This window comes from Rhodococcus sp. W8901 (assembly GCF_013348805.1).
Taxonomy (GTDB): domain Bacteria; phylum Actinomycetota; class Actinomycetes; order Mycobacteriales; family Mycobacteriaceae; genus Prescottella.
The window spans coordinates 859,870-916,319 of the sequence record NZ_CP054690.1; the positions used below are offsets into that span (position 1 = coordinate 859,870).

General features: G+C 66.8%; 52 protein-coding genes and 4 pseudogenes (2 of these 56 only partly in view). 23 read left to right on the forward strand and 33 right to left on the reverse strand.

Annotation, left to right across the window (positions count from 1 at the left end; genetic code table 11):
* From HUN07_RS03975 to kstD, 3 genes are all read right to left on the reverse strand, one after another.
* Nucleotides 1-962, reverse strand: partial view of a cholesterol oxidase substrate-binding domain-containing protein gene (locus HUN07_RS03975; RefSeq protein WP_174908048.1) — the 5' portion only. Its footprint begins 886 nt before the window's first position; 962 of the gene's 1,848 nt are visible here — the first part of the coding sequence; the start codon lies at nucleotides 960-962; its stop codon lies beyond the left edge, outside the window.
* 101 nt (nucleotides 963-1,063) lie between these two features.
* A complete protein-coding gene (locus HUN07_RS03980; protein ID WP_114723646.1) occupies nucleotides 1,064-1,924 on the reverse strand; it encodes a MaoC/PaaZ C-terminal domain-containing protein in 861 nt (286 codons plus the stop codon).
* Between the two features lie 12 nt (nucleotides 1,925-1,936).
* Nucleotides 1,937-3,640 carry a 3-oxosteroid 1-dehydrogenase gene (kstD, locus tag HUN07_RS03985; protein ID WP_174908050.1) on the reverse strand — a complete coding sequence of 568 codons (1,704 nt, stop codon included), beginning with the start codon at nucleotides 3,638-3,640 and terminating at the stop codon, nucleotides 1,937-1,939.
* 129 nt (nucleotides 3,641-3,769) lie between these two features.
* Between kstD and HUN07_RS03990 the strand changes: the two genes are divergently transcribed.
* On the forward strand, nucleotides 3,770-4,672 hold the full coding sequence (locus HUN07_RS03990; RefSeq protein WP_174908052.1) for an acetaldehyde dehydrogenase (acetylating): 903 nt from the start codon (nucleotides 3,770-3,772) through the stop codon (nucleotides 4,670-4,672).
* Between the two features lie 5 nt (nucleotides 4,673-4,677).
* A complete protein-coding gene (dmpG, locus tag HUN07_RS03995; RefSeq protein ID WP_174914423.1) occupies nucleotides 4,678-5,751 on the forward strand; it encodes a 4-hydroxy-2-oxovalerate aldolase in 1,074 nt (357 codons plus the stop codon).
* A gap of 153 nt (nucleotides 5,752-5,904) precedes the next feature.
* Here the strand turns inward: dmpG and HUN07_RS04000 are convergent, their stop codons facing one another.
* A complete protein-coding gene (locus HUN07_RS04000; RefSeq protein WP_114723643.1) occupies nucleotides 5,905-6,246 on the reverse strand; it encodes a hypothetical protein in 342 nt (113 codons plus the stop codon).
* Nucleotides 6,243-7,406 carry a Rieske 2Fe-2S domain-containing protein gene (locus HUN07_RS04005; RefSeq protein ID WP_174908054.1) on the reverse strand — a complete coding sequence of 388 codons (1,164 nt, stop codon included), beginning with the start codon at nucleotides 7,404-7,406 and terminating at the stop codon, nucleotides 6,243-6,245. The genes HUN07_RS04000 and HUN07_RS04005 overlap by 4 nt, the downstream gene beginning before the upstream one ends.
* A gap of 189 nt (nucleotides 7,407-7,595) precedes the next feature.
* On the opposite strand from HUN07_RS04005, the gene hsaA reads away from it, so the two are divergent.
* Genes hsaA through hsaB form a run of 4 tightly spaced genes read left to right on the forward strand, consistent with a single transcriptional unit; the run spans nucleotide 7,596 to nucleotide 11,149 of the window.
* Nucleotides 7,596-8,771, forward strand: a complete 1,176-nt coding sequence (gene hsaA / locus HUN07_RS04010) for a 3-hydroxy-9,10-secoandrosta-1,3,5(10)-triene-9,17-dione monooxygenase oxygenase subunit (RefSeq protein ID WP_114723641.1) — start codon at nucleotides 7,596-7,598, stop codon at nucleotides 8,769-8,771.
* 9 nt (nucleotides 8,772-8,780) lie between these two features.
* Nucleotides 8,781-9,662: a 4,5:9,10-diseco-3-hydroxy-5,9,17-trioxoandrosta-1(10),2-diene-4-oate hydrolase gene (gene hsaD, locus HUN07_RS04015; protein WP_114723640.1), complete on the forward strand. Its 882-nt coding sequence runs from the start codon at nucleotides 8,781-8,783 to the stop codon at nucleotides 9,660-9,662.
* Nucleotides 9,662-10,561 carry an iron-dependent extradiol dioxygenase HsaC gene (gene hsaC / locus HUN07_RS04020; RefSeq protein WP_174908056.1) on the forward strand — a complete coding sequence of 300 codons (900 nt, stop codon included), beginning with the start codon at nucleotides 9,662-9,664 and terminating at the stop codon, nucleotides 10,559-10,561. The genes hsaD and hsaC overlap by 1 nt, the downstream gene beginning before the upstream one ends.
* On the forward strand, nucleotides 10,562-11,149 hold the full coding sequence (gene hsaB, locus HUN07_RS04025) for a 3-hydroxy-9,10-secoandrosta-1,3,5(10)-triene-9,17-dione monooxygenase reductase subunit (protein WP_174908058.1): 588 nt from the start codon (nucleotides 10,562-10,564) through the stop codon (nucleotides 11,147-11,149).
* Nucleotides 11,150-11,262: 113 nt separating this feature from the next.
* Here the strand turns inward: hsaB and HUN07_RS04030 are convergent, their stop codons facing one another.
* The 9 genes from HUN07_RS04030 to HUN07_RS04070 all read right to left on the reverse strand — a co-directional run bounded on the left by HUN07_RS04030 (nucleotide 11,263) and on the right by HUN07_RS04070 (nucleotide 20,786).
* Nucleotides 11,263-12,261 carry a MaoC family dehydratase gene (locus HUN07_RS04030; protein ID WP_174908060.1) on the reverse strand — a complete coding sequence of 333 codons (999 nt, stop codon included), beginning with the start codon at nucleotides 12,259-12,261 and terminating at the stop codon, nucleotides 11,263-11,265.
* 4 nt (nucleotides 12,262-12,265) lie between these two features.
* Entirely contained in the window at nucleotides 12,266-13,120 is an 855-nt protein-coding gene (locus HUN07_RS04035; RefSeq protein ID WP_174908062.1) for an HpcH/HpaI aldolase/citrate lyase family protein, read from the reverse strand.
* Nucleotides 13,117-14,322, reverse strand: coding sequence for a CoA transferase (locus tag HUN07_RS04040; protein WP_174908064.1), 1,206 nt, complete (start codon nucleotides 14,320-14,322; stop codon nucleotides 13,117-13,119). Before HUN07_RS04040 ends, HUN07_RS04035 begins: the two co-directional genes overlap by 4 nt.
* Nucleotides 14,319-15,551: an acetyl-CoA C-acetyltransferase gene (locus HUN07_RS04045; RefSeq protein ID WP_441346798.1), complete on the reverse strand. Its 1,233-nt coding sequence runs from the start codon at nucleotides 15,549-15,551 to the stop codon at nucleotides 14,319-14,321. The genes HUN07_RS04040 and HUN07_RS04045 overlap by 4 nt, the downstream gene beginning before the upstream one ends.
* A complete protein-coding gene (locus HUN07_RS04050; RefSeq protein WP_174908066.1) occupies nucleotides 15,544-17,235 on the reverse strand; it encodes an AMP-binding protein in 1,692 nt (563 codons plus the stop codon). The genes HUN07_RS04045 and HUN07_RS04050 overlap by 8 nt, the downstream gene beginning before the upstream one ends.
* Nucleotides 17,232-18,092 (reverse strand): alpha/beta fold hydrolase, encoded by an 861-nt coding sequence (locus HUN07_RS04055; RefSeq protein ID WP_174908068.1) that lies wholly within the window; start codon nucleotides 18,090-18,092, stop codon nucleotides 17,232-17,234. Before HUN07_RS04055 ends, HUN07_RS04050 begins: the two co-directional genes overlap by 4 nt.
* On the reverse strand, nucleotides 18,089-18,856 hold the full coding sequence (locus tag HUN07_RS04060; RefSeq protein ID WP_174908070.1) for a hypothetical protein: 768 nt from the start codon (nucleotides 18,854-18,856) through the stop codon (nucleotides 18,089-18,091). Before HUN07_RS04060 ends, HUN07_RS04055 begins: the two co-directional genes overlap by 4 nt.
* Nucleotides 18,853-20,046 carry an acyl-CoA dehydrogenase family protein gene (locus HUN07_RS04065; protein ID WP_174908072.1) on the reverse strand — a complete coding sequence of 398 codons (1,194 nt, stop codon included), beginning with the start codon at nucleotides 20,044-20,046 and terminating at the stop codon, nucleotides 18,853-18,855. The genes HUN07_RS04060 and HUN07_RS04065 overlap by 4 nt, the downstream gene beginning before the upstream one ends.
* 110 nt (nucleotides 20,047-20,156) lie before the next feature.
* A complete protein-coding gene (locus tag HUN07_RS04070) occupies nucleotides 20,157-20,786 on the reverse strand; it encodes a TetR/AcrR family transcriptional regulator (protein ID WP_174908074.1) in 630 nt (209 codons plus the stop codon).
* Nucleotides 20,787-20,955: 169 nt separating this feature from the next.
* Here HUN07_RS04070 and HUN07_RS04075 point away from each other — a divergent pair, with 169 nt between their 5' ends.
* The 4 genes from HUN07_RS04075 (at nucleotide 20,956) to HUN07_RS04090 (ending at nucleotide 24,148) form a co-directional block, all read left to right on the forward strand.
* Entirely contained in the window at nucleotides 20,956-21,447 is a 492-nt protein-coding gene (locus tag HUN07_RS04075) for a nuclear transport factor 2 family protein (RefSeq protein WP_174908076.1), read from the forward strand.
* Nucleotides 21,444-21,806, forward strand: a complete 363-nt coding sequence (locus HUN07_RS04080; protein ID WP_254622792.1) for a DUF485 domain-containing protein — start codon at nucleotides 21,444-21,446, stop codon at nucleotides 21,804-21,806. The genes HUN07_RS04075 and HUN07_RS04080 overlap by 4 nt, the downstream gene beginning before the upstream one ends.
* A complete protein-coding gene (locus HUN07_RS04085; protein WP_174908077.1) occupies nucleotides 21,803-23,422 on the forward strand; it encodes a solute symporter family protein in 1,620 nt (539 codons plus the stop codon). The genes HUN07_RS04080 and HUN07_RS04085 overlap by 4 nt, the downstream gene beginning before the upstream one ends.
* A 288-nt stretch (nucleotides 23,423-23,710) precedes the next feature.
* Entirely contained in the window at nucleotides 23,711-24,148 is a 438-nt protein-coding gene (locus HUN07_RS04090) for an SRPBCC family protein (protein ID WP_254622793.1), read from the forward strand.
* Nucleotides 24,149-24,206: 58 nt separating this feature from the next.
* On the opposite strand, the gene HUN07_RS04095 is transcribed toward HUN07_RS04090, so the two are convergent.
* From HUN07_RS04095 to HUN07_RS04105, 3 genes are all read right to left on the reverse strand, one after another.
* Nucleotides 24,207-26,264: a neutral/alkaline ceramidase gene (locus tag HUN07_RS04095; protein ID WP_174908079.1), complete on the reverse strand. Its 2,058-nt coding sequence runs from the start codon at nucleotides 26,262-26,264 to the stop codon at nucleotides 24,207-24,209.
* Between the two features lie 115 nt (nucleotides 26,265-26,379).
* Entirely contained in the window at nucleotides 26,380-27,111 is a 732-nt protein-coding gene (locus tag HUN07_RS04100; RefSeq protein WP_174908081.1) for an acetoacetate decarboxylase family protein, read from the reverse strand.
* The gene (locus HUN07_RS04105) at nucleotides 27,108-27,968 is read right to left on the reverse strand and encodes an SDR family oxidoreductase (protein ID WP_174908083.1); all 861 of its coding nucleotides are present in this window, start codon (nucleotides 27,966-27,968) and stop codon (nucleotides 27,108-27,110) included. Before HUN07_RS04105 ends, HUN07_RS04100 begins: the two co-directional genes overlap by 4 nt.
* A gap of 119 nt (nucleotides 27,969-28,087) precedes the next feature.
* Between HUN07_RS04105 and HUN07_RS04110 the strand changes: the two genes are divergently transcribed.
* Complete coding sequence (locus HUN07_RS04110; RefSeq protein ID WP_174908085.1) at nucleotides 28,088-29,293, forward strand: cytochrome P450; 1,206 nt, start codon at nucleotides 28,088-28,090, stop codon at nucleotides 29,291-29,293.
* A gap of 12 nt (nucleotides 29,294-29,305) precedes the next feature.
* Here the strand turns inward: HUN07_RS04110 and HUN07_RS04115 are convergent, their stop codons facing one another.
* The 6 genes from HUN07_RS04115 to HUN07_RS04140 form a co-directional block, all read right to left on the reverse strand.
* Entirely contained in the window at nucleotides 29,306-29,869 is a 564-nt protein-coding gene (locus HUN07_RS04115; RefSeq protein ID WP_254622794.1) for a hypothetical protein, read from the reverse strand.
* A gap of 106 nt (nucleotides 29,870-29,975) precedes the next feature.
* Nucleotides 29,976-30,404 (reverse strand): cupin domain-containing protein, encoded by a 429-nt coding sequence (locus HUN07_RS04120; protein WP_114723632.1) that lies wholly within the window; start codon nucleotides 30,402-30,404, stop codon nucleotides 29,976-29,978.
* 75 nt (nucleotides 30,405-30,479) lie between these two features.
* The gene (locus tag HUN07_RS04125) at nucleotides 30,480-31,355 is read right to left on the reverse strand and encodes an aldo/keto reductase (RefSeq protein ID WP_174908089.1); all 876 of its coding nucleotides are present in this window, start codon (nucleotides 31,353-31,355) and stop codon (nucleotides 30,480-30,482) included.
* Between the two features lie 23 nt (nucleotides 31,356-31,378).
* Nucleotides 31,379-31,882, reverse strand: coding sequence for a nuclear transport factor 2 family protein (locus HUN07_RS04130; protein ID WP_254622795.1), 504 nt, complete (start codon nucleotides 31,880-31,882; stop codon nucleotides 31,379-31,381).
* A gap of 46 nt (nucleotides 31,883-31,928) precedes the next feature.
* A complete protein-coding gene (locus tag HUN07_RS04135; RefSeq protein ID WP_174908090.1) occupies nucleotides 31,929-32,621 on the reverse strand; it encodes a cation transporter in 693 nt (230 codons plus the stop codon).
* Nucleotides 32,585-32,914 (reverse strand): ArsR/SmtB family transcription factor, encoded by a 330-nt coding sequence (locus tag HUN07_RS04140; RefSeq protein ID WP_114723629.1) that lies wholly within the window; start codon nucleotides 32,912-32,914, stop codon nucleotides 32,585-32,587. The genes HUN07_RS04135 and HUN07_RS04140 overlap by 37 nt, the downstream gene beginning before the upstream one ends.
* 100 nt (nucleotides 32,915-33,014) lie before the next feature.
* Here HUN07_RS04140 and HUN07_RS04145 point away from each other — a divergent pair, with 100 nt between their 5' ends.
* Nucleotides 33,015-33,827: an HAD-IIB family hydrolase gene (locus HUN07_RS04145; RefSeq protein WP_114723628.1), complete on the forward strand. Its 813-nt coding sequence runs from the start codon at nucleotides 33,015-33,017 to the stop codon at nucleotides 33,825-33,827.
* A gap of 95 nt (nucleotides 33,828-33,922) precedes the next feature.
* On the forward strand, nucleotides 33,923-34,564 hold the full coding sequence (locus HUN07_RS04150) for a ScbR family autoregulator-binding transcription factor (protein WP_174908092.1): 642 nt from the start codon (nucleotides 33,923-33,925) through the stop codon (nucleotides 34,562-34,564).
* A 73-nt stretch (nucleotides 34,565-34,637) separates the two neighbouring features.
* On the opposite strand, the gene HUN07_RS04155 is transcribed toward HUN07_RS04150, so the two are convergent.
* Genes HUN07_RS04155 through HUN07_RS04175 form a run of 5 tightly spaced genes read right to left on the reverse strand, consistent with a single transcriptional unit; the run spans nucleotide 34,638 to nucleotide 40,339 of the window.
* Nucleotides 34,638-35,765 carry an acyl-CoA dehydrogenase family protein gene (locus tag HUN07_RS04155; RefSeq protein WP_254622796.1) on the reverse strand — a complete coding sequence of 376 codons (1,128 nt, stop codon included), beginning with the start codon at nucleotides 35,763-35,765 and terminating at the stop codon, nucleotides 34,638-34,640.
* Nucleotides 35,762-36,748, reverse strand: a complete 987-nt coding sequence (locus HUN07_RS04160; RefSeq protein WP_174908093.1) for an acyl-CoA dehydrogenase family protein — start codon at nucleotides 36,746-36,748, stop codon at nucleotides 35,762-35,764. Before HUN07_RS04160 ends, HUN07_RS04155 begins: the two co-directional genes overlap by 4 nt.
* Nucleotides 36,745-37,884 (reverse strand): acyl-CoA dehydrogenase family protein, encoded by a 1,140-nt coding sequence (locus HUN07_RS04165; RefSeq protein WP_174908095.1) that lies wholly within the window; start codon nucleotides 37,882-37,884, stop codon nucleotides 36,745-36,747. The genes HUN07_RS04160 and HUN07_RS04165 overlap by 4 nt, the downstream gene beginning before the upstream one ends.
* Nucleotides 37,884-38,765: an enoyl-CoA hydratase gene (locus HUN07_RS04170; protein ID WP_174908097.1), complete on the reverse strand. Its 882-nt coding sequence runs from the start codon at nucleotides 38,763-38,765 to the stop codon at nucleotides 37,884-37,886. The genes HUN07_RS04165 and HUN07_RS04170 overlap by 1 nt, the downstream gene beginning before the upstream one ends.
* Entirely contained in the window at nucleotides 38,762-40,339 is a 1,578-nt protein-coding gene (locus HUN07_RS04175) for a FadD3 family acyl-CoA ligase (protein WP_174914433.1), read from the reverse strand. Before HUN07_RS04175 ends, HUN07_RS04170 begins: the two co-directional genes overlap by 4 nt.
* Before the next feature lie 77 nt (nucleotides 40,340-40,416).
* Here HUN07_RS04175 and HUN07_RS04180 point away from each other — a divergent pair, with 77 nt between their 5' ends.
* From HUN07_RS04180 to HUN07_RS04210, 6 genes and pseudogenes are all read left to right on the forward strand, one after another.
* Nucleotides 40,417-41,628 (forward strand): acyl-CoA dehydrogenase family protein, encoded by a 1,212-nt coding sequence (locus HUN07_RS04180; protein WP_174908099.1) that lies wholly within the window; start codon nucleotides 40,417-40,419, stop codon nucleotides 41,626-41,628.
* Nucleotides 41,625-42,434, forward strand: a complete 810-nt coding sequence (locus HUN07_RS04185; RefSeq protein WP_174908101.1) for an SDR family oxidoreductase — start codon at nucleotides 41,625-41,627, stop codon at nucleotides 42,432-42,434. Before HUN07_RS04180 ends, HUN07_RS04185 begins: the two co-directional genes overlap by 4 nt.
* A 144-nt stretch (nucleotides 42,435-42,578) precedes the next feature.
* A complete protein-coding gene (locus tag HUN07_RS04190) occupies nucleotides 42,579-43,202 on the forward strand; it encodes a TetR/AcrR family transcriptional regulator (protein ID WP_174908103.1) in 624 nt (207 codons plus the stop codon).
* 19 nt (nucleotides 43,203-43,221) lie between these two features.
* Nucleotides 43,222-44,376 carry an acetyl-CoA C-acetyltransferase gene (locus tag HUN07_RS04195; RefSeq protein ID WP_174908105.1) on the forward strand — a complete coding sequence of 385 codons (1,155 nt, stop codon included), beginning with the start codon at nucleotides 43,222-43,224 and terminating at the stop codon, nucleotides 44,374-44,376.
* Between the two features lie 426 nt (nucleotides 44,377-44,802).
* Nucleotides 44,803-45,628 (forward strand): annotated as a pseudogene (locus tag HUN07_RS26805) (IS3 family transposase); the annotation flags it as partial.
* A gap of 193 nt (nucleotides 45,629-45,821) precedes the next feature.
* Nucleotides 45,822-46,670 (forward strand): annotated as a pseudogene (locus HUN07_RS04210) (AMP-binding protein); the annotation flags it as partial.
* A gap of 526 nt (nucleotides 46,671-47,196) precedes the next feature.
* On the opposite strand, the gene HUN07_RS04215 reads toward HUN07_RS04210, so the two are convergent.
* A complete protein-coding gene (locus tag HUN07_RS04215; RefSeq protein WP_174908113.1) occupies nucleotides 47,197-47,577 on the reverse strand; it encodes a helix-turn-helix domain-containing protein in 381 nt (126 codons plus the stop codon).
* Nucleotides 47,578-47,843: 266 nt separating this feature from the next.
* Here HUN07_RS04215 and HUN07_RS04220 point away from each other — a divergent pair, with 266 nt between their 5' ends.
* Entirely contained in the window at nucleotides 47,844-48,113 is a 270-nt protein-coding gene (locus tag HUN07_RS04220; RefSeq protein ID WP_174908115.1) for a hypothetical protein, read from the forward strand.
* Between the two features lie 14 nt (nucleotides 48,114-48,127).
* Nucleotides 48,128-48,871 carry a hypothetical protein gene (locus tag HUN07_RS04225; RefSeq protein WP_174908117.1) on the forward strand — a complete coding sequence of 248 codons (744 nt, stop codon included), beginning with the start codon at nucleotides 48,128-48,130 and terminating at the stop codon, nucleotides 48,869-48,871.
* A gap of 36 nt (nucleotides 48,872-48,907) precedes the next feature.
* On the opposite strand, the gene HUN07_RS04230 is transcribed toward HUN07_RS04225, so the two are convergent.
* The 3 genes and pseudogenes from HUN07_RS04230 to HUN07_RS04240 form a co-directional block, all read right to left on the reverse strand.
* A complete protein-coding gene (locus tag HUN07_RS04230; RefSeq protein ID WP_174908119.1) occupies nucleotides 48,908-49,468 on the reverse strand; it encodes an ImmA/IrrE family metallo-endopeptidase in 561 nt (186 codons plus the stop codon).
* A gap of 80 nt (nucleotides 49,469-49,548) precedes the next feature.
* Entirely contained in the window at nucleotides 49,549-49,743 is a 195-nt protein-coding gene (locus HUN07_RS04235; protein WP_174908121.1) for a hypothetical protein, read from the reverse strand.
* Nucleotides 49,744-49,887: 144 nt separating this feature from the next.
* Nucleotides 49,888-51,257: pseudogene (locus HUN07_RS04240) on the reverse strand (IS3 family transposase).
* Between the two features lie 383 nt (nucleotides 51,258-51,640).
* Here HUN07_RS04240 and HUN07_RS04245 point away from each other — a divergent pair.
* Complete coding sequence (locus tag HUN07_RS04245; protein ID WP_174908122.1) at nucleotides 51,641-52,420, forward strand: peptidoglycan recognition protein family protein; 780 nt, start codon at nucleotides 51,641-51,643, stop codon at nucleotides 52,418-52,420.
* 393 nt (nucleotides 52,421-52,813) lie between these two features.
* Here HUN07_RS04245 and HUN07_RS04250 read toward each other — a convergent pair.
* Nucleotides 52,814-53,945: pseudogene (locus HUN07_RS04250) on the reverse strand (IS3 family transposase); the annotation flags it as partial.
* 517 nt (nucleotides 53,946-54,462) lie between these two features.
* Here HUN07_RS04250 and HUN07_RS04255 point away from each other — a divergent pair.
* Nucleotides 54,463-56,450 carry the 5' portion of a hypothetical protein gene (locus tag HUN07_RS04255; protein WP_174908124.1) on the forward strand. Its footprint extends 1,051 nt past the window's final position, so only the first 1,988 of its 3,039 coding nucleotides appear in the window; its start codon is at nucleotides 54,463-54,465; its stop codon lies beyond the right edge, outside the window.

Consider the following 56,450-nt stretch of genomic DNA (forward strand, 5'->3'; position numbering starts at 1 on the left):
TTCTCGGTGAAGGGATACCAGATCGCCTCCGCGCGACCGGATTCGGCAACGAAACTCTCGAACGTCCGGCCCGAGGTGCCCTTCGGTGCGAACAGCTCCTGCCAGGTGATGTCGGTGAAGCTCTGGCACCGCTGCCGCACGTTCGGGCCGGCCTGCATCGTGACCGAGGTGAGGAAACAACGCCCGAGGTTGGTGAGCATCGGAGTGATCTTGGGGTCGTTGCGCCGGTACGTCTTCAGCGCGTACTTGCTGCCGTCCCACACGACCGCGGTGAGTTCGGTGACGAGGTTGCTCAGCGAACCGAACGTGTGGCCGGGCAGCGTCTCTTCGCCTTCAGCAGGGAGGGCCGCGCCGTGGGCGTTCACCGCGAGGGCGCCGCCGATGGACAGCACGCCGGGAGCCGGCAGGTTGGCCCAACCGAGGCCGTGCTCCTGCAGCTCGGTCACGATCGCCTCGATGCTGGCGCCGGCACCAGCGGTGACGGTCGCAGGAGACCCGTCCGGATGCACCGTGACGTCGTTCAGGTGCGTCATCGTGTCGGCGAGGATCACCTTCTCGACGTTGGAGCCCTTCACCACGGTCAGCGGGGTCCAGCCGTGCATCGCGCCGCGGGGACGGACCTTGTAGCCGTTCTCGTGCGCCCAATTGACGAGGGTGACCACGTCGTCCGCCGACTTCGGCGAGCAGACCCAGGTGGCGTCCAGCATGATCTCCTTGGACCAGTTCTGGTACGCCTGCTGGAACAGTGCGATGCCCTGCGGGAAGTTCGGCGGCGTCGGGAGCGGTGCGACGGGGCCGGAGGATCCCAGGGACCCGAGGGATCCCAGGGACCCGGAGGATCCGGCGGGAACCGCGAAGGCGGGCGTCCAGCCGCCGACCACGGCACCGGCGGCAAGGGCACCGGCGCCCGCCGCGAGGAATCCTCGCCGCGACAGCCGGGGCTGCTCGTCGTTGAGCGTCATTCGTGTACTCCAAGGTGTGTGAGGGGGAATGAAGTCCGGGTGCAGATATGCCCGGCCGGGTCGACGAGCACATCGACCCGACCGGTACAGCTTCGTGTTCGCTACGCGACGGTGAGCACGACGTCCGCCAGCGCCGGCGAGTCGTCCCGCTCGGGAACAGTTGCAGAGATGAGTAGCCTGTCGGCCTCTCGCCAGATTCGTGTCCGAAGCGTTTCGCCGGGAAAGACTACCCCCGCGAAACGGGCCCGGAATCCCTTGACACGATCGGCATTTCCGTCAAGGACGGTGTCGGTCGCAGCCTTGCAAATAATCCCGTATGTGCACAGTCCATGCAGGATAGGCGCAGGAAAGCCCGCAGCGGAGGCAAATTCGGGATCCGAATGGAGCGGATTGCGATCCCCGCACATCCGATACAGCAGGGCCTGCTGCGGTAGGACCTGCGAGACAACCTCGGCGTCGGGAGCCCGATCGGGTAGCGCGACCGACTCCGACGGGCCACGTTCACCCCCGAAATCACCCTCACCACGCGCGAAGATCGACGATCGGGCCGTCCACAGCGGAGAGCCGTCGAGTGCGACGGTCGACGACTCCTGGACGATCACCGCAGCCTTGCCCTTGTCCCACACCTCGGTGATCCGAGTGGTGGTCCGAGCCGAGCCGCTCGCCGGAATCGGCTGGTGGACGGTCACTTCCTGGCTGCCGTGCACGACCTTGGCCAGGTCGATCTCGACGCCCGGGAACGACACGCGCGGCGCCTCGGTCGCATGGATGTTCGCGACCACCGTCGCGAACGTCGGCAGGACCTGAGGCTTGGCGTCGTCGAGGTACCTCAGTTCGCGGGGATCGAGCGGACGCGCGCCCGCGCCGATACCCAGGTGGTACAGCTGGACATCCGACGGGGTCCAGGAGAACTCCTGTGCGGGGAGCTCGGCTCCGATCGCGATCGACGGATCGATGGGCACTGGCTTCTCCTGTCAGTTCGTCACGGACTGCGCTGCGGCACGGGCGCGGTCGGCGATATCGAGCACGGCCAGGTACGCGAACGTCATCGCGGGGCCGATGGTCGCGCCGGGGCCGGCGTAGGTGTGGCCCATGACGGGGGAGCTGCAGTTGCCCGCGGCGTACAGGCCCTCGATCACCGAGCCGTCCTCACGGACGGCGCGTCCGTTTACGTCGGTGACGATGCCGCCCTTGGTGCCCAGGTCGCCCGGGACCATCTTGATGGCGTAGAACGGCGCCTTGTCGATCTCGGCGAGGCTCGGGTTCTTCAGACGCGGATCACCGTAGTAGTGGTCGTAACCGCTGTCGCCGCGACCGAAGTCCTCGTCCTTGCCGTTGCGCGCGAACCCGTTGAAGCGTTCCACCGTCTCGGTGAGGGCCTCGACCGGCAGGCCGGTCTTCTCCGCGAGTTCGGCAATCGTGTTCGCCTTGACGACGACTCCGGCCTTGAGCCAGCGGCCCGGGAACGGCGAGCGCGGCGTGATGCCGGCGAACGTGTACCGGTTGCGGTAGCGCTGGTCGAGGATCATCCAGGTGGGGATGTTCTCGCCCGGGCCCTCGCCCTGACCGTATTCGCCGCCGTACATCATGTGGGTGGCCTCGACGTACGGCGCGGCCTCGTTGCCGAACCGCTTGCCGCGGGTGTTGACCATCATCGAACCGGGCAGCGTCCGCTCGGACAGCGCGAACCACGGTCCACCGGTGAGCGGGATCGACGGACCCCACCACGCGTCGTCCATGAAGTCGACTGCCGCGCCCAGCTTCTGGCCGGCGACGATGCCGTCGCCGGTGTTGGCCTTGGCGCCGACGGTCCACTCGGTGCCGATCGGGCCGCGCTGGTACTTCTTGCGCATCTCGTCGTTGTGCTCGAAACCGCCCGAGCCCAGGACGACACCGTGGCGGGCGTGGATGATCTGCTCGGTGGCTCCGTCGGGGCCGTCGACGAGAACCTTCACGCCGCGCACGACGCCGTCCTCGGTGTAGAGATCGGTGAGCGGGGTGTTCAGCAGGATCGGGACCCCGGCGTCACGCAGGCCCAGACGCAGTCCGGCCATGAGGGCCTGTCCGCGCACCAGCAGGTCCTTGCCCCGCAACTTGGCGGCGAGGAACCGGGTGCCGACCTTCATCGCCCGCAGCGGTCCGCGGCGGTTGCGCATCAGCAGATTGAGCCAGCGGTAGTCGGCCTGTGTGATGACGAAGTTCTTGGGGGCCTTGACGTAATCGGGCTCGAGGTTGTCGCGGTCGTCGCCGAGGCGGTTGCCGTCGAACGGCACGGGCTCGACCGAACGCCCACCGAGGCGTCCACCCGGCGCCTCCGGGTAGTAGTCCGAGTACTCCGGAACCCACTGCAGTTCCAGCGCACTGTTCTTCAAGACGAACGACAGCATCTCGGGGCCGCGGTCGATGTAGGTGTCGATCTTCTCCGGGGCGACGACGTCGCCGATGATGCTGTGCAGATAGGTGCGTGCCGCGTCCGTGGTGTCGGTGACTCCGTCGCGCTGCAGCACCTCGTTGTTCGGGATCCAGACACCTCCGCCCGATCGCGCGGACGAGCCGCCGTAGTGGGCTGCCTTCTCGACGACGACCACGCTCAGGCCCTGGTGTGCGGCGGTAAGGGCGGCGGTCATGCCGGCAGCACCACTGCCGACGACGACGATGTCGTATTCCTGCTTGCTCATGTAGAACACGTTATAGAATGAGGTGGCTGACAGTCCATGCTTTCTGCCAGGAAGTATTGCTGGCAGCTCGCGATGGTGATGTTGACAAACGAACACACGTTGCAGTCGACGCCGAAGAGGTGAGTTCACATGACCAAGGCAAGTGTCGCAATTGTGGGTTCAGGCAACATCAGCACCGATCTCCTCTACAAACTGCAGCGATCCCCGTGGCTCGAGCCGCGCTGGATGATCGGCATCGACCCCGCCAGCGAGGGTCTCGCGCGCGCCCGCGCGATGGGCCTGGAGACCTCCGCGGAGGGGGTCGACTGGCTGTTGCAGCAGGCGGAGAAGCCGGACATGGTGTTCGAGGCGACGTCGGCATACGTGCACCGCGAGGCCGCGCCCAAGTACGCCGAACACGGCATCCGCGCAGTGGACCTCACCCCGGCCGCGATCGGACCGGCCGTGGTGCCGCCCGTCAACCTGCGCGAGCACCTCGACGCGCCCAACGTCAACATGATCACGTGCGGTGGGCAGGCGACCATCCCGATCGTGTACGCGGTCTCGCGCGTCGTCGACGTCCCCTACGCCGAGATCGTCGCCTCGGTCGCGTCGGTCTCCGCCGGACCCGGTACCCGCGCCAACATCGATGAGTTCACCAAGACCACCAGCCGTGGTGTCGAGGTGATCGGTGGCGCCCGCAAGGGCAAGGCGATCATCATCCTCAACCCGGCCGATCCGCCGATGATCATGCGCGACACCATCTTCTGCGCCATCCCGGAGGATGCTGACCGGAACGCGATCATCGAATCGATCCACCGGGTGGTCGCCGACATACAGCAGTACGTGCCGGGGTACCGGCTGCTCAACGAGCCGCAATTCGGCGAGCCGAGCGTCGTCTCCGGCGGGCACGCGACGGTGACCACGTTCGTCGAGGTCGAGGGTGCGGGCGACTTCCTGCCCCCGTACGCGGGGAACCTCGACATCATGACCGCGGCGGCAACCAAGGTGGGCGAGGAGATCGCCCAGCAGTTTCTCAGCGTGAGGGCGTGAGCGACATGGGCGACAGGACCGACAGCAGGGCCGACTGGACCGACGATCTCCACTTCGACGGCTCGTGGGACATCCGGATCACCGACACGTCGCTCCGTGACGGCTCGCACCACAAGCGCCACCAGTTCACCGGCGACGAGGTGCGCTCGATCGTCGCCGCGCTCGACGGCGCCGGCGTCCCGGTCATCGAGGTCACCCACGGTGACGGTCTCGGTGGTTCCTCGTTCAACTACGGGTTCTCGAAAACGCCCGAGCAGGAACTGATCACGATTGCGGTGGACACCGCGAAGCGGGCGAAGATCGCGTTCCTCATGCTGCCGGGTGTCGGCGTCAAGGAAGACATCATCGAGGCGCAGGACAACGGCGCGTCGATCTGCCGCATCGCGACGCACTGCACCGAGGCGGACGTCTCGATCCAGCACTTCGGCCTGGCCCGTGACCGGGGCCTCGAGACCGTCGGCTTCCTGATGATGGCGCACACCATCGCACCCGAGCAGTTGGCCCAGCAGGCCCGCATCATGGCCGATGCCGGTTGCCAGTGCGTGTACGTCGTCGACTCGGCCGGTGCGCTCGTGCTCGAACAGGTCTCCGAGCGTGTCGAGGCTCTGGTGCAGGAACTGGGCAAGGACGCCCAGGTCGGCTTCCACGGCCACGAGAACATGGGGCTCGGCGTCGCCAACTCGATCGCCGCGGTCCGTGCCGGTGCCAGGCAGATCGACGGCAGCACCCGGCGTTTCGGCGCGGGTGCGGGTAATACGCCGGTCGAGGCGTTCGTCGGGGTGTGCGACAAGATCGGCGTCAAGACCGGAATCGACTTCTTTGCGATCGCCGACGCCGCCGAGGACATCGTGCGGCCGGCGATGCCGGCCGAGTGCCTGCTCGACCGGCAGGCGCTGATGATGGGCTATGCCGGGGTGTACTCGAGCTTTCTCAAGCATGCCGAGCGCCAGGCCGAGCGTTACGGCGTCTCCGCCGCGGAGTTGCTGGTCCGGGCCGGCAGGCGCAAGCTCGTCGGCGGCCAGGAGGACCAGTTGATCGACATCGCACTCGAATTGCAGCGCGAGTCCGCGGCCCGTTAGGTCGGACGCCCGTTCGGCCCGATGTCACACGCGTTCGGTTGGACTGACCCGATGTGACATCGGGCCGTCGTCGTCACCGGCGGCGCGGGAGGACGGGACGAGACGAGGGGCGCACATCCTGGTCGATGCGCGCCCCTCGTCTCGTGTGATCGCCTACTGCGACAGTGTGTCGCGCACCTCGAGGATGCCCTCCAGCACCGCGTGATCGATGCTGCTGAGCAGGCGCGGGCACGTCTGCCGGGACCCGGTCTGCCCACCGGCGCCGGTGAACTCCGGGCACACCTCGGCAGGATCGGCCTGCCACTGGATGCTGGTGTGCTTGTAGCTGTTCTTGCGAACCAGCACGCACGTCCCGCACGCGCGGCATTCCACCTCCTGCAGACCGTCCTCGAGGTAGGTCTGCAGGTCGACGGCGGTCTGCGTGCGGACAGCCTCGACCCGGGCCGGACTGTCGGCGAAGTTCGGGGACTTGGCCCAGGTCGAGGTCATCGTCACACTCCCGTCTTGTGCTCGTTCTCCGCGGCCTCGGCGGCGGCCTTCTCCTCCGCCTGCCGCGCCAGGTTCGCGTCGACCTCACGCTGCCAGGCCTCGACGGCCTTGGTGGTGTCGATCTCGAACTCGAAGCGCTGCGTCGCCTTCTCGTCGATGTCGGCGACGTCGACGTAGAACTGGTCGTACCAGCGGCGCAGCTGGTACACCGGGCCGTCCTCCTCGCACAGGAGCGGGTTCTCGATCTTGGTCTTGTTCTTCCAGATCGCGACGTCCTGCTCGAAGCCCATTGCCACGCCCTCGGTGAACTTACGGGCGAGCTTGTTGCTGGTGGCGTCGTCGAGGCCCTTCGGCTTCTCCACGCTCACGCCGTACATGAGCATGAACGAGTCCTGCGTGACCGGGTAGTGGCAGTTGATCAGGACGCTCTCGACCTTGTACCCGCTGTAGTTGTTGTGCAGCCAGTTGACCATGTACGACGGGCCGAAGTAGGACGCCTCGGAGTCGAGCACCGAATCGCCGTACTGCGTGCCCATGCTCCCGACGTCCGGCCGGCCGTGGTTCTGCAGGTACTGGGTCGCGACGTGGCCCTCGAAGACGTTCTTGAAGTACTTCGGGAAACCGAAGTGGACGTAGAAGAAGTGCGCCATGTCCACGACGTTGTCGACGATCTCGCGGCAGTTGGAGCCCTCGACGAGGATCCGGTTCCACTGCCAGTCGGTCCACTCGTCGGTCATGACCTGCGGCAGCTCCGGGATCGTGACGTCGTCCGGCGGGGGGTTGCCCTCGGGGTCGTTCCAGATGAACAGCTGCTTGTTGCGCTGCAACGTGGTCCACGAACGGGTCCGCGCGATCGGCGGCACGCGACGGGCGTACGGGATGTCCGTGCACTTGCCGTTGCCGCCCCAGCGCCAGTCGTGGAACGGGCACGCGACGGAGTCACCCTTGATCTCGCCCTGACTCAGGTCGCCACCCATGTGCCGGCAGTATGCGTCGAGCACGTGCAGCTTGTTCTGGCTGTCGGCGAAGACCACCAGCTTGGTGCCGAACGCCTCGACCGCGTGCGGCTTGCCGTCGAGAAATTCGCTCTCCAGGCCGATGCAGTGCCAACCGCGTGCGAAACGCGTCTGCGGAGCTCCCACATCGATCTCACGAATCTGCGCCATCAGTACCTCACATCCCTTCTAGCTGTTGCTAGAACACGTTATAGAACTTCGTCGGATTCCGCTAGATTTCGCGTGCTTGGTATCCCCATCGACATCCTGTTACCAGTGGAATTCCGGTTTTCTCGACACGGAAGAGAACGTGTTCTAGTCTCAGGTCAAGTGAACATCTCTTACAGACGGGAGCGTCCAGTGGGTGACCATGACAGCCGCGAGGTGATGCGGCGGATCGACGCGCTACTGCCGGTGCTGCGTGAACGCGCACAGGAGACCGAGGATCTGCGTCGCATTCCCGACGAGTCCATCAAGGCGCTGCAGGAGACCGGGTTCTTCCGCCTGCTCCAGCCGAAGCAGTGGGGCGGCTACGAGGCCGATCCGGTCACCTTCTACACCGCGGTCCGCACTTTGGCGAGCGCCTGCGGATCCACCGGTTGGGTCGCCGGCATCATCGGTGTCCACAACTGGCACCTCGCACTGTTCGACCAGCAGGCGCAGGAAGACGTGTGGGGCCAGGACACCGACGTCCGGATCTCCTCGTCGTACGCGCCGATGGGCGCCGGCGTCGTCGTCGACGGCGGCTACAAGGTCAACGGCAAGTGGTCGTGGTCGTCCGGTTGCGACCATGCCGACTGGGCGATGCTCGGCGGACCGGTCATCAAGGACGGCCGTCCGGTCGACTTCGTCACCTTCCTGATCCCGCGCAGCGACTACACGATCAACGACGTGTGGAACGTCGTCGGCCTGCGCGGCACCGGTAGCAACGACATCGTGGTCGAGGACGTCTTCGTCCCCACGCACCGCGTGCTGAGCTTCAAGGCGATGAACGACCACACCGCCGCCGGCCTCGCGGTCAACACCGCGCCGGTGTACAAGATGCCGTGGGGCACCATCCACCCCACCACGATCTCGAGCCCCATCGTCGGAATGGCCTACGGCGCCTACGAGGCTCACGTCGAGCACCAGGGCAAGCGCGTGCGCGCGGCCTACGCCGGCGAGAAGGCCAAGGACGACCCGTTCGCCAAGATCCGGATCGCCGAGGCGTCCAGCGACATCGACGCCGCGTGGCGTCAGCTGTCGGGCAACGTCGCCGACGAGTACGCCCACCTGCTCGCGGGTGAGGAGGTACCGATCGAGCTGCGCCTGCGGGCCCGTCGCGACCAGGTGCGCGCCACCGGTCGTGCGATCGCCTCGGTGGACCGACTGTTCGAGAACTCGGGTGCGACCGCTCTCACGAACGGCACTCCGATCCAGCGCTTCTGGCGTGACGCGCATGCCGGACGCGTGCATGCTGCGAACGACCCCGAGCGTGCGTACGTGATGTTCGGTGGCGCCGAGTTCGGCCTGCCGCTCACCGACACGATGGTCTAGGGGGCACCGATGACAGCCACCGAAGCCATCGAGCTCTCCTACGAGTCGACCTCGCGGTTCGCGCAGGTCCGCCCGGACCTGAAGCTGCACTACCACGAGGCGGGGGTCGGCAACGGCCCCACGATCGTGCTGCTGCACGGCGGCGGCCCGGGTGCGTCGTCCTGGTCCAACTTCGCCAGGAACATTCCCGTTCTGGCGCAGCAGTTCCACGTGATCGCCGTCGACCAGCCGGGCTACGGCCAGTCCGACAAGCCCACCGAGCACCCGCAGTACTTCCGGCACAGTGCGTCGGCGTTGAAGGACCTGCTCGACACGCTCGGCATCACCGATCGTGTTCACCTGCTGGGCAATTCGCTCGGCGGTGGCGCTGCGGTCCGATTCGCCCTGGACTACCCGGAGCGGGCCGGACGGCTCGTGCTCATGGGACCGGGCGGCCTCAGCGTCAACCTGTTCGCGCCGGACCCCACCGAGGGAGTCAAGAACCTCGGCAAGTTCAGCTACCAGCCGACGCGGGACAACCTCGAGGCGTTCCTGCGGATCATGGTGTTCGACCAGAAGCTGATCACCGACGAGTTGATCGACGAGCGGTTCGCCGCGGCGAGCGCTCCGGAATCGCTGGCGGCCGCGAAGGCGATGGGGAAGTCGTTCTCCAGTTCCGAGTTCGAACTCGGCATGCTGTGGCGTGACGCCTACAAGCTGCGCCAGCGGGTGCTGCTGATCTGGGGTCGCGAGGACCGGGTCAATCCGATCGACGGCGCCCTGGTGGCGCTCAAGATGATCCCGCGCGTGCAGCTGCACGTGTTCGGTGGGTGCGGCCACTGGGCTCAGCTCGAGAAGTTCGACGAGTTCAACCGTCTCGCAGCGGACTTCCTTCTCGACGGAGGTAAGTGATGGGTATTCGTTCACTGGCGTACATGCGCATCGAGGCCACCGACATGGCCGCGTGGCGCGAGTACGGTCTCAAGGTTCTCGGGATGATCGAGGGCAAGGGCACCAACTCCGACGCCCTCTACCTGCGCATGGACGACTACCCGGCTCGCCTCGTCATCGTTCCCGGTGAGCGCGACGGGCTCTACTCCGTCGGCTGGGAATGTGCGAATGCCGAAGGTCTGCAGGAGATTCGTGAGCGCCTGGCCAAGGCCGACTGGGAGTTCGAGGAGGGCACCAAGGAGGAGGCGGCCGAACGCAACGTCGTCGAGTTCATCAAGTGCCGTGACGCCTCCGGTTCCCGCCTGGAGATCTTCCACACCGTCGCTCTGCAGCACCGCCGCATCGTGAGCCCGTACGGACACAAGTTCGTCACCGGCGAGCAGGGTCTCGGGCACGTCGTGCTCGCGACCAAGGACGACGAGGCGGACCTCGAGTTCTACCGCGACGTCCTCGGGTTCAAGCTGCGCGACTCGATGCGACTGCCTCCGCAGGTCGTCGGGCGTCCGGCAGACGGGGAGCCGGCCTGGCTGCGCTTCCTCGGTTGCAACCCGCGTCACCACAGCCTCGCGTTCGCGCCGCTGCCGAACCCCACCGGGATCGTGCACCTGATGGTCGAGGTCGAGAACTCCGACGACGTCGGACTGTGCCTCGATCGCGCGCTCCGCAAGAACGTGAAGATGTCGGCGACGCTCGGCCGTCACGTCAACGATCTGATGCTCTCGTTCTACATGAAGACCCCGGGCGGATTCGATGTCGAATTCGGTTGTGAGGGGCTCGAGGTGGAGGACGAGAAGTGGATCGCGAAGGAGAGCACCGCTGTGAGTCTGTGGGGGCACGACTTCACGGTGGGGTTCAAGTAAATGTCCGGCCATGAGACGTCCAGAGTGGGAACGGGAACGGAGATCGATCCGCGACAGTTCCGGACCGTCCTCGGTCAGTTCTGCACCGGCGTCACGATCATCACGACCATGGACGACGGTGCGCCCGTCGGGTTCGCGTGCCAGTCGTTCGCGGCATTGTCGCTCGAACCGCCTCTGGTGCTGTTCTGCCCCACCAAGGGGTCGCGGTCGTGGGCGGCGATCGAGCGGACCGAGCGATTCTGCGTCAACGTGCTCGCGGAGGAACAGCAGTCCACCTGCGCCCGGTTCGGGTCGCGGGAACCGGATAAGTTCGCCGGAATCGACTGGACTCCATCGCCGTTGGGGTCGCCGATCCTCGACGGCTCGCTCGCGCACATCGACTGCACGGTCGAGACGGTGCACGACGGCGGCGACCACTACGTGGTCTTCGGACGGGTCCACTCGATGAGTGAGATCAAGACCGAGAGGCCGCTGCTGTTCTACCGCGGCCAGTACACCGGGATCGAGCCGGACAAGACGGTGCCGGCGAAGTGGCGGGACGACCTCGAGGCGTTCCTCACGACCGCCAGCGAGGACACCTGGTTGTAGGCTCCGCCCATCGGGGGATAGCTCCATCAGATGATGGATTGGGGAAAGAGTTGAAGGGTCCCTTCACACGCTCACCGCGTGTGAAGGGACCCTTCAGCCGTTGGGGCAGGGGTTCAGATCATCAGGGCGGTGAAGCGCCAGTCGAGCGCCGGGCGGTCCGCGCCGCCGCCGCTGCGGGCGTGGACGATCGAGCGAAGGTGCACGGCCCACGCGTCACCGATCGGGTCGGCCGCCACCACCTCGAGGGTGCTGGTGAGTGTGTCGCTCTCCCGGACCGGGCCGGTGTGGTCACAGGATTCCCAACCCAGCACGGTCACCAGGTTCGGTAGCGCCCGCACCGCCTGTGCAAGCGCGATACCGATCGTGTGCCCGCCGTAGACCAATCGGGATCCGCCGACGCGCTCGTCGTGATGGACGGCGGCGATGTTCAGGCTGAGCCGAGCCAGTTCGGGTGCACTGGTGACGACGTCGCCACTGTTGGCGAACTCCGTACCCACAAGGTCGGGGGAGAAGCGCTCGCCGGGAACTCGGTCTCGATAAGTGTTCAGGTTCCAGTTGTCGGGGACCGACCACGCGGGGGCGTCCGACGGTCCGATCGAGGACAGGTCGTCCGCGTGAACGACGCGTGTCGGGTCGGGGGCGTCGCTCAGCGGGAGCATCGCGCACCGGTAGAAGTCGAGGACAGTCCGCCCGTCCTGGTCGGTGGTGGTCATCCGGAGCGCGGCCAGCCCGGTGGGTGGGCGACCCGGACGAGCTGAGTTCTCGCGTAGGCCGATGACCTCCGTCCTCGTGTACAGGGTGTCGGCGAGGTGAGGGAACCGGTGGAAGCGGAGTCCTCGATAGAAGAGGTTGGCCTTCACGTGGTGCGTGGCCAACGTCGACTGCCCGATCGCGATGTCGCACACCAGACCCGGGTTGACGACCGCAGTGGGTGCCCCCGTGACCGCCCGCGACAGGTGGGTGTCGAGCGCGAGCCGGATCCGGTCGCCGAGGATCACCTGATGCGCTGCGGAGAGGCCGTCTGTGAGGGTGACGCCGGGGGCTGTGTCGAACACCGTCCCGACGGACAGGTCGTCGAAGTAGGGCCCCCCGACGATGTGTGCTCCGGGCATGTCGTCAGACTCCGATCTGCGCAAGTGTGCGCCTGGCAGCGACCGCGACCGCCTCGTCGAGCATCTGCCCGTCCAGCTGTGCCGCCCCGGCCCCGGCGGTTGCGGCCTCGGCCATCGCGTCGAGGATTCGACGGGCCCGGTCGACAGCTTCGGTTGTGGGCGTGAAGATTTCCATGGTTGCCTCGACCTGTTCGGGGTGGATGACCCATTTTCCGTCGAAACCGAGGTCTCGGGTCCACTGCGCCGCCGCGCGGAAGGCGGCGTGGTCGGCGATGGACAGGTGTGGGCCGTCGATCGCTTGGATATCTGCGGTTCGGGCGGCGATCAGGATGCGGTCCTGGACGTGCACCCAGAGTTCGGGCGCGAACCCGCCGCCTCGGCCGAGCGCGGCGCCCAGGTCGGCGTATCCGATCACGACACTGTCGAGTCGCGCGGTTGCGGCGCAGATCTCGTCGATCGACGAGACACCTTGAGGAGTCTCCACGAGGGCCTGCAGCCGGGCGGGCGAGCCCAGTTCGGTGAGCACCCGGTCGGCTGCGACCAGGTCGGTCGCGGTGTCGACCTTCGGCAGCACGATTCCGACGTTGTCGAGCGCACCGATCGCCCCCAGGTCGTCGGCGCCCCACGGGGTGCCCAGTCCGTTGACACGGACGGTGACCATTCGGTCGGGTCGGTGTTCCCCGAGGAGTCGGCACACCGAGGTGCGTGCCTCGTCCTTGCGCGCAGCCGTGACGGCGTCCTCGAGATCGAGCACCACCTCGTCGGCGGTCGATGCGAGGGCCTTGAGGATCTTGCGTTCGTCCGATCCAGGGGCGATCAGCGCACAGCGTCGGCGGTTCGGTGTTGTGGTGCTGCTCATTTCGCCTCGGCTTCCCCGAGAACGCCTGATTCGACGAGGTCGTCGATGGTTCTTGAATCCAGACCGGCTGCCGTCGCAACGTCGCGGGTGTGTGCTCCGGACACCGGCGCCGCGGCGGCATCGGTGTACACGCCGGACCAGCGGAGCGGGGAACGCGAGGTGAGCATGGTGCCGATTCCCGGCTGAACAACTTCCTGCACGACACCGTCGCCGTCGAGGCAGCGGATATCGGCGGCGACCTCGGCGAGCGTGCGGTAGGCGCTCCACAGCACGCGGGTCCCATCGAATTCGGCCTCCAGCTGTGCGAGGGAGCGGGCCGCGAACCACGGTTGCAGCACAGCCGTGATGGCATCCCGGGCCGCGTACCGGTCGGCCTCCACACTCAGGTCCAGTCCGCGGTGTCGTTCGAGTGCGGAGAAGATGTCGGCGGTGCCGGTGACATCGACGAGTGCCCGCCACTGACCGGTCGTCAGCCCGACAATCATGACGGCCCGACCGTCGGCGGTGGGGAAGTCTGCGCCGTAGCTACCGAACAGCGCATTGCCCTGACGTCCCCGCGCTGCACCGCTGCGGTCGGCTTCCGCGACCCACCCCATGCTCGCGACCGCGGACAGTGCGACATCACCCAGTGCCAGTTGTAGATACGAGCCCTGACCGGTCTGGTCGCGACGACGCAGCGCCGTCACCAGTCCGAGTGCGGCGTACAGCCCGGTGAGAAGATCCCACGCCGGCAGAACATGATTGACCGGGGTGTCTGAACTCGGGGCTCCCGTCATGAGCGGCAACCCGACTTCCGCGTTGACGGTGTAGTCGACGGCGGGAGTTCCGTCGGCGTGGCCCTCGACGTGCAGATGGATCAGGTCGGGGCGGCGCCGGGTGAGGACGGTGTTGTCCAGCCACGGTGCGTGTGCGGCGTTCTCGAGCAGAATCCCGGAGTCGGCAACCAGATCGGTGACGAAGCCCCGACCGGCTTCGCTGCGTAGGTCCACGGTCACCGACTTCTTCGCCTGGTTGAGGCCGGCCCAGTAGAGGCTGGCACCGTCATCGGTGACGGGCCAGCGGTTGCCGTCGACGGCACCGGAGATCGGATCGACGCGGATCACCTCGGCGCCGAGTTCGGCGAGGACGCGTCCGGCAGTCGGCCCGGCGACGAACGACGACATGTCGACGACGCGGATGCCGTTCAGCGGTCGTGCGGTCATGACACCCTCTCGAAGATCGCCGTCAGTCCCTGCCCGCCGCCGATGCACATCGTCTCCAGCCCGTAGCGCACGTCGCGGCGCTGCATCTCTCGCAGCAGTGTCGTGAGGATACGCACGCCGGTGGCACCTACGGGGTGCCCCAGCGAGATTCCCGATCCATTGACGTTGGTTCGCTCACGGTCGGCGGCACCGAAGTTCCACTCCCGCATGCAGGCCAGTGCCTGCGCGGCGAAGGCCTCGTTGAGTTCGATCAGATCGATCCGGGACAGGTCCAGTCCGGCGCGCTCGAGAGCCCGTGCCGTCGAAGGAACCGGACCGATGCCCATGATCGACGGGTCCACACCTGCGACTGCCCACGTGACGACACGGGCGAGCGGGTTCAGCCCCAGCCGGTCCGCATTCTCCCGTGTGGTTACGAGACAGGCTGCAGCGCCGTCATTCTGGCCGCTCGCATTGCCGGCGGTGACGGTTGCGTCCGGGTCGGTCCGCGCCATCATCGGCCGCAGTCGGCCGAGGGATTCGACGGTGGTGTCGGCTCGGGGATGCTCGTCCCGCTTGATCGTCTCGGTGCCACCACCTTTGACCGGGACCTCGACCGGCACGATCTCCTCCGCGAACTTGCCTGTCCGGATCGCCGTCACCGCGCGCCGGTGCGAGGCGACGGCGAGTTCGTCCTGCTCCTGGCGGCTGATGCCGAACGTACGTCGCAGATTCTCGGCGGTCTCGAGCATACCGCCGGGAACCGGGTAGTTCCGTCCCCCCGCGGTGACGCGTCCGCGGGCCAGGCGGTCGTGCAGGGCCGCTGGTGCCCCCTTGGCGCCAAAGCGCATGGACTCGGTGTAGTACTCGGCGCGGCTCATGGATTCGACGCCACCCGCGATGATGAGATCGGCGACGCCGGTCTGGACTCGCATGGCAGCGTCGAGTACCGCCTGCAGACCGGAGCCGCAGCGCCGGTCCAACTGCTGGCCCGGCACGGTGACCGGCAGTCCGGCATCGAGTGCGGCTACCCGGCCGATTGCGGGGGCCTCGCCGTTGGGATAGCACTGTCCGAAGATGACGTCGTCGATCGCCTCGGGTGCGACGCCCGTGCGCCGAATCAGCTCGGCGATCACCCGGGCGCCCAGATCGGCGGCGGGAACGTCGCGGAACACCCCGCCGTACCGCCCGACAGGCGTGCGCAGCGGCTCGCAGACTACGACATCGGTTGCTGACGGTGAGTTACACACTGCGGAAATCCCTTTCACGATCCGTCCATTGCTGCGCCCAGTCGCGCAGTTCCACGGCCCGGATCTTGGTGCCGTTGCCGCCCACCGTGGTGGGCATCTTCTCGATCACGTGGATGGCCGACGGCACCTTGAACGCCGCCAGCGAATCCGCACACCACTGCCGTAGGGCGGCGGATGCGACCGTGGCATTCTCGACGGGAACGATGAACCCGACGGCCTGGGTGTAACCACCGGGCCCGGTGATGCCGACGACCTTCGCGGTTTGCACATCCGAGTGCGTCGCGAGGCGCGTCTCGATCTCGGCGGGGTCGACGAGGAACCCGCGCAGCCGCAACGCATCCCCGGCACGACACACGTAGGTGAACCCACCATCGCCGGTCGCGACCGCCAGATCACCGCTGTGGAACCACCCGTCGGCGGTGAATGCCTGTGCTGCGGCGTCCGGATTACCCAGGTATGCGTCCGTGACGTTCGGTCCGCGAACCTGGAGTTCACCCTGTTCGCCGTCGGGCACCACGGAGTCGTCGTATGGGTCCGCGATTCGGATCGAGATCTCAGGGCCTACGGGTCGTCCGCCACCGTTCCACCGCACCGCCTCGGGATCGTCGGCGTTCCAGAAGAGCATGAGCGAGAACACCTCCGACGATCCGAACACTCCGGTGGTGAACGCGTCGAACTCGTCTCGCGCCCAGCGCGCAATCTCGTGCGAGCGACCGAGGAAGTCCGCGATGCCGAGCCACTTCAAGGACGAGAGGTCCCCGCGGACGTCCTGCCAGGTGTCGTGGATCCTGCCGTAGAGATCGTCGCCGCCGACGATGTGCGACACCCGCTCGGATTCCATCGCGCGCAGCGTGGTGACGGGATCGAACACCGGAACCATGAGCACGGTTCCACCGCCCGCCAAGGTCGCCATTGCGGTGTTGAAGCCGAACACACCGGACAGTGGGAGCACGCACAACGTCACGTCACCGGGCACGATGGCCATTCCGGCCGCATCCGCCCGGGCATGCTGTACGACGGCCGATTCCCGGTGCGCGGCCAGCTTGGGGGTACCCGTCGATCCGGATGTCGTGAAGGCAACGGCGAGCGGGTCATCGGGATCGCCGAGATCCCCTGCCACAGTCTGGGTTGCGGTCACCGGCGTGCGCGGTGCCGACGCCCCGCCCGTATCGCCGCTGCCGGCTTGCCATGATCCGGAGCCGAGATCGAATGCCGCGGCGTCGAAATCGGCCGCGGGGCCGAGACCAGGAGTCCGCACCACCGCCAGTGTCGGGGCATCGGCATTGCCGTCGGTGGCCGAGACGGCCTGGCGGAGCATGCCGAACAGATCGAGTCCGTGGAAGCTGTCGGCGACGGCCACTACGGCAGGCCGTGCCGAGCGGAGCACGTGCTCGATCTCGCCGACGTTGTAGCGGGTGTTGATGCCGATGACGTGGGCGCCGAGTGCCGATGCCGCGAACTGCCAGACGACCGCGTCCGACCAGTTCGGAAGGAACACCGCGACACACTGCCCGCGTCGGAGGCCGACCTCGGCCAGTTCGGTCGCCAGCAACCGCACTCGGTCGCGAAGCCGGGTTCTTGTGGTGGTGACGATGCCCGGACCGACCAGGTCGATGGCTGCGGTCGCCTCGGGGGCTGCGGCGACGAACTTGTCGAGGAACGATGCGAGAGTCTCGCGAGTCATGATGCTGCCTCCGCTCGTGTCGAGCGGGGGACGTCCGCCAGTTCGCCCAGCCACGTGGCCGCGACGTCGGCGAAGTCCTCGACTTCCTCCATCGGATAGTGGCCGATCCCCGCCAACATCGTGAACCGGGCACCGCGGATGCGGGACGCGTCGGCCCTGACCGTGTCAGGAGTGATCCATGGATCCTGTTCTCCCGCAATCATGTGCACGGGACATGTCGTCAGGCACAGTCGCTCACGCACGTCGTGCCCGCCCCAGCCGATGAGGTCGGACGACGAGATCACCGGATCCTCACGACGGTGCATGGTGGCAATCAGATCCGCCCGGTCGGCGGGAACGGTATCGCCCACCGAGGCCAGGGTGCCGAGGTATGTCCGTTCACCGCGTGACGGTCCGGCAACATCCTCGAGTTCGCGGCGCAGGCCTGCCACGTTCACGCGGCCGGGCCCCGCCTCGGCGGCCATCGCGATCGCGCCCGCCAGGGGGCGCTCCGGGCGCGTGGCGAGGTCGAGCGTCAGCTTCCCCCCGATCGAGCAGCCGATCACGTACGGGCGTCCGATGCCGAGAGCGTCGAGCAGCTTCCACAGCCAGTCGCCGTACGCCGTGAGATCGGTGACCGGACCGTTGGCGGCGGGCTCGGACCGGCCATGCCCGGGTAGGTCCGGCACGACCACTCGATACCCCTTGTCCGCGAGAGCGGACGCGACATGACGCCACTGCACACCGTTCTGGCCAGCGGTGTGGATGCACAGCACCGTAGGAGTGGCGTCGTCGGTCGCGGTGGATCCGTTGGCCGGGTGGACGATCTCGACGAAGCCCAGAGCCGAGTCGATGAGCAGATAGCGGGCCTCGATCACAGCTGTGCCTCCCGAGCGATCGTTCGCGCGTGCGCGATGAGGATGTTGAGGGGCTTGGTCAGTCGCAGGTACTCGTAACCGCTTCCCGTGGAGGAGAACTCACCGGTGATGGCGCGGCGCATGAAGTCGTCGCGGTCGCCCAGAACCACGTCCACCCAGGTGTGCCCGGGCGCGACGAAGGTGAAGGTCGCACCTCCAGGCGTGCGGGGGCTGACGTCGATGATCCGGCCCCTGTACACGCGCAGGTGGACCTCGCGGTCGTCGCAGCGTAGTCCGATCGTCCCGTCCCACGTCGCGAGCGAGGACGCGAAGCCTGGGTCCGCACCGAGCGAGTCGCGCACGAGCGCACCCCATCGGGTGGTGCAGAAGTCGGTGGCGGGCACGCCTGGAGTGGACCCTCCGTCGCGAAGCCGCCACGTCTCCACGGACTCCTCGCGTACCGCGCTCACGTTGTCGCACAGGACAACCCGTCGGACGAGAACCGTGGTGTCCCCTTCCGTTACCACCCGGGTGATCACGGATTCGCTGCGGACACTGTCGTCGAGCCGGACAGGATCGCGCGTGCTCCAGGACAAGCGCTCACGCACCGCAGGCGCGATGGTCGGTGACGGTGCCAGCAGTTCGGCGACGGTCGGTCCCAGGAGGGATGTGCCCGCGGGCAGTGCGATGCCGGACTCGGTGAGCAGCGAGGCGACCCGGGCGTACCGGCTCTGTTCGCGGTCGCCTACCCGGAGCGTCGAACGTGAGGGTGCGCCGACGCTCATGACGTGGCCCGGCCGAGGAGTTCGTCGGAGATGATCCGCATCTGGATCTCGCTGGTGCCCTCGAAGATCTTCGTCAGGCGGGCGTCACGCCAGTGCCGCTCGACCTGGAAGTCGGTGGTGTAGCCGGCGCCTCCGTGGATCTGCACCGCCTCGCTGGTTACTCGTTCGGCCATCTCGGTGGCGACGAGCTTCGCCATCGACGCCTCGAGCGAGCAGCGCCGGCCCGTGTCGATGTCGGTGGCCACGGAGTACATCAGCTGGCGGGCTGCCTCGATGTCGGCGGCCATCTTGGCGATCTTGAAACGCAGGTGCTGGAAGTCGCCGATCGGCTTGCCGAACTGGTGCCGGGTGCGTACGTACTCGATCGAGTCCTCGAGCGCGGCGCGGGCCAGGCCGATCGCGCGGGCTGCCGTGTGTGCGCGACCGACCTCGAGGCCGCTCACGGCGAGGTAGAACCCCTTGCCTTCCTCGCCGAGCATCTTGTCGGCCGGAACGCGGAAGTTGTCGAATGCCAACTCCCATGTGCTCCAACCGAAGTAGCCGATCTTGCGGACCTTGTTCCCGGAGACACCTCGGGGAAACGATCCGCGTTCCTTCTCGATGAGGAAGGCACTGATGCCGGTGTGCGGCTTGGCGACATCCTTGTTCGGATCCGTGCGGACGAACAGCACGAGGTAGTCGGCATCGTCGGCGTACGTGCACCACATCTTGGTGCCGTTGACGACCCACTCGTTGCCGTCGCGTACCGCGCGGCACGAGATGTTCGCGACATCCGAACCGGCCTCGGCCTCTGACAGCGCGTACGCGCCGAGGTACTCGCCACGGGCGACCCGGGGCAGTAGCGCCGCCTCCTGTTCCGGGGTGAACCCGCCGCCCATGCCGTTGCCGCGGGCCAGCAGACCCGACACACTCATCCAGGCGCGGGAGAGTTCCTCGGCGACCAGGCAGTACTCGAATACGCCGAGGCCCAGTCCACCATGCTCCTCGGGGATCATGATCCCGAAGAAACCGATCTCGGCCATCGCTTGCTTCAGCGAGTCAGGGATCGTGCCCTGAACCGGGTCGAGTTCGTTCGCGATCGGAAGCACCTGCTTCATGGCGAACTCGCGCGCCAGGTCCCTGATCGCCAGGCGTTCTTCGGTGAGGTACCGCGGGGAATCGACACGCGGTTGTGAAGGTCGGTGAGTCATGCGCTCTCCTAGTCAAGATTAACGCTTGTTAACCAAGTAGAGCATGTGGCTGCATGAGGCGTCAACGGACCCGAACTCAGGCGAACTCGGCGGGAGGATCGGGCGGTCCGTCAGCTGGTTCGGTATCCGACCAGGTTGAGGGCGTAAACGCCGTGCGTGTCGGCGACTTCCTGTGCCGAGAGTGCTCCATCGATCCGGAACCACAGCGCGATTCCCGCGCACATGGTCAGGACCGCGGTGACTGCTTGGTGAACGTGGGGAACTTCGAATACGCCCTGGGCAACGCCCGCTTCGGCGATCGACACGAACAAGTGCTCCTGTGCGTCGCGAGAGCCGACGACGCGTTTGCGATCGACCTCTTCGAGATAGCGCAGTTCGGTGTTCGCAACGACGCAGGCTCGCTGGTTGCGGGCGGTGTAGAGGGCGTGGGCGGTGACAGCCGCGCGCCACTGGTCGGCCGGCTCGGGGCCGGCTTTTCGCAGTGCGTTACGGGTGGCGGTGAACTGTTCGTCGCTGGCGGCCCTCAGGATCTCGACCAGCAGTTCGGCTTTGTTCTCGAAGTGGTTGTAGACGTTGGCGGCGCTGCAGCCGGCGTGCGTTGCGATGTTTCGCATGGTCGCGCCGTGGAAGCCTGCCGCATAGAACTCGTCGAGCGCGGTCTCCAGGATGCGCTCACGGACGCCCTCGTGTGCCGCGGTGCGTGTCCTGGTCAGGGCGTTCGCGCCCGATCGAGTGTTCATGTCTCGGAGGGTAGAGCGGTGCGCCCGCGCTGATCAAGGGCAGTCGTGTGGGTCTTGACCAACTCGGGCCACGGGTCTTATGGTCTGCCTCACATGAACGCACGTTAACCAACGGGCGTCGGTATCTGCCCCATCCCATGCTCATACCCCTCACGAGGAGGCTTACCCCATGAGCACTTCCGAAGACCGACTCGAAGACCGGATCCGCAGACTGGAGGACATCGAGGCTATTCGGCAGCTCGATGCTCGGTACTGCCGGCACCTGGACGACGGCAATTGGGACGAGTTGATGGACCTGTTCACCGAGGATGGCGAGTTCGACGGACTGTCGCACCCCAAGGGTCGCTCCGAGATGCGCGAGTTCTTCGCCGGTCTGGCCGCGGGCGGTCTCACGTCGTTCTGGCACTTCATCACCAACATGGAAGTCGAGTTGGACGGAGACCGCGCAACTGTGCGATCTTTCCTCTGGCAGCCGTGCGTCACTGACGGCGCTCCGTCGATCGCGGCCGGCCGCTACGAGGACCAGGTGGTTCGTATCGACGGCCGCTGGGTTTACCGCGTCAAGCAGGTGCGCTTCCACTTCTTCGGCCCGCTCGTCGAAGGTTGGGACGAGAACCTCTTCGCGCTCGACACCGCCCGGCGCGCGGCGGTCAACCCGTGAGCGCGCCTGTCCACGGCGACCGTCCGGGGGCGCCCGCGTCCGTGCGGTGGTCGGACATACTCAGCGTCGCCGAGTTCGTCGAACTGCGCCGTCGCCGGAGTGTGGTGACGAACAGTCTCGGTGCTGCGGCGATCGTGATGCTCGCAGTCTTCTTGCTGGGGTTCGCATTCCTCCCCGACCTGCTCGGGAGTAGTACGATCGCGGGCGTTCCGCTGTCGCTGTGGCTCATGTTCTCCCAGTTCGCCGGCACCTGGGTGCTGGTCTACCTGTACTTCCGCCTCACCCGGACCTACATCCAGCCTGCGGCTGACGCTGCACTCGCGGCCATCGACCCGTACCGACAGGAGCGTTCGGCATGACTGGCGAACCCGACTTCCTCGCCATCGCCATCTGCGCGGCGGTGATCTCGCTGACCCTGTGGGTCACCTTCGCGGCCTCACGTCGCAGTCGTAGCGCAGACGGCTTCTTCGCCGCCGGCCGCTCGATCACCGGGTGGCAGAACGGATTTGCCATCGCCGGCGAATTCATCTCGGCGGGGAGCTTCCTCGGAACCACCGGCCTGATCTTCTACAAGGGTGTCGACGGCACGGTGATCCTGTGTGCATCGGTGGTGTCGTTCCTTCCGGTGCTGTTTCTGCTCGCCGAGAAGATGCGCAACGTCGGCAAGTACACGCTCGCGGACGTGCTGGTGTTCCGCACACAGGCACGGCGGGTCCGCGTGGTCGTCGCGTTCAGCACCATCGCGACCGGCATGTTCGTGTTGCTCGCGCAGCTCGTGGCAGCCGGAGTGCTGCTCGAGTCCGTGTCGGGGATCCCGTTCTGGCTGTCGGTGATCGTCGCTGGAAGCCTCATGGGCATATACGTTTTCGTTGGAGGTATGCTCGCCACCACATGGGTGCAGGTGATCAAGTCCTCGATCCTCTCGGTGCTGGCGCTGATCGTCGGCCTGGGCATCCTGTCGAAGTTCGGCTTCAGCTTCCCGAAGGTGCTGTCGAATGCCACCGAGCACGCTGTTGCCGGTGACGCGGTCCTGTCACCCGGGCTGATCTTCGCGTCGGGTGGCGCCGTCAACCTCATCTCGTACGGCCTCACCTTCGCGCTCGGCACAGCCGGTATGGCGCACATCCTCATTCGATTCTTCACCGTGCCCGAGGCGGCGACGGCTCGGCGCTCGCTGGGCTGGACCGTCGCACTGTGCAGTGGCTTCTACCTCGTCGTGGTGCTGATGGGGTTCGGTGCCGCCGCCGTGCTCGGTGACGGTGGTGCCGAACGTGTCGGCGCAGGAGGCAATCTCGCCGCACCGGTCCTGGTGACCGAGCTCGGAGGAGGCGTCGGAACGGTCGGCGGCTCCATTGCATTGGCCTTGGTCTCCGCCGTGGCATTCGCCAGCATCGTGGCTGTCGTCGCAGGCGTGGTCATCTCGGCTGCCGGTACCTTCGCGCGCGACGTGTGGCCGACGCTGACCCGCCGCGATCGCGGGAACACTACGGATGTCGTCGCCGATACTGCTGCCGGCGACGCACGGGATGCGAAGGTCGCCAGATTCGGCGCGGTCGGCTTCAGTGTCATCGCGATCCTGCTGACTATGGCGATCGGCGACACCACCAACATCACGTACTTCATGGGCATGGCGTTCATGGTCGCGGGGAGTGCGCACCTGCCGAGCCTGCTGCTGAGCTTGAACTGGCGCAGGTTCAACAGCACCGGCGCGGTGTGGGGCATTGTCGTCGGACTGGTGTCGACGATCGTGAGCCTCATGTTCACCGAGGCCCTGTGGATGGGCAGTGGTCCGGCGCCGCTGCACATCCAGCTTCCGGTGATCATCACACTGCCGCTCGGCCTGGTGGCCTGTGTCGTCGGCTCGTTTCTGGGGGAGCGGCGGGTCGAGTCGCGCGAAGATGCCGACGAGAAGTTTGCGGAGATGTTGGTCCGCGCGGAAACCGGAATCGGCGCCGAGGTGGCGGCGTCGCACTGAGTTGAGTTGGAGGGTCCCTTCATGCGCGCGCAGCGCGTGAAGGGACCCTCCAACTCGTTGGGGGCCTTCATCGGGGCGGTGTGCGGGTCTAGGATTGGGATTGGTACACGTGAGGTAGCCTCCCTGGGCGCCGCGTGATCCGGCGGTCACCGCATTCCTGAAACAGTATGCGTACCGCGAAATCCATTACCCGAGTGCCTGATCGGCGCGGGTGTGTTCACGACTTGCGTGACGCGTCGACGGTCGCCTCCAGTTGAGGATGTGAGATCCATGGCCAAGACGCTCAGTATGAGCGATTCCGTTGTCATCGACCGACCGATCGCGGATGTGTTCAGCTACCTCTCCGATCCGGACAAGGCCACCGAATGGTCGAGCGACGTCGTCGATTACCGGATGGTCTCCGGTGCTCCCGACGAGGTGGGTTCGGTCGCGTCGACCACTCTCAAGGTTGCCGGCGTGAAGGTCGAGGCGACGGAGGAGATCACCGCGTACGAGGAGAACAAGCGGATCGGGTTCGAGTCGCGCGACTCGCGCGTCGAGTACACCCGCGAGCTCGACTTCGACGGGGACGGTGACGGGGCGACGCGGGTGACGTTCAAGGTGGACGCCAAGCCCAGTCCGGGACTGTTCAAGTTCGCCGACTCGGTCGCGATGAAGCTGTACGCCCGCGACGTGCACGGCAATCTGGAGAACGCCAAGACGATTCTCGAGACCCCGAACGGCTGAAGGGTCCCTTCACGCGCCGACAGCGCACGAAGGGACCCTTCAGCTTTCGACAGCAGGCTCAGCGGACGGTGAACTCCGCGGATGTGCCGGTGAAGGGGGATACCGCGCCGTCCGGGGCCTTGCGGTCGCCGAAGTGCTGGATCCGGTACGTGCCCGACGGAGTTCCGGTCGGGACGTCCCAGGTGATGCGCGCGATCGATGCGCCCAGTCCTTCGCGGCGCCACCGGTACTTGGTGGCCCAGTCGCCGTCGTCGGCGTGCCGCACCCAGCGGCCGCCGTCGCGGCGCTGCACCTCGAAATACGTTCCGCGGCGGTGCAGGTCGTTCTTGGGATGTCCGGTGACGAACTCGACGGCCACCTGATCGCCCACCCCGGCGCCTCCGGCGGGCTGGACGACCACGTCGCCGAACGCGCGTCCGGGCAGTGGCTCGTCGACCGGGAAGTCCTGCCCGAAGCCGGGCTGGAAACCGGACAGGTCGCGCGGTGCCGGGCCGCGGGGGACCTGGGCACCGGTCTTCATCGCCGCGGCCAACTTCGCGAACCCCTGCTGGTAGGCGGGCAGGGTGTTGCGGCCGAACAGCGTCGAACCACCCTCGTACTGCTGGGCGTCGTACTCCTCGGGCGTCGTGCAGTAGCTCGAGTACGCGTTGGCGTAGCCCTGGAAGATGACGTTCTCCAAAGGGACTCCGAGTTCCTCGGCGACGGTGCGGCGAATCCGCAGGCCCGAGACGATGGTGAACTCGGCCGGTCCGCCGACCACGTAGATGTCGCCGATCCGGATGATCTGGATCTTGAGCACGTGCGGCACCCAGCCGTCCGGAGGCAGCAGGCCGACGGGCACCAGCACCAGCTTGGGGGCCTGCGCGTCGGCGAGCCACTGCGGGGTGGGGGTGTCGATGCCGCCGAGGGCGTCGATCAGCGGGTTGCGGGTGCCCTCGGTGAAGATCTCGATCGCGGGGCCGTCCTCGGTGCTACCCGCGGCCATCGCGGCGCCCACGCACGCGGGTGCGGTGCGGCGCGGCTGCCCGTCGGACGTGTACTTGCCGTCCACCAGCTGGTCGGCCATGTCCAGGTAGATGATTCGGCTGTCGACGGTGGTCGACGCCAGCGGTGACGCCGCCTTGAACGCCGTCCGGGCCGCGGTCACCTGACGTTCGCCGATGAGCCGCGCGTTCTCGAACTCGTCGGCGGTGGGGCCGTGTCCGGGCTCGAGGTCGAGATTGGGGGACATGTCGCCGGTGTTGGTCTGCGGGAAGCAGGCGACGAACCCGGGCGCACCGTCGAGGTAGCGCACGCCGGCGACGTCGTGCTCCCAGAAGTACGCGGCCGCACCCTTGTTGTCGCCCGAGATCAGGTGGTTCTTGTTGGTGAGCGATGCGCCATGCGTGGGGAACCAGCCGATGCCGCCGACGTTGTCGCCGCCCTGGCTGATCTTGAGCACCCGCATCGAGGTGTCGATTCCGAGCGGGTAGTAGTCCTTGTCGCGCTGCGGGTTCCGATCGAATGCTGCACGCGAACGATTCACGCTCGCGTCCTTCAGCTCGCTGCGTCCGTAGGAGACGACACCCGCGGCGAGGTTGTCGTGCGCGGCGACGATCGCCTCGACCATGCCGTCGACCTCGGCGCCGAACACCTGCGGCTGGAAGCCGAGAGTCGCGAGGCTGTACGCGTAGTCCTGCGACGCACCGCCACATGCCGCGTGCGAGTGCACGGCCGTGAGCATCACGTTCTTTTCGGTGTAGAGGCCACCGAACTTCGCGGCCAGCCGGGCCAGGACCGCGTCGTGCACGGCCTGGAACACCATGCAGGTATCGGCGCATGCGTAGACGACGCGGTTGTCGTCGGCATCGGCGAAGATGTACGCGCGGACCCGGGTCCGCTGATGCAGACCCTCCGCGCGCTGCTCGAAGCTCGAGTAGCCCATCATGCCGTTCTCGGCGACAGGGCCCGTCATGTCGGACAGGCCGACGCCCACCCGGAATCCCTGGCTGTCGGCGGCGCGACGCGCGGGTGCGGCGGTGGTTCTGGGCAGAGCGTGTGCGGTGGCACCGGCAACTGCTGCGAGCGCCGGTGCGGCGGCGGCTCCGGCCAGCACGGTGCGTCGACTGATCGTCACGACGAAGTCCTTTGCGCGAGGTCGAGAATCATTACTTGATCAAACGTCCAAGTCTTCAAGCACACACCAGTAGGTCTCGTTTCGCAAGGGTTCTTCCGTCGAGTGTCGTCCCGGTTCAGACCTTCGCCGCGTCCCCGAAGGTCATCTGCAGGTCGGGGATCGTGGTGGTCATCAAGGCTCGCCGCGGCAGGCCGAGGGACCGGAGTTCGGTGGCGATCGGGTGGTTACCCAGACGCAGTTCGGCGCCACCGAGCCGCGACCGGACGCCGCTTGGATTCATGTCCCAGGCCGTGTGCCGGGTGACGCCGTCGATGTGCGAGTACGCCTCGAGTGAGGTGTTGGCGCCGCCGCCGGGTGTCGGGATGCCCTGCTTGACGGTGAGTTCGGCGATGAGCCGGCCGTCCTGGCTGACCTTGCCACGGCGGACGTCACTGGTGTGGTCGGCCTCGAAGTCGGCCAGGATCTTGGGGAATCCCCAGATCCCACGGCCCGCGGCCAGGGTGAACTCGCCGTCGACGGGCAGTTGGTGAATGAGGGCGCCGGCCTGCCCCGTGGCCAGTGCCCGCAGGTCGCCGGGCACCGACGACCGTCCTCGGCCGCGGTGGTTGCGGACCATGAACGTGACGCCGAATTCGTTGTACGGGCCGAGGTCTCCGTCCACGTAGTCGACGAACACCAGGCCACACAGGCCGCGCCCGGGGCGGAACTGCAGGATCTCGAGCCCGGTGTAGTCGATGAGCGCCTGGGCGGCCGCGGTCGGGACCGAGTACATCGCCATGAACGCGGTGGCGGCGCGGATCTCGACGGGCATGTCGACCTGTCGGCCGAGCACCTCATGCGCACTCACTCCGACACCACCCCGCGCAGTCCGTCGGCGCCGTAGACCTGTTCGAGCATCGACGTGAAGTCGGGTCCGCGGCGCAGCATCTGGCCGCCGTCGACGTTGATCACCTGCCCGGTGATCCACGTGGACTCCGGACCGAGCAGGAACTTGGCGAGCCCGGCGATGTCGTCCACTTCGCCGACTCGCGCGAGGGGAGTGCACGCCATGTAGTCGTCGAGGATCGGTCCGCCGTCGGTGATCATCGCGACCAGATCGGTCCGGGTCAGTCCCGGACGGATGCCGTTGACGCGAACCCCGCTGGCGCCCAGTTCGTCCGCGGCGAGCTGGACGAGATGATCGACGCCGGACTTGGAGACGCCGTAGGCGCCGAACCAGCGGTGCGTGTTGCTGGCGGCGATCGACGAGATCGCGACGATCGCGCCGCCGCCGGCCGCGACGAGCGCGCGGGCCCCGTGCTTGATGGTGAGCATCGTGCCGGTGACGTTGAGGTCGACGGTGCGGCGCCACGCGTCGGCGTCGAGCTGCGTGATGGGTGCGATGGTCTCGTTGCCGCCGGCGCACGCGACGACGCCGTCCAGTCGCCCGGTGGTCTCCATCGCGCGGGCCACGGCACGGGCGACGTCGGCCTCGTCGGTGACGTCCGCCGCGACGGTGGAGATCGACCCGCCCGACGCGAACACACCGGTCGCGGCGATCTTCTCGGCCGCGGTCGACAGCTTGTCCGCGCTGCGGCCGCAGATCGTGACGTGGGCACCCTCGGCGACGAGAGCCTGCGCGATGCCCAGGCCGATGCCGCTGCCACCTCCTGTGACCAGGATCGATCGTCCGGTGAAGGTCCCGGATACGCCGTCCGAACTCATCACGTCTCCCCTCGTGTGTCCGATACCCCGCCGATAGTAGGAACAAGTTCTACTATCGGGGCAGGTTTGGGTGATTGTCGAGGCCTTCCAGTTTGTCCGTACGGACCGAGGAGCACCGGATGACGATCGTGAACAACGTGAAGGACACGGATCTGCTCGACGGGCGTTTCTACGCCGGCGAACTGGGTGACCCCCGCGCGGCGTACGCGTGGATGCGGGCGCATCAACCGGTGTTCCGGGACCGGAACGGGATGGCGGCCGCGACGACGTATGCGGCGCTGATCGCCGCCGAGCGCGATCCGGGCCTGTTCTCCAACGCGGGCGGGATCCGCCCCGAGACCGGCCCGTTGCCGCAGATGATCGACATGGACGACCCCGCACACCTGCAGCGTCGGCGGCTCGTGAACACCGGCTTCACCCGCAAGAAGGTGGAGGCGAAGATCGGGCGGATCCGTGAGATCTGCGATCAGTTGATCGACGCGGTGTGCGAGAAGGGGGAGTGCGACTTCGTCGCCGACCTCGCGGCGCCGCTGCCGATGGCGGTCATCGGCGACATGCTCGGGGTTCGGCCCGAGGAGCGCGAGACGTTCCTGCACTGGTCCGACGATCTGGTGAAGGCATTGGGCAGCAACGCGACCGAGGAGCAGCTGAAGGCGATGATGGACGCGTACGTCGCGTTCAACGAGTTCACGTTCCGCACCATCGCGGAGCGGCGGGAGAACCCCGCCGACGACCTGATCAGCATCCTCGTGCACGCCGAGATCGACGGCCGGCGACTCGACGACCAGGAGATCGTGAACGAGTCGCTGCTGATCCTCATCGGCGGTGACGAGACCACCCGGCATGTCCTCAGCGGCGGTATGGAACAGCTGATGCGGCACGAGGATCAGCGCGACCGACTGGTGGCCGATCCGTCGGGCATTCCGCTGGCGATCGAGGAGATGCTGCGCTGGGTGTCGCCGATCAAGAACATGGCCCGAACGCTCACCCGCGACACCACGTTCCTCGGAACCGACCTGAAGAAGGGTGAGAAGATGCTGCTGCTCTTCGAGTCCGCCAACTTCGACGGGGCCGTGTTCGACGACCCGGACCGCTTCGACATCGGACGCTCCCCGAACCCGCACGTGGCCTTCGGCTTCGGTACCCACTTCTGCCTCGGCAACCAGTTGGCCCGGCTCGAGGGGAACATGATGTTCGAGCGACTCCTGGCCCGGCTGCCCGACATGGCCCTGGCGACGAGCGAGCCACTGTCGCGGCGGCCGGCGAACTTCGTGTCAGGGCTCGAGGCGATTCCGGTGAAATTTACTGCAGCGCAGCATAGTTGAGGTCGTTGCGGGTCATCCCGGTTCGCCGTTGAAACGGGCCTCCATCGTCGGGGACAGCGGGATCCGGTGCACGATCCGCTCGGTGAGCGGCAGCGCACGGATCGCGGTGATCGCGTCCCACTTGAACGCGCCGCACTCGCCGGTCGGCAGACCCGGTGCCCGCAGGCCGAGTCCGTTCTCGTTGACGAGCCAGACGATCGGTGGCGTCGGCTGATCGATACGGCAGGGTTGTTCGTCGGGCGGTTCGGAGGGGAGCCGGTAGCCGGCGATTATCGCCGTCATGTCGCCCCCGCGACGCTCCTCGACCCACGAGACGGTGTGGTCGTCGGCGACGGTGGCATCCCCGTCGTCTCCGCACGTGACGACGCGGACCGGGGCGAAGTCGTCCGGGATCGGCATCGGGTCGGGCACGGGCGGCGCGGTCTGGGGCAGACCCGAGAATCCGAGGAGATTGCCGGCCAGACAGGTCGGTTCCACCAGGTCGGGCACGGTCGTCGGCGTGGTCGGTTGCGGCGCCGCGGTGGTGGCGTTGTCGCCCGACGATCCACAACCGGCCAGTAGTACGACCGCAGTCATCCCCACGAAAATCCTTGAAGCCCCCATATCGGGCAGCCTACGTTCACGATTTCCCTCCCGATCGAAACCGACTGTTTGTCCGCCAGTCGGTGAGCAGTCGGAAAGACTAAGCGCAGCTCGGGGCGGGTGCGTCCTCGGACAGCGGACTGCCGACCGGGTTCACGTACAGCACGTGCAGGACCATCGGCGTCGGGCCGAGATTGCGGCCCATGTGGACGTATCCGTGCCCGCTCGGCTCGACGATGGTTCCGCCGGCGTTGTAGATGCCGTCGGTGGTGCAGTCCGACTTGTAGTGCGTGAGCGTGCCCTCCGTGACGAGGCCGTACAGCATGCCGTCGTGGAAGTGCCAGCCCGTGGTGCCGCCGGGTGCGATCGTGATCCGGCGCAGGATGTAGTCCTGCCCGCCGACCGTGGCCTGGGCCAGGATCTCGCCGGTGACGCCCTCGCTGGGGGTCGCGGCGGCGGTTGCCGGTGCCAGGCCGAGTACGAGGGCGGCGGAGGTGGCGGCCAGTGCAATTCGGTACCGACGGCGCATCGCTGTTCCTTCCCGAACCTGCGGAGGTGCGAGAACATCGTGCGCGCCGGTCGGCCTCGACCGTGGGGTTTTCGCCTACGCGGGTGCCCCGAGATTCATCTCGTCCGGATGGAAGCCGACGCGCACGCCGTCGTCGAGGGTGGCGATGTCGGCGAGGTCCCGGTCGGTGAGCTCGAAGTCGAGGACGTCGAAGTTCTGGGCGATCCGGTTGTCGTGCACGGACTTCGGAATGACGATCAGTCCGTTCTGCAGGTGCCAGCGGATGAGGACCTGCGCGGCCGATTTGCCGTGGCGTTCGCCGATACGGGTGATGACCGGGTCGTCGAGCAGGGTGTTGGGCTTGGACGCGTTGCCCCAGCCGGAGTTGCTGGTGCCGCCGAGCGGGCTCCACGACTCCACCGCGATGCCGTGCAGGGCCGAGAAGTCCCGGATCGCGTGCTGCGGCAGATGCGGGTGCAACTCCACCTGGTCGACGGCCGGCAGCAGGCCGCCGCGGTCGACGAGTTCCTGCAGGTGGTGCGGTTCGAAGTTGCACACGCCGACGGCCCTCGCGCGGCCCGATTCGGCGATCTTCTCCATCGCGTCCCACGTGCGCAGGCGGGTGTTCCGGTCGCGCAGCGGCCAGTGGACGAGGTACAGGTCGACGTAGTCGACGCCCAGGCGCGCGAGGCTCGCGTCGAATGCGTCGAGGGCCGGTTGGTACCCCTGGTCGGAGTTCCACAGCTTGGTGGTGACGAAGATGTCCTCGCGGGGGACCGACGCGTTCGCGATGGCGCGTCCGACGCCCTCCTCGTTGCCGTACGCGGCGGCGGTGTCGATGTGGCGGTATCCGGCGTCGTCCAAGGCGAAGCGGACGGCGTGCTCGGTCTCGTCGTTGGTCGCTTGCCACACACCGAGGCCGAGCTGGGGGATGACTGTTCCGGAATTCAGGGTGATCTCTGGAGTGGTCATGGATCCAGGCTAGGAGTTCCGGCTCAGCCCTGCTGGGAACCGGCCTCCCACATGTGGGAGAGCAGCTTGAAGCTCGGGGTGTCGTCGAGCGAGGTGATCGACTCGTAGATGCGGTCGTACGACGTCTCGACGATCCGCCAGCGGCCGTCGTCGTCGCGCCGGTACCGGTCGGTGTAGTAGCCGGCGCCGCGGATGACGCTCTTGGCGTCCGGGACGATGACGGTGTCCTCGAACGCCCACGAGCCGGACGCCCGCGACCCGTCGACGGTGAGCTCGGGGTGGTTCGCGACGTGGACGGTGGTGACCGCCGGACCGAGCGAGTCCCGCATGAAGCCGGCGAGCGTGTCGCGGCCCTCGAACACCAGCGGATCGCGCAGCGCATGCGTCCCGTACCGGGCGACGACGTCGTCCGCCAGGGTGTCCGCGAACTCGTCCCACCGCTTCAGATCCAACGTCCGGAAGTAGCGGTACTTGAGCTGCCGGAGGTCTTCGAGGGCGGCGAGTTCTTCGAGGGAACGGATGCTCACGCGCGGAGCATGGCACGTCGCATCGGCCGGCCGCAGGCGATTCGCGTCAGGATTCGCAGCAATCCGGGCGCGAGGCAGCCGGTGTGGGACAACATGTGTCGCCCCGCCACGCCTCGACGCCCTCACGCACCGCGACGACGGCGATGACGAGCGCTGCGACGGGGTCCGCCCAGGTCCAACCGACGAGGCTGTTGAGCAGCAGCCCCACCAGCAGGACTGCGGACAGGTAGGTGCACAGCAGCGTCTGCTTGGAATCCGCCACCGCGGACAGCGACCCCAGCTCCCGGCCGGCCCGGCGCTGGGCCCACGACAGCACCGGCATGATCGCCAGGCTCGCCGCGGCCAGCGCGATGCCTACCGTCGAATGCTGTGGCTCGCCCACACCGAGCAGCGAGCGGACGGCGTCGACGGTGACGTACGCGGCGAGACCGAAGAACGAGAACGCGATGATCCGCAACGCCACCTTCTCCCGTGCCTCCGGGAAGCGTCCCGAGAACTGCCAGGCCACCGCGGCGGCCGACGACACCTCGATCACCGAGTCCAGTCCGAAGCCGAACAGCGCCACCGACGACACCCGGGCGCCCTCGGTGAGCGCGACGGCCGCCTCGATCACGTTGTAGGTGATGGTGGCCGCGACGAGGAACCGGATGCGGCGCGCGAGGACCGCCCGTCGATCGGACGAGACCGCGACGCCGGGCGCCATCAGCAGCAACCCTCGCTCGCGGCGGCCGGGCAGCATGCCGGGTCGACGGCGAGTACGAGGCCGATGAGGTCGCCGAGCGCGTGCCCGATCCGCGGGTCCGCGAGCTCGTACCGGCTGCGCCGGCCCTCGGGTACCGCGACGACCAGTCCGCAACCGCGTAGGCAGGCAAGGTGATTCGACACCAGCTGGCGGGAGACCCCGATGGTGTCGGCGAGATCGGACGGGTAGCCGGGGCTCGACCGCAGGCTCAGCAGGATCTGTGCGCGCGTGGGGTCGGACAACGCGTAGCCGAACCGGGCCAGCGCGTCACGGTGGACGAGGGTCTCCATGGCCCAACAGTACATCCGATTCTGTATTCAGAAAAGGGTGTACAGAGGCGCGGTCGGACGTGGGCGGCCACCACCGTGGGGATGCTGGGATCATTCACAGGTGACGCGAATCAGACTGGTGGCATCCGACCTCGACGGGACCCTCCTGCGGTCCGACCGGACGGTCTCGCCGCGCACGGCGCGCGCGATGACCGCTGCACGCGACGCCGGTATCGAGGTGGTGTGGGCGACGGCCCGCGCCCGCCACTCGGTGGACACACTGGCCCGCTCGTGCGGGTTCCGCGGCGAGGCGATCTGCGCCAACGGGGCGGTCACCCTCGACCTGGCGGACGGCACCCCCGAGATCACCGGCACCGTCTCGATCGAGGTCACCGAGGCACTCGCCGCGATGGACCGCGTCCGCACCCTCGTACCGGGCGTGGTGTTCGCGAACGTCGGGCCGACGACGTTCGTCGCCGAACCCGAGTACGCCGCGCTCTGCGACTACGCCGACCACCACCGCACGCTGGACGAGATGATCCTCGAGGAGCAGTTGCCGCGGATGGGGGAGCCGATGGTCAAGATCGTCGCCCGGCATCCGGAGGTCCCCAGCCACGAGCTGTACCGGCTCGCCGTCGCGGCCGGCGTCGACGGCGTGGAGCTGACGCATTCGGGGGCGCCGTACGTGGAGATGGCCGCGTCCGGGGTGTCCAAGGCCAGCGCCCTCGCCCGGCTCTGCGCGGCGAGAGGCATTGCGGCCGATGAGGTTGCGGTGATCGGCGACGCGGTCAACGATGTGCCGATGCTGCTGTGGGCCGGCACCGCGCTGTGCCCGGAGAATGCGTTGCCGGAGGTGCGTGCGCTGGCCGACCGGGTGCTGCCGAGCAACGACGACGACGGCGTCGCGCAGTATCTCGAGGAGATCGGGGGCTGAACCGGCTTCGCCCGGCCAGGGGTGCCTCTGGCCCGAATCGTTGTCGTCGGCAATGATGCAATCCGTCGGAGAAGCGAGACGAAGGGTGCGGCTGAATGCTCAAACAGGAGCGCGCGGTGATCACGCGGAAGCAGATCATCCAGGGTGCCGCCGAGATGTTCGACCGCGTGGGATACGAACGAGCCAGTCTCGCCGAGATCGTCGCCCTGTCCGGAATCACCAAAGGGGCGCTGTATTTCCATTTCAGGTCGAAGGACGACCTCGCCGGTGTCGTCATCGAGGAACAGCACGCCATCTCGATGAACGCGGTCGTGGCCATCGGTGGTACCGGTGCTCCCGCGCTCGAGCAACTGGTCATGCTCTGCTACGAGATGGGCCGGTCGATCGTCGAGGATCCCGTGGTGCGAGCGGGGATCCGCCTCACGTTGGAGATGAGCGCCGTCGGTGGGCCCCAGCGGCCCTACCTCGACTGGATCGACAGCTGTGAGCGGCTCGCGCGGGACGCCGTCGCGCAGGGCGACGTGGTCGACACGGTCGTTCCCGCCCAACTCGGACGCTTCATCGTCTCGGCTTTCACCGGCGTGCAGATCGTTTCGAATGTGCTGACTGCCCGGACGGATCTCTACGACTGCATCGACCAGATGCTCACGCTGCTGCTTCCCGGGATCGTTCCGCCGGATCGACGGAGCGGGATCGACCGCACCCTGGCGGCCCGCTGGACACCGGCTGCGGACTGAGACGAGCGGTCCGAATGACGCCGAGGGCCGGCCCGGAAATTCCGGGCCGGCCCTCGGCTGATGGGGGACGGAATCAGGCCGGCAGGCCCGCCAGCGACTCCATGCCCTTGATGTATTCCTCCGGCTGGCCGAACAGCTGCGAGCTGCCGTGGGCGCGCTTGAAGAACAGGTGCGCGTCGTGCTCCCACGTGATCGCGATGCCGCCGTGCAGCTGGATCGAATCGCCGGTGACGATGTTGAACGCCTCCGAGCAGTACGCCTTCGCGACCGCGGCGTCGGCGGCGGCCGAGGGCAGGCCCTCGCTCAGCGAGTACACCGCCGCGTACGACGCGGACCGGGCCGTCTCGACCTGGAAGTACAGCTCGGCCATGCGGTGCTTGAGGGCCTGGAAGCTGCCGATCGCGCGACCGAACTGCACGCGGTCCTTGCTGTAGTCCACCGTCATCTGCAGGCAGCGCGCGGCGGCGCCGACCTGCTCGGCGGACAGCGCGACGATCGCGATGGTGCGGACGCGCTCGAGCGCGTCCGTCGCATCGTCGGCGGTGAGCCGGACCGCCGCGGCGGAGGTGAACTCCACCAACGACATCGGCCGGGTCAGGTCCATCGTCGGCAGCTCGCGGCGGGCGACGCCCTCGGCGGACGGGTCCACCTCGAACAGCGCGATCGCGCCGTCGACCGCAGCGGCGACGATGAGCACGTCGGCGTGCGCGCCGTCGAGCACGTAGTGCGCGGTGCCCGAGACGGTGTAGCCGTCGGCGTCGCTGCCGGATGCGGTGCACGCGACCTCGTCGCTGCGCCAGTGGCCCTCGGGGCCCACCCAGCACAGTGCCGCGATCGACGAGCCCTCGGCGATGCCGGGCAGCAGGCGCTCGCACGCTTCCGTGTTGCCGGTCGCCAGGATCGCCTGCGCGGCCAGGACTGCGGAACCGAACATCGGTGACGGCGTCAGCGCGGCGCCGAGCTCCTCGAGCACCAGGTGCTGCTCGACGAGCGTGGCACCGAAGCCGCCGAACTCCTCCGGGATCGCCAGCGCCGCGACACCGACCTGCTGGCACAGCACGTCCCACAGGCCACGGTCGTAGCTCTCGCCCGACTCGAGCGTCTTGCGCAGCGCGGCCGCGTCGGCGCGCTTGGCCAGCAGTTGGGCAACCGTCTTGCGGAGTTCGATCTGCTCCTCCGTGAACACTCCGACCCCACTCACAGCGCGCTCGCAATCCGTGCGCGGTGTGCCGAGGCGGTGCCCCACGCGGACTGCAGAGCCCGCACCTTGGTCAACCAGAGCGACAGGTCGCACTCGAGGGTGTAACCGATCGCGCCGTGGACCTGCAGCGCCTTGCGCGACGCCACGTACGCGGCGTTCGCGGCGGCGACCTTGGCGGCCGACACGTCGCGGGCGATGGTGTCGGAACCTTCGGCGATGGAGATCGCCGCGCCGTACACGAGCGGGGTGGCCATCTCGACGGCCACGAGGGCGTCGGACATGTGGTGCTTGACGGCCTGGAAGCTGCCGATGACGCGCCCGAACTGCGAACGGTTCTTGGCGTACTCGGTGGCCGTCTCGATCATCGCGTGGCCGGCACCGATCAGCTGCGCCGACGCCGCCAGCACCGCGAGGTCGTAGGCCTTCTCCGCGGCGGCGGCGACGTCCGCGCCCTGCGCGACCGTCTCGACCGACTCGACCTCGAACAGGCGGCGGGCCGGGTCGACCGACTCGAGCTGCGTGGTCGGGCGGACCAGCTCGAGGGTGTCGCCCGAGACCCGCAGCACCGGCTCGGCGACATCGGCGTCGAGGGCACGCGGGGTGGACGGCTCGAGCACCAGCGACGCGAGGGTGCCCTCGGCGATGCCGGGCAGGAAGCGCTTGGCCAGCTGCTGGTCGTTCAGCGCCGACAGCAGCGCGGGGACGGCGGCGGCGGTCTCGAGGATCGGGCCGGGAACCGCGGCGCGACCGAGCTCGATGAACGCGACGGCCAGGTCGGCCGGGTGCGCGCCGATGCCGTCGAACTCCTCGGGCACGGCGAGCGCGGTCACGCCGGTCTCGGCGAGCTGCTGCAGCAGCGCGAGGCCCGAGGCGGTGTCGTTCTCACCCCACGACCGGACGACGGCCGGGGTGTTGGCGTTGGCGAGCAGGCCGCGGAGGCTTTCCGCGAAATCGCGCTGCTCGGTGGACAGAGAGAATTTCATCGATCCGCCTTCGGGAGTCCGAGCATCCGCTCGGCAACGATGTTGCGCTGAATTTCGTTGGTGCCGGCGTAGATCGGGCCGGACAGCGAGAACAGGTAGCCGTCCTGCCACGTGCCGGCGAGCTCGCCGTCGGCGCCCAGCAGGTCGAGGGCCGTCTCGTGGATGCGGACGTCGAGCTCGGACCAGAAGATCTTGTTGATCGAGCCCTCGACGCCGAGGGGGACGCCCTCCAGCATGCGGGTGACGGTGCCCCACGTGTGCAGGCGGTACGCCTCGGCACCGATCCACGCGTCGACGACGCGGTCACGGGCAGCGGTGTCGGTCTCGTCCGCGTTCGACTTCCACACCTCGATCAGGCGGTTGACCGCGGAGATGAAGCGGCCCGGGCTGCGCAGCGACAGGCCACGCTCGTTGGACGCGGTGCTCATCGCGACGCGCCAGCCGTTGTTGACCTCACCGACGACGTCGGTGTCCGGGACGAAGACGTCCTCGAAGAAGATCTCCGCGAAGCCCGGCTCGCCGTCGAGCTGCGGGATGGCGCGCACGGTGACGCCGTCCTGGTTCAGCGGGAACATGAAGTACGTCAGGCCCTTGTGACGCTGCGCCTCCGGGTCGGTGCGGAACATGCCGAAGCCCCAGTCCGCGTACACGGCGCGCGAGCTCCAGGTCTTCTGGCCGTTGAGGATCCAGCCGCCCTCGGTGCGGCGGGCCGTCGAACGGATGCCCGCCAGGTCGCTGCCGGCCTCCGGCTCCGACCAGGCCTGGGCCCAGATGTCGTCGGCGCGGGACATGCGCGGCATGATGCGCGCGAGCTGCTCCTCGGTGCCGTGCTCGAAGAGCGTCGGCGCGAACAGGAAGATGCCGTTCTGGCTGACGCGGCCGGGGGCACCGGCCTTGTAGTACTCCTCTTCGAAGAGGACCCACTCGATCATCGATGCGTCGCGGCCGCCGAACTCCTCCGGCCACGCGACCGTCGACAGGCGGGCGTCGGCGAGCTTGTGCTCCCACTCGCGGTGGGCCTCGAAACCCTCCGCTGTGTCCATCGACGGCAGCGGCTGCGCCGGGACGTTGGCAGCGAGCCATTCGCGCACTTCCAGCTGGAAGGCGCGGGCCTTCTCATCCAGTTCGAGATCCACTATTTCGCCTTCGCTTTCATACTGTTGACGTCCATTCCACCCAGCGAGTCCCTGCCCACCTCGGCATTGTGTGCGTGGGCAAAGTGGTGCAGGCCGAACACCGAATCCATACCGGCGCGCTGACCCATGAGATCCTCGCACTGGTTGACAGCCTTCTTGGTGAGCGCCAGCCCGAACCGTGGCATCTCCGCGATCCGTGCGGCCAGCGCGAGCGTCTCGGTCTGGAGGTCGGCGCGCGGCACCACCCGATTGACCATGCCCACCTCGTACGCACGCTGCGCGGAGAAGCGATCGCCCGTGAAGAGGATCTCCTTCGCGAACCGCGATCCCAGCACCCACGGGTGTGCGAAGTACTCGACACCCGGAACGCCCATGCGGACGACGGGATCCGAGAAGTACGCGTCCTCCGAGGCGACGATCAGGTCGCAACACCACGCGAGCATGAGGCCACCGGCGATGCAGGCGCCGTGGATCTGCGCGATCATCGGCTTCGGGATCTCCCGCCACCGACGGCACATGCCCAGGTAAACCTCGGTCTCACGGGCGAAACGCTGGTCGCCGCCGGCCTTGCCGAGGTGGTCCCACCACAGCGCGGCCTTGTTCTCGTAGTGCACATGGTGGTCGCGGCCGGGCGTGCCGATGTCGTGGCCGGCACTGAAGTGCTCGCCGTTGCCGGCCAGCACGATCACCTTCACGTCGTCGTCCTCGACCGCCCGCTCGAAGGCGGCGTCGAGGGCGTACGTCATCACCGAGTTCTGCGCGTTGCGGTAGACGGGGCGGTTCAGCGTCACGAACGCGACGTGGTCCCGCACCTCGTAGGTGACGACTTCCCCCTCGTCGGGAACATCGCCCCGATCGGAAACACTGCGGGGGACGGTCATGCCTTGCCCTCCCGCAGATCGTTCTTGAGCACCTTGCCCGACGGGTTGCGCGGCAGTGAACCGACGATCTTCACCTCACGCGGAATCTTGAAGTTCGCCAGACGCTCCTTGCAGAACGCGATGACGTCCTCCGCGGTCACGTCGGCGCCGGCCTTCGGCACGATGTACGCACGGCCGACCTCGCCGGCCCGCTCGTCCGGGATGCCGATGACGGCGGCCTCGACGATGGATTCCATTCGTGCGAGGGCGTTCTCGATCTCCGCGGGGTAGACGTTGAACCCGTTCGAGATGTACATGTCCTTGAGACGGTCGGTGATGTCGAGGTAGCCGCGCTCGTCGAGCACGCCCACGTCGCCGGTGTGCAGCCAGCCGTCGGCGTCGATCGTCTTCTTCGTCGACTCCGGGTCGTCGAGGTAGCCGAGCATGACGTTCTCGCCGCGCACCAGGATCTCCCCGTGCTCGCCGATCTTGACCTCCATGCCGGGGATCGCCCGTCCGGACGAGGTGGCGACCGTGACCGGGTCGTCGTCGGTGCGGCACATCGTCACCACGACCGCTTCGGTCTGGCCGTAGGCGGTGATGACGGCGTCGTAGCCGAGTTCGGCCTGCATCCGCTCCACCAGCACGACGGGGATCGCGGCCGCGCCGGTGATCGCGACGCGCAGGCTCGACAGGTCGTAGTCGGCGCGGGTCGGGAAGTCGAGGATCGTCTGGTGGATGGTCGGGGCGCCCGGCAGCACGCTGATCTTCTCGTTCGCGATGGTCGCCATGATCGTGGGCACGTCGAAGACCGCCGCGGGGACCATCGTGGCGCCGCGCAGGATGCACACCATGAGTCCGGCCTTGTAGCCGAACGTGTGGAAGAACGGGTTGATGACCAGGTAGCGGTCGTTGCTGTCGACCTCGGCGCAATCGGCCCACGCGTCGGCGATGCCGACCGTCTGGCGGTGCGCGGTCATCACGCCCTTGCTCTTACCGGTGGTGCCGGACGTGAACAGAATGTCGGCGACGTCGTCGGGGGAGACGGCGCGGGCGCGAGCGTCGGCCTCCTCCACGGAAACCGGCTCGGCCGCGGCGGCGAGCTGATCCCACTCGAGGACCTCGCCGCCCGGGAACTCGGTGGTCGGGGCGCCGGCCGCGGGATCGTCCGACGGCGTGCGCACCACGAGCTGCAGCGTCGGGATGCCCTGGGGTCCAGCCGCCTTCAGGACGTCCGCGAGGCGATCGTTCTTGAGGAAGCGGTCCGGCACGACCAGGACCTTCGCCCGGGTCCGCTCGAGTAGGTCGAGTGCCTCGTGGCCGGTGTAGCGAGTGCTGATCGGCACCAGCGTCGCGCCGGCGTACTGCGCGGCGAGAAACGCCTCGATCCAGTGGTGGGTGTTGGGCGCCCAGACCGCAACGCGGTCGCCTGCTTCGACGCCCTTGGCCATCAGTGCGCGGGCCGCGAGGCGCACGCGCTCCAGCAGCTCGGTGTAAGTGGTGCGGTCGGATCCGTCCGCAACAGCCTCGTTCGATCCGAATTGTTCAACGGCGCGCCACAGCGCGGCCGGGGTCGTCCGGGGCTCGGTGGTCACATTCGTGCTCACAATCTCTCCTAAGGCGAGGCGGAACCTCTATACAAAGCAAGTGCTTGGTAGGGTACCGTATCGCTGTGGACGTTAGCCAGGGTATTGAGACCAGCGAGCAGGCAGCTGCTGACGAGGCCTTTGCGCGGGAAATTCGCGAATGGCTCGAAGAGAACCTCTCCGGGAAGTTTGCCGAGCTGAAGGGCCTCGGCGGGCCGGGACGTGAACACGAGGCGTTCGAGGAACGTCTCGAGTGGGACCGTCACCTGGCTGCCGCCGGCTGGACCTGCCTCGGGTGGCCGAAGGAGTACGGCGGCCGCGAGGCGACGCTGAGCCAGCAGATCATCTTCCATCAGGAGTACGCCCGCGCGAACGCGCCTGCGCGCGTGAGCCATATCGGTGAGGAGCTGCTCGGCCCGACGCTCATCGCGTTCGGCACCGAGGAGCAGAAGCAGCGCTTCCTGCCGGGCATCAAGACCGTCACCGAACTGTGGTGCCAGGGCTACTCCGAGCCGGGCGCCGGTTCCGACCTCGCGAACGTGTCGACCACCGCGCGCCTCGACGGTGACCAGTGGGTCGTCAACGGCCAGAAGGTCTGGACGTCGCTCGCGCACCTGGCCGACTGGTGCTTCGTCGTCGCGCGCACCGAGCCGGGCTCGTCGCGTCACAAGGGCCTGTCGTACCTGCTGGTTCCCATGAACCAGGAGGGTGTCGAGGTCCGCCCGATCATCCAGCTCACCGGTACCTCCGAGTTCAACGAGGTGTTCTTCGACAACGCCCGCACCGACGCGGACCTGGTCGTCGGCGGCGAGGGCAACGGCTGGGGCACCGCGATGGGCACGCTCACCTTCGAGCGTGGCGTCTCCACCCTGGGGCAGCAGATCGGCTTCGCCCGTGAGCTCGAGTCGATCGTCGAACTGGCCGAGCGCAACGGCGCGGCCAAGGATCCGGCGATCCGCAACAAGATCTCCCGCGCCTGGATGAGCCTGCAGGTCATCCGCGCTCACGCGCTGCGCACGCTCGCAAGTGTCGACGCCAGCGCCAACGGCGGCGAGGCGTCGGTCGCAAAGCTGCTGTGGGCCAACTGGCATCGCGGTCTCGGCGAGCTCGCCATGGAGGTCCAGGGTGCGGCCTCGCTGGTCGGCGTCGAGAACACCGAGCCCGGTGAGGAACTGAACGACCTGCAGCGTTTGTGGCTGTTCACCCGCGCCGACACCATCTACGGCGGATCCAACGAGATCCAGCGCAACATCATCGCCGAGCGCGTGCTCGGCCTTCCCCGAGAGGCACGCCCGTGACCGCCACCATCAAGTCCCCGCTGTCCGTCGCCCCCGAGGAGATCGAGGGCCACGATCTGCTCAAGGGCAAGAAGGTCGTCGTGACGGCCGCGGCCGGCACCGGCATCGGCTTCGCCACCGCGCGTCGCGCGCTGCTCGAGGGCGCCGACGTTCTCGTCTCGGACTTCCACGAGCGTCGTCTCGGTGAGACCGTCGAGAAGCTCTCGGCCGAGTTCGGCAGCCAGCAGGTCGAGTCGTTCGTGTGCGACGTCTCGAGCACCGAGCAGGTCGACGCCCTCATCGCCGGCGCCGCCGAGAAGCTCGGCCGCATCGACGTCCTCGTCAACAACGCCGGCCTGGGCGGCGAGACCCCGATCGTCGACATGACCGACGAGCAGTGGGACCGCGTCGTCGACATCACGCTGACGAGCACCTTCCGTGCCACCCGCGCGGCGCTGCGCTACTTCAAGAGCGTGGAACACAACGGTGTGCTGGTGAACAACGCGTCGGTGCTCGGCTGGCGTGCGCAGCACTCGCAGTCGCACTACGCGGCCGCGAAGGCCGGCGTCATGGCGCTCACCCGCTGCTCGGCGATCGAGGCCGCCGAGTACGGCGTCCGCATCAACGCCGTCGCGCCGTCCATTGCGCGCCACCCGTTCCTGGCGAAGGTCACCAGCGACGAGCTGCTCGACAACCTGGCGTCGCGCGAGGCCTACGGCCGCGCCGCCGAGGTGTGGGAGATCGCCGCGACCATCGCGATGCTCGCGAGCGACTACACCACCTACCTCACCGGCGAGATCGTCTCGATCTCCAGCCAGCGCGCGTAGGTAGTCGACCGTGCCTGCGGTGGCCGAATGTCCCATCGGTTCAGTTCAACTGCACCGATGGGACATTCGGCCGCTGTGGAAAGCTGTCCACTGGGCGAAATGCGCCGATACCCTAGCAATCGCTTGGTTGGTAGGATGTCCGGCATGACTCCACCCCGAGACGCCGACGAGTCTTCGAACAAGTCCGGGCGTCGCGCCGAACTCCTCGAACTCGCCGCGGGCCTCTTCGCCGAACGTGGTCTGCGGGCCACCACCGTGCGCGACATCGCCGACGCGGCGGGCATCCTGTCCGGCAGCCTCTACCACCACTTCGACTCCAAGGAGTCCATGGTGGACGAGATCCTGCGCGGCTTCCAGGACGACCTGTTCGGCCGCTACCGAGAGATCGTCGACGCGGGCATGGGCTCGCGCGAGACCTTCGAGGCCCTCGTGATCGCGTCGTTCGAGGCCATCGACGCCTCGCACAGCGCGGTCGCGATCTACCAGGACGAGGTCAAGCACCTCGCCGCCAACGAGCGGTTCGCGTACCTCGCCGAGCGTAACCAGGAGTTCCGCGACCTGTGGGTCGGGGTACTCGAGGCCGGTGTCGCCGACGGGAGCTTCCGCAAGGACCTCGACATCGAAATCGTTTTCCGCTTCATGCGCGACACGGTCTGGGTTGCCGTGCGCTGGTACCGGCCGGGTGGTCCGATGACCGCCGAGGCCGTCGCCAAGCAGTACCTCTCCATCGTTCTGGACGGGCTTGCCAGCCCCGACTCCCACAAGTAATCCGAATCCAGGAGCAGTTATGCCCGAGGTTTACATCGTCGACGCCATCCGCACCCCGATCGGCAAGAAGAACGGCAGCCTCGCGCCCGTTCACCCGATCGACCTGGGCGCGCACGTCATCAAGGCCGTCGTGGAGCGCACCGGCATCGACCCGTCGGACGTCGATGATGTCGTCTTCGGCTGCGTCGACGCGATCGGCGGCCAGGCCGGCAACATCGCGCGCATGTCGTGGCTGGCCGCGGGCCTGCCGCAGCACGTGCCCGGCGTGACGGTCGACCGCCAGTGCGGTTCGAGCCAGCAGGCCATCCAGTTCGGTGCGCAGGCGATCCTCGCGGGCACCGCCGACCTGATCATCGCCGGCGGCGTCCAGAACATGAGCCAGATCCCGATCTCGGCCGCCATGATCGTGGGCCAGCAGTACGGCTTCACCACCCCCACCGCCGAGTCCAAGGGCTGGACCGAGCGCTACGGCAACGAGGAGGTGTCGCAGTTCCGCGGCGCCGAGATGATCGCCGACAAGTGGGATGTCAGCCGCGAGGATCTGGAGAAGTGGGCCCTGCAGAGCCACGAGCGCGCCAAGGTCGCGATCGCCGAGGGCCGCTTCGAGAACGAGATCGTCCCCTTCGGTGAGTTCACCACCGACGAGGGCCCGCGCGAGACCAGCCTCGAGAAGATGGCCGGCCTCAACGTGCTGGTCGAGGGTGGCCGCCTGACCGCCGCCGTCGCCAGCCAGATCTCCGACGGCGCCAGCGCGCTGCTGCTCGCGTCGGAGGAGGCCGTGAAGAAGTACGGCCTGAAGCCGCGCGCCCGCATCCATCACATGAGCGCCCGCGGCGACGACCCGATCTTCATGCTGAGTGCGCCGATCCCGGCCACCCAGCACGCGCTGGAGAAGGCGGGCCTGACCCTCGACGACATCGACCTGGTCGAGATCAACGAGGCGTTCGCCCCCGTCGTGCTCGCGTGGATCAAGGAGCTGGGCGCCGACCCGGCCAAGGTCAACGTCAACGGCGGCGCGATCGCGCTCGGCCACCCGCTGGGCGCGACCGGCACCAAGCTGATGGCGACGCTGCTCAACGAGCTCGAGCGCACGGACGGCCGCTACGGCCTGCTCACCATCTGCGAGGGTGGCGGCACCGCGAACGTCACGATCATCGAGCGCATTCAGGACTAGCGAGTCGGTCCGTCACGAACGCCCTCTCGACCCGTCGGGGTCGGGAGGGCGTTCGCGTTCGACGAGGCGGGGGAGCGGGTCGGACGTCGACCCAGCAGCATCGGACTGCGCCACCAATCTCGCTGTTGCGACGTTACGACCAGTCCCACAGGCTCTTGGTGGGATCGAAGGATCCGAAGGTGAAGAAATGAGGACGTCCAGACTGAGCATCGGGAGGTTCAGCGGCGCCTTGAGGCCTTCCGAAATGAATTCCATGTCGTCGCTCCAAGCTCGGTGGTTTTGGTGGGACGTAGCGTGTCAAACGGTTTGCGGCGGAGTGTATTTCAATACCCCGCTCGTTTTCGGGGTGCTGGTTGGGCGGTGGGTGACGCGACGGGAACCCGAGTCGTCAGCCGGAGAGACCGGCCAGGCTGCCGAGGCTGCAGGCCGTCTCCGGTCTGTTGCCGCTTACTCGGCGTCAGCAGCCCCGGCTACTGCATGTACAAGACCCGTCCGATGTCGGCGGCCCAGATGCGCCGTCAGTGGCACTGGCTCGATCCGGGAGGTCCACGACGCATCGCGGCAGACCTACGGATCCCGGCGCGTACACGCCGAACTGATCCGCGGATGGGCATCGTGGTCAGCGAGAACCTTGTTGCCCGGCTGATGAGGCTCGCCGGCATCGCCGGCCTACCCGGTCCGGCCAAGGTCAAACGCTTGAAGGGCGTCGCCACGGCCGATGATCTCCTACATCGGAAGTTCCACCGATTGTCGCCAAATGAGTTGTGGGTCAACGATATAACCGAACATCCCACCCGCGAGGGCAAGGTCTACTGCTGCGCAGTGATGGACACCTCCCGCAAGATCGTCTGCTGGTCAATCGATAACTGCCAGGACTCCACCCGGGTCGTCAACGCCCTCGACATGGCCACTAAGAACCAAACACCACCTCCCGGCGGGATCGTGCATGCCGACCACGGGGTGCAGTTCACGTCATGGGCCTTCACGAACAAGATCCGCTCCTCAGGCCTGATGCCGTCGTTCGGCACCATCGCCAGGCGGATATGACAATGCGATGATGGAGTCGTTCTGGTCGTCGATGCAGATCGAACTCTTGGACCGGAAGAAGTGGCGGACCCGGCTCGATCTGGCGAACGCAATCTTCGACTACATCGAGATCTTCTACAACCGGCAGAGACGGCACTCGCAGCTCGATTATGTGTCGCCGATCGAGTACGAGCTACGCTTCGAGGATCCGTCCGTTCCGGCCTGATCTTCACACCGCCGGGGGTAACGCCGCTTGGGGCAGGTCAACGAGTCAACCGAAGTGGGGGTAGTCCCTTGCTGTTGTCGCATGACATGGGAATGATCACGTTCCTGTCCATGCCGATGATGGCCGGCGTAGAACTGGTCAGCATCACCGCCGCCGACTTCCTCCGCGGCAAGAATCGCGGTTCTGTTGGCCGCCAACTGCATTGGCTCCCTGCTACGGCTTGGCCGAAGCGGTGGTCGCAGTCTCTACCCCGGACCGGGGGCGCGGTCTGCGGGCAGATCATGTCGACCGGCTGGTGCTTGAAGTCGAAGGCATCGCCGCATCCGCGGCCGATGGTCCCGCCTGCCCCACACTCGGAAAGCCGCTGTCCGGGATAGAGGTGCGGGTCGTCGACCCGGATACGCGTACCCCGCTGGCGACCCGGCAGGTAGGCGAGTTCGAACTGCGTGGCGAGAACATCACCAGCGAGTACCTCACCGCCCGAGGGAGTGTCGCCGCCCAGGATGCCGATGGCTGGAATCAGATCGGTGACCTCGATACTTTACCGAGGAGGGTGAAACCCGTGATCTGCGGACGCCGCAAGGGCGTCATCATCATCTCTGGGCGCAACCTGTATCCGACCGATATCGAACGGGCCGCCGAACGCGTCGCCGGCGTCCGCACCGGCAACGCCATCGCGGTAACTTTCGCCGCAGGCAGCCCCGGCGAAGGATTCGCCGTGCTCGCCGAATCCGCCCACCACAACGACGAGGCCCTCACCCTGCAACTGCGACGCGCCATCAGCACAGCGGTCTTCAAAGCCGTGTGCATCCCTCCCCGGACGGTGACCGTTCTTTGCCCGGAACCCTGCCCAAAACCACCTCCGGCAAACTGCGCCGATCCAGCGCCCGCGCACTCCTTGCAACGAAGCATGGAACCGACACGCGGAGCGGGCCACAACGAAATGGTTGTTTTACCTGCACTGTTCAACTTTTGGACCGAATCAGGCGCAGTCGCGGGCCTAGGCTACGAGTCGTCGGTGATCGACTCGGAAAGAGGTTGATCGGCTTGTGGTCGCAAGTGCTGCACTGTGCGTCTAGTCACGCCGATCGCTGCTCTGCACGGCGGCACCCTGTGCACATTCCGCCCCCTTCATGGACGACGTGGCCGACCAGCTTGCGACGGCGCGTGGTCATAGGCTTGTGGCAGTTCCGGCAATGGGTAGGGCGCGCCGTCGGCGCTTGCGCGAGTTGCTTGATTACGCGGCGGAGCGCTTTCTCGGTCAGGGCATCGCCGCGGCAGACGATTCCTGCCATCACCACGCCGTCAGCGACGCGGGGCTCTTCTTCCCCAAAGCAGGTCCCGGCGGTCAAAGCTGACTGCGCGCAAGCCAGGAAGATGTCGCGCGGACATCTGTCCTGACACAGCGCCTTCGCAGCGATGGTTGCCGGCAGTACCTGCCAGCCGCTCGTGTCCTTGGGCCGCAGGAATCCAGGTAGTCCAAGGCAAGGTGGTTGATCGTTCACAGCGCTAGGCTACAACACGCATTGCATGTTGTATGCACTGAACGTGTAGTCAATGTAGGAAATTCAGCGCGCTCTGAGGCCGGCGACGAACGCGGCGACCCTGCCCAGGTCCTCATCCGACAATCCCGTCAAGTCAAGGAGGGGCTGCGGACGCGAAGTGGATGGGGTGCCGGTCGCGGGCTTGTCCAATCCCGTCTTGCGCAGCAATGGCGCAGGATCCACCCCCACGGCCTCGGCCATGGCCTGGAGTGTGCGCGCTGTGGTTCGGGCGTCGACCTTATTCTCGCCTTTGTACTGGGTGCCCAATTCGACCTGCGCCCAGAGGCTGACGCTGACCCCGGCCGCCCGTGCTGCAGCATCACGGGACAGGCCCTTGGCCTGCCTCGCGCTACGGATCGCCTCGCTGACCTCCCTGGGCACCGGGGCGCTTTGACGATTGCTCATGCATCAGATTCTATACTATTACCAACAATTACACACATCTAATACATCTTCGCTGATGTGTGTTCAAACGCCTGATGGGGATGGCAATAGGCCGCATCTTGGGCCGCTTCGTCAGCTCGGGGCAGCTGTACATATTGCAAAATTGCATGCAACGATGTAATCTGGGTGCTGCGTCGCGCCCCGCGACGGCGCTGTCGCGAGGGTTGGTGCCCGTCCAGGTTGCATCGGTGATCCCCGACTTGCGCTGTGCATCCGGAAGGAATCTCATGTCCACCGACCCTGTCCAGCTGCCTCCTCCGCAGACCCGTGCCCGTGAACGCGAGAACCGGCAGTTTGCCGAAGAGTTGCGCAGTCGTCCTGGGCGGTGGGCCATGTATCCGTGGCCGACGCGATACCCGCACTCCACCAAACATCGTCTCCGTACCGGAATGGCTGCCGCGTTCGGTCCGGGCTTCGAGTCGGAGGTGCGCGCAGGAGTCGTGTATGTCCGATACAACCCGCAGCAACCCGCGGCGGCGCTGGATCTGATCGCCTAGTCAAAGAAGGTCATATGTACACCGAACATCTCACCTCCGAGCCTCGCGCCGCTGTCATGGCGGCCCTCGAGGCCGTCCCAACGCTGTTGGCGGAGCTCGATATCACTCTCAGTCGCACAGACGCCATCACCTCCGCGGGTTCGCTGGGGTACGTGCGCACGACGAGAGCTGAGCAGGTCCTGCCGTTCAATAGCGGTGCCGCGAAAGCGCGCCGAGACATCGCGGGGGTGCTGACCACTTATGCCGCGAAGGTCTCGGCCGCCATCGCGCAGCGTGCTCCGGTCACCGCCATAGAGCAGTGCCAGTTCCTCATCCGTCACCTGCCCCGGATTCCCGATGACTCGGATGCTCTCGTCGGTTTGGATGCCGCATTGTCCAGGGCTACTCGGTTGGGATACCGCACGATCGACCGCCCGGAATCTCGTGTCGGTGTTGGCAACTGTGAGTGCGGCCGGGGGCTCTCCGCCCAGTCCGATGCCGACCTCGTCCGATGCGAGGGCTGCGGGACCGTCGTCGCGGTGCGGCGTCGCCGCCGTAAAATGTTGGACCAGGCCTACGAAATCATGGGTACCGCGGCTCAACTCGCGCGGCTGGTGTCCGACAGCTCCGGTGACCGCATCTCCGCCGAGCGGATCAGGCAGTGGGCCCGTCGAGGCAAGCTGACTGGCCATGTGGTAGGAAACGACACCGTGTACCGTCTGGGCGACGTGATCGAACTCTGTGCGCTGCCACAGGGGGTCTATCGCCGATCAGCCTGAGTCACAACAGTGTTCAGGGAACGTCTGTAGTTGGGACTACCGAAATTGTCTGAGGATCTCGGGCAGCTTCCGGTATGCCGGCAGCGGCGCGGAGTCGGTCCAGATGCAGCTGACCGGCAGCGGGTATTTCGCGTCTGCATACCAGTCGAGACGATTCACGATGTCCGGGGTCAGCACTCGCCGTTCCGTGCGCGACAGGTACTGGAGTCGATAGCGCACCGTATCGGGATTCACCTGGAGCCAGCCGGCAACGTCGTCGACGCTGGTATAACGCGCGAGCGCCTCTCTGAGATCCGCGATAGGAATCAGGTTGCGACACGCCAGCTCGTAAACGCGGAGTTCCACGCTCTGACGAGATTCGCGGCCGGCACGTGCTTTTCGGACTGTCTTCGAGTGCTCGAGTTGCGCGTGCGCGAGCGCGTGGGCGAGTGCTTCTCGACGATCCACTGTGGTCAGGTCCGCGGTGACCAGTATCGCCCGGAACGTGGGTTGCCAGATGACGATCGGTGCTGCGAAGCCGACATTGCCTATGGTAACGTCAAGTTTCGCCGCCTGGACCCGCGCGTCGTACCGTTTGTTGCCGCTGCGGCTGGCCATTGTTGCTGACACCCCCCCCGTTCGAAATTGGATCTATGGAGACCTCATGGGTTGCCAGATCCGTGCGTATGTTGCCGCCGTTACCTGAGAGCGGCCAGGAACTCGTCGTACAGGCGCTTGTCCTCCTCGTTCAGGTCGGACAGATCACCGACCCTTCGGGGGATGCCGTTTGATCGCCCGTGGTAGCCGGCCGTACCCTCCAGTCCCGAATCCGAGGTCGAGGTGATTTCACCATCGAACTCGTCGGGGGTCTGCGGGTCCAACTCGTATGTCATAAGCGGCGAGTCTACCGATCATCCCTGCGGCGTTAGCACGGGCCGGGTTGCCCTGCAGCCGGGTCGCAGGTTGACGGATCCGGCCAAGGCTCGTCCGTCCCCTGCGATCGGGGCGGTGTGAACCGTCCGGGTTTGTTGCCGCTCCTATGCTGGCGACAACTCCGGTTGGAGGGCCGATTGTTGAGCGTAGTAGATCCCTCGAATTCATCGGGCGTGATGTAACCAAGGGTGCTGTGCAGGCGGCGCGTGTTGAACCAGTCGATCCACCCATCGTGGCGAACTCGATATCGTCGATCGTCTTGAGCGGCCCCGCCAGGAACGGGCTGCCCTTGGAGACCGCCTCGGTCTTGAACAACCCGATAGTCGACTCCGCCGACGCATTGTCGTAAGCATCGCCGTCACGGCCGATCGACGCCACAATTCCTTCCAGCGCAAGGGTTTCCGCAAGCGAAATTGAGGTGTATTGACTACCGGCATCGCTGGGGGGACCGCCCTGCACGAAGTGCTTGGGGAGGATGGATAAGCCCGTCGGCAACGGCATGGCCACCATGGTCCCGACGCCACAATGCCATCTTCAACGCAGTCGTGACCATCGCAGTGTCCATCACGCTCGCCGCATGCCAGCGGACAATGGCGCGGGAGAACGCCCCCAAGCACTTCGTGCAGGTAGGGGCCCCGTCGATCACGAACGCCACGTACACGAACCCGGCCCACGTCCGGCAGTAGGTGAAGTCAGTGACATTTCCGGTTCGGCGCCTCGGCGGTGAAGTCCCGATCGAGCAGGTCCGGAGCCCGGCGACTGTTCTTGCCGCCTCGGATTGTGGTGCGGTGCCGGCGGCCGCGGACGATGCCGGACAGGCCCTCGTCGCTCATCAGTCGGTCGACGGTGCAGGCGGCGACCTGGTGTCCATTGCGTCGCAGGTAGGCGGTCATCTTGCGGCGCCCGTAGCGTCCTTCGGCGGTGTCGGCGGTGCGCAGTAGTGCGTTCGTCAGGTGCGCGTCGGTCACCGTTCGCTCCGACGGTTGCGCGGTTTTCCAGTTCCGGTACGTGCGTGGGGCGACCTTGACGCCGCGCTCGGTGAGCACTGCGCAGATCGACTCGACCCTGCAGTTCTGTGCACGCATTTCGTCGATGAACTGGCAGATGCCCCCAAGCACCTGCGGTGCAGGGAGGTGCCCCCGCGGCGGCGAGGTGGGGATACCTCCCGCTTGCGGGGGACGAGTTCCCTCGCGAAGAAGATCGACGCCGATCTCAGGATCTCGTTGGCTTCCTTGAGATCTCGGTTCTCGCGTTCGAGTTCCTTGATTCGCTGCTGCGCTGCTGACGTGGCACCGGGACGCTCGGCAGTGTCAATCTGGGCCTGCTTGGTCCAGGTCCGCAGCGACTCCGGACCGATACCGAGCTTCGGTCCGATGGCCTGGCAGGAGGCGTGCAGGGATTGGTACTCGTCGAGGTGGCCCTGGACCATCTTGACGGCTCGCTCACGTTGCTCGGCGGGGTAACACTTGGGCATGTTCTGCATCCTTCACAAGAATGGAAGCGGCATCAAACCCGAGACGGTTCAGTGTGACGGCGGTTCCCGCACTCTGGAAATGGCTATTTGCCTGCGGTGTTGGCCAGTATCCCCGGATTCGTCACGGACCCGCTGATAGGCTCGGGCCGTCGGATTGGTGTGGATGCAGATCTGTTGTATAGCGCCATATTTCGATGTCATTGTCGTCATACGATGTTTGTGCCGTTGTTTGCCAACATCATTCGCTTCCTTGGCTCGCCCTCCACCGAGTCGGTGCCACTTTCCTTGCCGGCACGCGGAGTCACGCCCTCTCCACACCTTCAGTGCTTGCAGGGCCACCGAATGTCCCTGCAAGCGAATACATACAGCAAAGGAAATACCCGATGTCTTGGACCGGAGACCCGATCTGGCTGGCCGACGTGCTGCGCGCGGCCGGCCTGCGGGTGATCGAGCACGAAGGCTGGCGTGACCGGGGCCACGGCGACTTCCGCGACCTGCGCGGCGTGCTGTGCCACCACACCGCCGGCGGCGGCACCGAGGACTGGCGCATCGTCCAGTACGGCCGCCCCGACCTGGACGGCCCCCTCGCCCAGCTGGTGCTGGAACGTGACGGCACCTTCCGCGTCATCGCCGCGGGCGTCTGCTGGCACGCCGGTCGCGGCTCCTGGCCTGGCTGGCCCACCGACAACGCCAACTACCACGTGATCGGCATCGAAGCCGTCTCCCGCGGCGACGGAACCGACTGGACCCCAGCCCAGCTCGACGCTTACAAACGCGGCTGCGCCGCCATTCTGGGCCGCATCGGCCGCACCGCCGATGACTGCGTAGCCCACCGGGAGTACAGCCGAGAGGGAAAGATCGACCCCGCCGGCATCGACATGGACGAATTCCGCCGCGACGTAGCGGCCTTCCTCGAGAGAAAGGACGCGCCGATGAGCGCCTCAGAAGTCACCCAGCTCCAGGACTTCATCATCAAGTTCTGCGGCCCGATCAGCAGCGATGTCAAGGACATCCGCGAACAGCTGTGCGGCCTGGACCAACGTGACCGGGGCCAGTACGCCGGCTGGCCGCAGCTCGGCGGCCACACCCTGGTCGACGCCCTCGCTGACGTCATCGGTCGGTTGGATAAGTTCGAAAGCCGCTTCATCCCGCCCGCCCCCTAACCCCCAACGCGCCGGGCCCCGCGCGACACCGCCCAAAGCTCCGCTGAACAGCAGCTGGGCCTGGCGTCCGCTCAGGCCCGCCTCGTTGCGTGCCCGTCTCCCGTGCAAGTCCACGGGCGCAGACGCCGCCGCCCGGGGCGCCCAGGTCCCGCACTCGGGCCGGCTCATACCCCGGGGCGGGACTATTCCTCTCTCGAATCCGCCTCCTTGCTGGAGGATTTTGTTCCGGATCGATCCCGTTGGAAGCTCCGCCGCATGATCGCCGTCACTTCGGAGTTCGGTGATTTGGTGTGCGGTCGCGTTTTCGCGCAAAGAACGGCGAGAACCCTCATGTCTCCGGAACCAGTAACTCCTGGGAAGCCCAGCCGCAGGCTGAGTTCGGTGATTGCGGTGGTGGAGGGCCTCGAACTCGGCTGGCGGCAGGTCGCCGCAGTGCTCGTAGAGTCGACGGTGGTTGAACCAGTCGACCCATTCGAGAGTGGCGACTTCGACCTGGTCAACGGTCCGCCAAAGGCGCCTCGGCGTGATCAACTCGGTCTTGTAGAGGCCGTTGATCGTCTCCGTGAGGGCATTGTCGTAGCTGTCCCCGGTGGTCCCGACCGAGGTGTCGACGCCGGCCTCGACGAGCCGCTCGGTGAACGCAACCGACGTGTACTGGGCGAGTTCAACCGGTCGGAGCGCACCACGGTCCGGTTGTCCGGACTACGGAGGGCGATGGCGTTGCGCAGGGCGGACACGGCGAGGTCAGAGGTCATGCGTGCGTCCATCGAAGTAGCCGACGATCTTGTTGGAGTAGCAATCCTTGATCGCACACAGGTAGAGCTTGCCTTCAGCGGTGCGATGCTCGGTAATGTCGTTCAGCCACAACATATTCGGCTTCGTCGCAGTGAAGTCGCGGGCGACCGGGTCGTCGTGCACCGGCGGCCCCGACCTGCGGCCTCGGCCGGGTTTCTTGGCGAACGCGGACCAGATCCGCTGCAGGGAGCGCAGCCGATGGACGCGGTTCTCGCCGGCGGTGATGTCGTAATGGGGCAGCTCGTTCGCGATGAACCGGTGCCCGAACGCCGGATCGTGGGTCTGGATATCGAGGGCTGCGTTGATCAGATGGGCGTCGTCCCAGTTCGCTGCGAGACCGGATCGGCGCGCCGCTTGTAGAACGCTTGTGTGGAGAAGCCGAGCACCCGGCAGGCCACCGCGACGGGGACACCGTCCGCGGCAAGGTCAAGGACCAGCGGGTACGTCATTTTGGGGGCAACTCGCGGGCGAAGAACGCCGCCGCCCGCCGCAGGATCTCGTTCTCCTGCTCGGGGAGCCTGTTGCGGTTGCGCAGTTGGCGCAGCTCTTCGGACTCCTGCACCGTCACACCCGGGCGGACACCGTCCTCGATATCGGCTTTCTTCAGCCAGTTGTGCAAGGTCGCTTCGGAGATCGCGAAGTCCTTCGCGATCCGAGCCGGCGGCGCCTGGCCTTTGCGGGCCACCGCGACGACGTCGCGACCAAACTCCTCGGGGTAGCGCTTCGGCATGGTTGGTGATCCTTCCAGGCGAGGACGCATCCTCACCAGTCCGAAGTCAACCAAACCCGGGGCCCCCGCTGCGCACAGACCGGCCGCGCGGCCTGCCGCAGCACGTTCACTGAAATAGTGCTCTACCTGCACTGTTGGTCGCTTTCCGTAGGACTGTCACACAACACCCGATGGGCTGATGCCCTCGGTGTGAGGTGGTCCGTAGTGACCGATCGAGGTTCGAGAACACATCGACTGGTCATGAATCACATTGCCCAGGAAAGTGTTTCCGACGCAGGCTGCTTGGGCTATTTCATGTCCACTCTTCGTTGCCGGCCCTTCCGTGTTTAGGAAAAGGCCCTGGCTGCCAACCCATTTCACCCCTTTGAGCACACCGCGGTCCACATGACCGACGTCCCATCGACTCCGCACCGGTAGATACCCCTTCGGTCGGGTACCGCGCTTTCCCTTCCGCCCACTTTTCGGCCGCTCCCCACCCTGGGGTGCGGCCTCTTTCATGAAACACCGAGGTACACCCATGGCAACCGAAGGTCACAAACGTCCCCCACCAACTAAAAAGACCGCGCCCGAGCCCTTCATCGGCCCCGTCGCCGTGGTCAATCCGCAGACTGCGCCCGAGCCCGACAAGCCCGCCTTCATCGACAACCCCTACCCGCTGGTCGATCGGCCGACTTCCCCCGCCACCCCGGCCCCTCCTACCGAGGAGGAGCAGCAGCCTCCCAGCCCTGGCAAGTCCACGAACGTCAGTCCCTACGCCATGATTGGCATAGGGCCCGACGGGGAGCCGCTTCCCGAGCCTCCAAAGATGGTGAATCCTTACGACCCGACCGGGGAACTGGGCATCGCCACTTATCCCGGAAATCCGGCAGCAGCACCGTTGGTACCAGAGAGATCGACATACTCCGCCGAGGACCTCCCAAAGACCACGGTGCCCAAAGACCTTGAGTCATTGTTGCTCCCTTCAGGCGTGACCGCTGACAAACCAGGCAGCGGAGGACTGAATCCACCCCCACCGGGCGTGGGCGCATTGGGTCAACTTATGCTTGAAATGACGCCTCCCGGAACGAAATTCGAGGGTGAGACAACGATCGGCCCGGATGGCGTGCCCACCACCGACTGGAATGTGGTGGTTCCCGGACAGGAGCCGACCTATTGGGGCAGGACTCAACAGGTTCCGCTTGCCGATGGTTCGTCGGTCGACATCAACTATGGCTCCAACGGCACGCCGCTGCTAGCGAAGGGCGAGGGTGATCCCGCGCTCCGGCTACGTCTGGCCGATGACAACGATGCCCCACGATGGGCAGTACTGAACTCTGCCGGTGAGTACCTGTTCACGATCGACAGCTCTGGCAACACGATTGGCGAGGGTGGATCGGCGTCGACGGTGGACCCGTCCGCGGGTCTGGCCGGCCTCGGAATCGGGGTCGCTACCGGAACGACGACGCTGGGGGCAGCCCTCGCCGAAAGCGCGGCGGCCGGGGCTGCGGCAGGTGCTGGGGCAGGAGCCCCCACGGGGCCTGGCGCGGCGGTGACCGCAACCCTCGGTCTAGTCGTCGCGGTCGGACTTACTTATTACATGTGGGAGACCGGGGTGCTCCCGGGCAGCCCGCACGGCAAACCCCAGGACGATGGCGTCAAGCCTGTCGACCCGAACTCGCTTCCAGAGATTGGACAGCCACAGCCGTGGATTCCGCCCAGGGTCGACGGCGACGAGGGCGTTCAACCTCCCCCCTTGCTCGAACCGGGACCCAGTCGCCCGAGCCCGTTTGATGACCCGGACACGGTACCCAGACGCCCGAGCCCGTTTGATGACCCGGACACGGTACCCAGTCGCCCGAGCCCGTTTGATGACCCGGACACGGTACCCAGTCGCCCGAGCCCGTTTGATGACCCGGACACGGTACCCAGACGCCCGAGCCCGTTTGATGACCCGGACACGGTACCCAGTCGCCCGAGCCCGTTTGATGACCCGGACACGGTACCCAGACGCCCGAGCCCGTTTGATGACCCGGACACGGTACCCAGACGCCCGAGCCCGTTTGATGACCCGGACACGGTACCCAGACGCCTGAGCCCGTTTGATGACCCGGACACGGTACCCAGACGCCCGAGCCCGTTTGATGACCCGGACACGGTACCCAGACGCCCGAGCATGTTTGATGACCCGGACACGGGACCCAGACGCCCGAGCATGTTTGATGACCCGGACACGGGACCCAGTCGCCCGAGCCCGGCTGATGACCCGGACACGGAACCCAGTCGCCCGAGCCCGGCTGATGACCCGGACACGGTTTCTACCCAGAACCGTTTCCCCAGCACGAAGGAGGGACAGAACCGGGTTCCGGAGGAAGGACAATACTGGCTGGGAAATAGACTGATGTGGGATAAGGGAAACCCAGCAGGTATGAAGCCCGGCTTCGCGAAGAACCCGGACACAAAGACCGACCTCAACCTTCAGGCTGTTCTATACAAGCTCTTGGAATCGGGTATCGATGACATCGATGA

What these genes read in the sequence shown, in the direction of transcription:
- kstD (WP_174908050.1), bottom strand. Translation starts at nt 3,640, where the DNA reads ATGAGCAAGCAGGAATACGACATCGTCGTCGTCGGCAGTGGTGCTGCC.
- HUN07_RS03990 (WP_174908052.1), top strand. Translation starts at nt 3,770, where the DNA reads ATGACCAAGGCAAGTGTCGCAATTGTGGGTTCAGGCAACATCAGCACC.
- dmpG (WP_174914423.1), top strand. Translation starts at nt 4,678, where the DNA reads ATGGGCGACAGGACCGACAGCAGGGCCGACTGGACCGACGATCTCCAC.
- HUN07_RS04005 (WP_174908054.1), bottom strand. Translation starts at nt 7,406, where the DNA reads ATGGCGCAGATTCGTGAGATCGATGTGGGAGCTCCGCAGACGCGTTTC.
- hsaD (WP_114723640.1), top strand. Translation starts at nt 8,781, where the DNA reads ATGACAGCCACCGAAGCCATCGAGCTCTCCTACGAGTCGACCTCGCGG.
- hsaC (WP_174908056.1), top strand. Translation starts at nt 9,662, where the DNA reads ATGGGTATTCGTTCACTGGCGTACATGCGCATCGAGGCCACCGACATG.
- hsaB (WP_174908058.1), top strand. Translation starts at nt 10,562, where the DNA reads ATGTCCGGCCATGAGACGTCCAGAGTGGGAACGGGAACGGAGATCGAT.
- HUN07_RS04030 (WP_174908060.1), bottom strand. Translation starts at nt 12,261, where the DNA reads ATGCCCGGAGCACACATCGTCGGGGGGCCCTACTTCGACGACCTGTCC.
- HUN07_RS04035 (WP_174908062.1), bottom strand. Translation starts at nt 13,120, where the DNA reads ATGAGCAGCACCACAACACCGAACCGCCGACGCTGTGCGCTGATCGCC.
- HUN07_RS04040 (WP_174908064.1), bottom strand. Translation starts at nt 14,322, where the DNA reads ATGACCGCACGACCGCTGAACGGCATCCGCGTCGTCGACATGTCGTCG.
- HUN07_RS04050 (WP_174908066.1), bottom strand. Translation starts at nt 17,235, where the DNA reads ATGACTCGCGAGACTCTCGCATCGTTCCTCGACAAGTTCGTCGCCGCA.
- HUN07_RS04060 (WP_174908070.1), bottom strand. Translation starts at nt 18,856, where the DNA reads ATGAGCGTCGGCGCACCCTCACGTTCGACGCTCCGGGTAGGCGACCGC.
- HUN07_RS04065 (WP_174908072.1), bottom strand. Translation starts at nt 20,046, where the DNA reads ATGACTCACCGACCTTCACAACCGCGTGTCGATTCCCCGCGGTACCTC.
- HUN07_RS04070 (WP_174908074.1), bottom strand. Translation starts at nt 20,786, where the DNA reads ATGAACACTCGATCGGGCGCGAACGCCCTGACCAGGACACGCACCGCG.
- HUN07_RS04075 (WP_174908076.1), top strand. Translation starts at nt 20,956, where the DNA reads ATGAGCACTTCCGAAGACCGACTCGAAGACCGGATCCGCAGACTGGAG.
- HUN07_RS04085 (WP_174908077.1), top strand. Translation starts at nt 21,803, where the DNA reads ATGACTGGCGAACCCGACTTCCTCGCCATCGCCATCTGCGCGGCGGTG.
- HUN07_RS04090 (WP_254622793.1), top strand. Translation starts at nt 23,711, where the DNA reads ATGAGCGATTCCGTTGTCATCGACCGACCGATCGCGGATGTGTTCAGC.
- HUN07_RS04105 (WP_174908083.1), bottom strand. Translation starts at nt 27,968, where the DNA reads ATGAGTTCGGACGGCGTATCCGGGACCTTCACCGGACGATCGATCCTG.
- HUN07_RS04110 (WP_174908085.1), top strand. Translation starts at nt 28,088, where the DNA reads ATGACGATCGTGAACAACGTGAAGGACACGGATCTGCTCGACGGGCGT.
- HUN07_RS04115 (WP_254622794.1), bottom strand. Translation starts at nt 29,869, where the DNA reads ATGACTGCGGTCGTACTACTGGCCGGTTGTGGATCGTCGGGCGACAAC.
- HUN07_RS04120 (WP_114723632.1), bottom strand. Translation starts at nt 30,404, where the DNA reads ATGCGCCGTCGGTACCGAATTGCACTGGCCGCCACCTCCGCCGCCCTC.
- HUN07_RS04125 (WP_174908089.1), bottom strand. Translation starts at nt 31,355, where the DNA reads ATGACCACTCCAGAGATCACCCTGAATTCCGGAACAGTCATCCCCCAG.
- HUN07_RS04135 (WP_174908090.1), bottom strand. Translation starts at nt 32,621, where the DNA reads ATGCTGCCCGGCCGCCGCGAGCGAGGGTTGCTGCTGATGGCGCCCGGC.
- HUN07_RS04140 (WP_114723629.1), bottom strand. Translation starts at nt 32,914, where the DNA reads ATGGAGACCCTCGTCCACCGTGACGCGCTGGCCCGGTTCGGCTACGCG.
- HUN07_RS04150 (WP_174908092.1), top strand. Translation starts at nt 33,923, where the DNA reads ATGCTCAAACAGGAGCGCGCGGTGATCACGCGGAAGCAGATCATCCAG.
- HUN07_RS04160 (WP_174908093.1), bottom strand. Translation starts at nt 36,748, where the DNA reads ATGAAATTCTCTCTGTCCACCGAGCAGCGCGATTTCGCGGAAAGCCTC.
- HUN07_RS04170 (WP_174908097.1), bottom strand. Translation starts at nt 38,765, where the DNA reads ATGACCGTCCCCCGCAGTGTTTCCGATCGGGGCGATGTTCCCGACGAG.
- HUN07_RS04190 (WP_174908103.1), top strand. Translation starts at nt 42,579, where the DNA reads ATGACTCCACCCCGAGACGCCGACGAGTCTTCGAACAAGTCCGGGCGT.
- HUN07_RS04195 (WP_174908105.1), top strand. Translation starts at nt 43,222, where the DNA reads ATGCCCGAGGTTTACATCGTCGACGCCATCCGCACCCCGATCGGCAAG.
- HUN07_RS04215 (WP_174908113.1), bottom strand. Translation starts at nt 47,577, where the DNA reads ATGAGCAATCGTCAAAGCGCCCCGGTGCCCAGGGAGGTCAGCGAGGCG.
- HUN07_RS04220 (WP_174908115.1), top strand. Translation starts at nt 47,844, where the DNA reads ATGTCCACCGACCCTGTCCAGCTGCCTCCTCCGCAGACCCGTGCCCGT.
- HUN07_RS04225 (WP_174908117.1), top strand. Translation starts at nt 48,128, where the DNA reads ATGTACACCGAACATCTCACCTCCGAGCCTCGCGCCGCTGTCATGGCG.
- HUN07_RS04230 (WP_174908119.1), bottom strand. Translation starts at nt 49,468, where the DNA reads ATGGCCAGCCGCAGCGGCAACAAACGGTACGACGCGCGGGTCCAGGCG.
- HUN07_RS04235 (WP_174908121.1), bottom strand. Translation starts at nt 49,743, where the DNA reads ATGACATACGAGTTGGACCCGCAGACCCCCGACGAGTTCGATGGTGAA.
- HUN07_RS04245 (WP_174908122.1), top strand. Translation starts at nt 51,641, where the DNA reads ATGTCTTGGACCGGAGACCCGATCTGGCTGGCCGACGTGCTGCGCGCG.